This is a genomic window from Vibrio sp. Vb1166 (genome assembly GCF_033338695.1).
Classification (GTDB): domain Bacteria; phylum Pseudomonadota; class Gammaproteobacteria; order Enterobacterales; family Vibrionaceae; genus Vibrio; species Vibrio alginolyticus.
In genome coordinates, this window is record NZ_JAWOTE010000006.1 from 57,672 (window position 1) to 115,342 (window position 57,671).

Below are 57,671 nucleotides of genomic sequence, written 5' to 3' on the forward strand. Positions count from 1 at the left end.
GATGGATTTGTAAGCCATAGTAATGCCGACAATCACCAGACCAGCCGCGCCGATTTTGGTTGCCACACCAGATAAGTCGATAGCGGAGAACGGGTCAGCTGCACCACCTTCCGCCGCCATAGCAGGGACAGAAAGCACCGCAACAGTGACGGTTGCCGCCGCTTGTTTACCGAACTTTTTAAGCGCGTTTAGACGTTTCATAACAGATTCCTCAAAGTAGTTTTATTAAACGTATTGCCATCTTGATGGCGTAAGTTGAGAGATATCCGCCAACGAACACCAAGGTGAAACCCAAGCCGAACGCTTGAGATATCTCTCCTGGAGTCAGCTGTGTGTAGCTCATTAACGTGTCATATTCTTGAGCCGTCACCATGACATAACCGCGGCATGAAGCCGCTTCAATGTCAGGAACGACAGCGAGAAAACCGTCCGCGTTAGGTAAAGCACACACAGGCATAACGAAATTCCTTATTTAGCCTTTAGCGAGGCTTCAAAATGTTTCTTGATGTCGTCATCCACAGGGATGAGTTCTGTCACAATGGCACCTGCCAATGGATCGTCTGGGTTAATCTCCAAACGCAATTGGTATTCACGGCGAGGAACGAGAGCACCAGTACGCTCAAGTAATAGGGCGTATTGATGATCAATCATCAACGGTTGGTCCCACTGTGGATTCACATCACCGGATTCACCGATAGTGCGGCGTTTGAATTTCTCTGAGTTGATTTCACGTAGAGGACGCGACACGTTCAGTTGAGCACTGTCACCACGTGCTGAATTCCAAGTGATATCCATGCCAAGTACAAAAACGGATTTAGCCATTTGTTAAGTCTCCAATATGTGAGTCACCAACTTGCCGTAGGTATCGGGGAAGGTGAATTTCGTTCCATCACGGACAAGGGAACCGACCACGGTTTCAATGTCGCCCTCATGGAACTCGATAAGTGAATTAAGGATTTTCCCGTACTGGCGACGCATCCAGTGCGCAGAGGCCAACAGGTCTAACGCCGCGCGTTTCGTCGGGACAGGTTTGGTATTGAATTTCTTAGCGGTAGAAATTGAGGCTGCGAAATCATTGAGCGCGGCATACGCGCCAGCTGGATTCAGCAACACATCAACATTCCATTTTTTAAGCTCAACTTCAGAGCGGTACCAGACAAGACCCGTGTTTGCGAGCTTCTGCTCAAGTGCCTTGTTGTAGATACGCCAGTAAATGCGCGAGGTACGCGAACCAATCGAGTATTGTTCTTTGGTGTAAATCGGTTTGCCGTCTTTGCCGATACTGGCAATGGTCATGTCTTCATGAAGCACCGGACCACGACCACGTTCAGCGGTTCTGAAACAGTCATCACGCCACGCCTTGTAAGCGTATTCGCAATCAAAAATGCCGTCGTAATCGTCATAAGCCAAGTCAACACGCGCCAGAGTTTGCACACCAAGGACATTAGTCAGCCAGTCATGCAGCGACCACGTAGGACGACGGGCAAATACATGCTTGCATCCCGTTCCGTTGATTTGGAAATGCACCGTGTCATTGTTACCGCCGATACCAACGAAGCCGCAGAAGTCTTCACCATCTGGCGAGGTCAGTTTCATGGATTCGGTGTAGAACTGGAAACCCAAGCCGCGAGGCGCAGACAACGACAAACCAAGCACTTGATTGGTGAAGATGCGTAAACAATCTTCCAAGTAGTTGCGATAGCAGATATCAAAGGCTTTGTTGTACGCTTCAATTTCTTCAGACGTCTTAGCGACCGTCGGATTAAACACAGGTGGAGCAGGGAACTTAGGCGCTCGACAGTGACGCTGTAACAGTCCAGATTTGGCAAAGCCTTTGTATTCTTCATGCTTGTGCAATCGACGAACGGCATCATGACAATGACGTAAGTCTTTCACAGCAAACGTAAAACACAGGTAATCAATATGAACGCTTTGCTCATCGAACTTCTTGAGGATGTTAGTTGCGGTAGTCATCGAACACCCCCAAATTGATACGTTGTTCAACGGTCGTGTTGGTGATGGACACCAACTCATAAGAAGCGAACTGAGACGAAGCCCAAGACTCAAGATGAGACATGGATTTCAGCAAATCCCATTCGTCGCAACCTTTGACCAACACAGACACCGTGTAGTCAGGCAGCAAGTCGTAATAGATGATTTGAGCTTCGTTCATGAGTACTGAGCCTCCAATGTTGGAGTGCCAAAGCTGAGTGGCGAACGAAACCAAGTTAAAATCGGCAGGGCGCTGATATTCAGTTCAAGCGGTACGGTGTCGTTCTTAGCCTGTTTAGCTTGCAAACAAGCAAGGATTTCAGTGACAGCGTCACCAGAAAATAAAACCCCGTTAGACAAAGACTTACCAATGCGATGTACGCCAAGTTTCTTGAGATAGCGACGAATCCATTTGGTTGGAGTTGGCATTGAACGGGAAACTGAGCGAACCATCAGAACGCCTTGATTGAGTTCAAAGCGCAGAGAGCCAATGAACTGAGCTCGTGATTGGTTAGCGGATTTCTTTACGGACTGATTAACGCGTTTAACTGATTCTTGCTGTTGTTCGTGTTGAAGACGACGTTGTTCAAGACGAGCATGAAAGGCTTTTTGCTCAGCAGCGCGTTTGAGTTCGTTAAAGTAGTGATGACATTGAATGGCGAACTCAGTGAGTTGGCCGTCATCATCATACATAGATTGATTCAGGTGCTTACGGAAGAACACGCCAGTAAGTCGAGGACTAAGCGCACATTCATTTTCGATAAGGGATTTGATTTGTTCCGTAAGCATAATGACACCTGACCAATTGCGATTTATGGCAATCGTAGTTGCGAAGAATGGCAACTGCAAGATGCGATTTATAGCAACTTTGTGGCTACAATGAGAAGAAATGGAGGTTCTTATGTACACAGCTGAACTAATTAACGCCTACAAAAAGGCGAAAAACTACGTACAAGATAAGCAGGTTGCGCACGATTTGAATCTAGACCCGCCGAAGATTAGTAAAATTCGCAAAGGTGTTAGACAACTTACTGATGAAGAAGCAGTTTTTCTAGCACACGGTGCAGGTATAGACCCGGAGATTGCGTTGCTAGGATGTCACGCTGATCGCAATGAAAACCCAGCTATAAAAAGCATGTGGGAAAGCATTGCAAAAAAGTATAACGGACTTGGATTATCAAGCATTTCAATGGTTTGTGCCGGATTGGCTTTAGTGATTGCAAGTCCACAGGAACCACTATTACAGTGCGCATTATATGTGTTATGTTAAATTGTATATCGCCGTACGCTAAATGTTGTCTGAGTATGCTCCTATTCCCCTGCAGATTTTAAATTTAAGGGCCTTACTGTGAGCATTAAACATAATGGTTATTTACCATAAAATACTTAATATAGATCTTAATAATCTATCGATTGTTAAGATCTATATTAACGCCTTTTTACTTATTGAAATGACTGTATAGCTTCAAAGATATCTTGTCTTCTAACTGGCTTAGAAATGAATCCGTCCATACCGGCATCCAGGCATTTATCTCTATCGCTTTCTAGCGCATGTGCAGTTAACGCTATAATTGGGGTCCTGAGACCTTTATCTCGAATAAGTCTTGTTGCGGTAATTCCATCCATCACTGGCATCGAGACATCCATGAGAATCAAATCGATTAAATCCTCATTCTCTTCTAAAAATGTTAATGCCTCTGCTCCATGGCTTGCGATATGAACATTATGGCCAAGCTTATTTAAGATAAGCTTTATTACGAACTGATTCGACTCGGTATCTTCTACGACGAGAAGTTCCATTGCTTTTGTCGGTTGATTGGTTTCGATTCTAACTGGACGATTTTGATTACAACGAGTCAAAACTGGAATCGAAATCGTAAAGGTTGAACCAACATGCTCATCACTTTTAACGGCAATCTTGCCACGCATCATTTCAACTAAATGCTTGGTTATTGCGAGCCCCAGTCCTGTACCACCGAAGCGTCTCGTGATGGAACGGTCTCCTTGATGAAATGCCGTAAACAAGTGCTCTTGCTTTGCTTTAGATATACCAATTCCAGTGTCAGATATTGAGATCACAAGTTCAGCATCTTGCTCAGATACAGAAACTTTTACTTCACCTTCGTCTGTAAACTTTATTGCATTCCCTATTAGATTAAACAGAATTTGAGATAACCGCGTGGAGTCAATCCAAAATTGTTTGTCATTAGTGACAGTACAGTTGAGCTTGAATTTAAGATTTTTCTTCTTAGCGATTTGTTTTTGCTGAGAAATAACAAAAGTGACAGTGTCTCTTAAGTTAATCCATTGTTCATTGAGCTGAAAGCGACCTGACTCGATTTTAGAAAGATCAAGAATGTCACTGATTATCGCGAGAAGTAACTCTGCAGAGCACTCCATTTGGCTCAAAGCATCAATTTGTTCTTCTGACAAGGTTGATTGCTTCAGTATATCTAGCATTCCAAGAACGGAATTTAAAGGGGTTCTTATTTCATGACTCATCATCGCTAAGAACTCCGACTTAGACCGGTTCGCAAGCTCTGCTTCTTCTCTTGCTTTAGCGAGCTGAGTTGTTCTTACTTCAACGATACGTTGTAACTTCTCTTTGGTTTCGATATCAATGACCGCCCTTTCAATTAAGGGACGAAACCGCCTCAAGGTTTCCTTATTCTCTATGCTAAAGTGCCCTTTCTGAGCTCCAATAAGTAGGATTACGGTTTGCGTTACTTCTGAACGTATACCAGTTAAAACGACCGAGTTTACATGGCTTTTTATAAAGCTGTTTAAGTTAACAAACTCAGCGAGTTTATCTGGCTCGAACAGTAGAATGCATTCACCATTGAGAGCTCTTTGATAGGTGTTACCGTGTAACCAGGATACATTATCAAATACGCTATTAGTTGATATCAATGTCTTGAAGGGATATCGTTCACCATCACGAGTCAGTACAATAAAATCATCGAAGTTGATGTACTTTTTGAGGACATTGTTTAATCCCGTAAATATCTCATGCCGATTCTTTGCCTCACTCATCGCAGATATCGCGGAAAGAATGGCCTTGTTTTCATCAGCGAGTAGTCGTTCTCTTTGTCTAGCCTGCTTTAGCTCAACTAACGCTTCTTGAAGCGCTTCCTGTTGATATATGTCTAAGTATTTATCTTTCATAAGGTTTATGGAATATAGCCGATGAAATCATCAGGTTTCCATGTCCATTCTCACCACCAATAAATCTACCTTGCTCGCCGAAAGTAAAAGGGCAAATAAAAGGCAAATGTTCTAGTTCTTGGTTAATTTGTTCACAAACGCTATTCATGTCTTGCATTAAGTGCAACATGGGACCTGCGCAAAAGATATTTATCACTCCAATTTTTCGAGACTCTTCTAATTTTTGGTTAAAAGCGGCATTGACGACTTTTGCAGCGCGCGCAACGAGATGCTCACGACTTCCTTTCATTAATGTGAGCTCGTCACCCTCTTCTATTCGTGTAAACAACTCGATTCCACCATCTGGCGTCTCACGGATCGGATGGGATAACTTGTAATATGGGCGATCATAGAGATGACCTGCGATCCGCCCTAATGGATAAGCACTCGAGTTTGTAAACAGCATATTATCTTTACCTACTTGGTTATCCTGGTGATTTGTCCACCTTCTATAAACATTGAGCGCAGGTTCATCATCAATTTCAAGTAAGCATCTATCGTTGGTCTTGGTTGCAACACCTTTGATATTAGTTGGTGTATGCCCAGCGCTGAAAGCGATATCAACAGGTTGAGAGGAGTAAAAGAGAGTTAAGCTTAAACCTGAAGTTTGAGAGCCTTGGGCGGTTATCACAGACCATTTCCCAGCGATGTTATTATCAGCGGCCGAACCACCAATAATTGGAATTAGAGTTCCAAATCTTTCATCTATAGACGCAATGATTGATTCCTCTTGCCCTGGTGTAGCATGAAGTAGAATTAAGTTTGGTACCTCTCCTACACGGTTTGCGTTCTCAAGGGCCATATCCAAAGCCTTGGTGACGCTGTCACCTGAGTTGTGATTAGAAATACCAGTACCATAAGCATGAGGACCTGTATCATAAACAGCAAGTGCCGCAATTACTGGTCCTGTATGAAAGCCCTGATCTGTCATTACGGCTTGACATGAACTGGCGCCATGAAAAGGCACACCAGGAAAATGCGCAAGAAACGCTTCTCGAATCAACTCGAAATTGTATTCTTCCGTGTAGTAACACATCACGTAAGACAAGTTCTGTTGTGTCAATTCGGACCTGAGCGTTTTTATCGCTGAGTCTTCATCTTTAATATGAGTAAAAACTGATTGGCAATGCATACGATTTTATAATTGGATATCACTCTGCTGTTATACCATTCCAACCAATTTTCTCTAGGTAAGAAGGTGTTAATTTCATTAATAAGTTACGATTATCTCGTGATAGATCGTATTTATAATTGAACTACAACAATGTTTTCACCTTTTTTAAAGGTGATTTTTTTCGATTCAGGCATGATGTCCCATTCTACTGACTTATGCTTTTCGTTGAGATTGATAAAATTACCAGATTGATTTAGATCAATTTTTAGAGTGCTACTTTCTGTCGTTTCGAGCGAAATTCCCATTGAGTCACGATTAATCGTGATTATTTCTCCTTCAATTGTTACATCGCATCGTTCTTTTTGTGAACAGTCAACGCTATTGACACTCTCGTGTGTAAAGGTACGCCAGAAAAATGCGCCTATTAAAACACTGAGCATGATTAAGATTTGTGCAAGTCGCGCCTTTGTTAACTTTTGTGCAGGCATAATTACTAATATCCTTGTTACAAACTTCAAACTTTTTAAATAAAAAATGATTTCCAGAGGTCCAGTAAGGTTACTACCCTGTCATTGAATTGTTAATTCAAGTATAGTGTCACGCTGAAAATGCCACTTTTTATTAAAGTCAGCAATGGAAATAAGGTGATGATAACACTTGAATTCTAGAGTTTACTTGGGTGGTGTTACGACGCAAGTCGTGTTGGAAGTAAAAGTGTAGTTAATTAGAAATTGGAAGCATGCAAATGAGCCAAGTAAAGCAGCTTGAACAAAACTACAACTATACAGTCGTTCGCCAATTTACCCTTGTGACCATTTTATGGGGCATAGTTGGTATGGCTGTTGGTGTTTTGATTGCCGCTCAATTAGTTTGGCCACAGCTAAACTTTGATACGCCGTGGTTGACGTACAGTCGCTTACGTCCACTGCATACTAATGCGGTAATTTTTGCGTTTGGTACCAGTGCTCTGTTCGCAACGTCTTATTATGTTGTACAGCGCACATGTCAAACACGTCTTTTTGGTGGCCCACTCGTTGCCTTCACCTTTTGGGGTTGGCAAGCAATCATCCTGGCAGCAGCCATTACTTTGCCTCTCGGTTTAACATCGGGTAAAGAGTATGCTGAGCTAGAATGGCCTATTGATATCGCAATTGCGCTAGTATGGGTATCATATGCGGTGGTGTTCTTCGGCACACTAGTGAAGCGAAACACGTCACATATTTATGTGGCAAACTGGTTCTTCGGTGCCTTTATTATCACAGTAGCAGTACTTCACATCGTGAACAGCATGGCTATTCCTGTGTCACTTGGTAAATCTTACTCGATTTACTCGGGCGCAGTGGATGCGATGGTTCAGTGGTGGTATGGACACAATGCGGTAGGTTTCCTACTGACCGCTGGTTTCCTAGGTATGATGTACTACTTCGTTCCTAAACAAGCAGAACGTCCTGTTTATTCTTACCGTCTATCTATCGTTCACTTCTGGGCACTTATTTCTCTATATATTTGGGCAGGCCCTCACCACCTTCATTATACAGCGCTACCAGACTGGACTCAGTCTCTAGGTATGGTTATGTCGCTGGTTCTATTTGCTCCTTCTTGGGGTGGTATGATCAACGGTATTATGACGTTATCTGGTGCATGGCATAAGCTTCGTTATGACCCTATCCTACGTTTCCTAATCGTTTCACTGTCGTTCTACGGTATGTCTACCTTTGAAGGCCCGATGATGTCGATTAAGACGGTTAACGCACTTTCTCACTACACAGACTGGACCATTGGTCACGTTCACTCTGGTGCGTTAGGTTGGGTTGCGATGGTTTCTATCGGCTCTGTATATCACTTGGTACCTCGCCTATTTGGCCAAGAGCGTATGTACTCTGTTGGTCTAGTTAATGTGCATTTCTGGCTAGCAACAATCGGTACCGTTCTTTACATCGTTGCGATGTGGATCTCTGGTGTAATGCAAGGTCTTATGTGGCGCGCGGTTAACTCTGACGGTACGCTAACTTACAGTTTTGTTGAATCTGTAGAAGCGTCTTATCCGTTCTACTTTGTACGTTTCCTAGGCGGATTTATCTTCCTATCTGGTATGTTCCTAATGGCATACAACACGTACAAAACGGTAAGTGCACCTAAAGAAAGCCTAAAAGCTATCCCACATCCGGCATAAGGAGATTTAAGAATGAGTAATAATTCTAATAATCGCCATGAAATCTTAGAACGTAATGTCGGTTTGTTGGCTATTTTTATCGTGTTTGCTATCAGTTGGGGCGCTCTTGTAGAGATCACTCCTCTGATTTTCCAAAAGCAAACGACTGAACCTGTAGAAAATCTGCGCGCTTACACTCCTTTGGAGATGGAAGGCCGTGATATCTACATCCGTGAAGGTTGTAACGTCTGTCACAGCCAGATGGTTCGTCCTTTCCGCTCAGAGACTGAACGTTACGGTCACTACTCTGTTGCTGGTGAGAGTGTTTGGGAACACCCATTCCTTTGGGGCTCTAAGCGTACAGGCCCGGATTTAGCTCGTGTTGGTGGTCGTTATTCTGACGAATGGCACCGTGTTCACCTGTTAGATCCTCGTGAGCTTGTACCTGAGTCAAACATGCCAGGTTTCCCGTGGCTAGCTGAAAACGTTTTAGACGGTAAGCTAACTCAGAAGAAACTTGAGCTATTTCGTGATCAGTTCGGCGTTCCATACACTGATGAAGAGATCGCGAATTCGGCTAAAGAAGTAGAAGGTAAAACAGAGATGGATGCAATCATCGCTTACCTTCAGTCTCTTGGTCATGCAATGAAGTAAGGGGATCATATGGATTTCGGTACAATTCATAGTATTTATACCGTTGTACTCTTCGCTAGTTTTATTGGCATCGTATGGTGGGCATTTAGTAAAAAGCGTAAAGCACGCTTTGAAGAAGATGCCAACTTGGTGTTTGCTGACGAAGAACAAAAGACCCCTAATAACCAAGGAGTGAAGAAGTAATGACTACATTCTGGAGTCTCTGGATTATCGTGATTACTGTCGGTACGCTAGTAGGCTGTGCGATTCTCCTGACTTGGTGCGCTAAAGATAAAATGGGCGTCGAGGAAGGGGAAGACATGGGCCACGAGTACGATGGTATTCGCGAGCTAAACAACCCTCTACCAAAGTGGTGGACTTACCTGTTTGTAAGCACATTTGTGTTCGCAGCAGTTTACCTTGCCCTATTCCCAGGTCTAGGTAGCTTCAAGGGCTTTTTAAACTGGCAGAGTTCGGCTCAAACCGTTCGCTCACTAGAAGAGTCAAAAGAAGCCATCGCTGCAGCACAAGAGAACAAGCAACTAAACCAATATGCAAAAGAACTGGATGATGCCGACGCTTACTTCGGCGAAGCATTCCGTAAACTTGCGCACAATGACAGTGGTCTACGCCCAATTCCTGAAATTGCGCAAGATCCTGAAGCATTAAAAGTTGGTCAGCGTTTGTTTTTGCAAAACTGTTCTCAATGCCATGGCTCTGATGCACGTGGTCAGAAAGGCTTCCCTAACCTGACTGATGATGCATGGCTATATGGTGGCGAGCCAGCAGCGATCGTTACAACCATCATGCACGGCCGTATTGGTCAAATGCCAGCATGGAAAGATGCCCTTGGTGAGCAAGGTGTTCAAGAAGTTGTAAGTTACACACTTAGTCTATCTGGTCGTAAAGTAAATGCTCGTGAAGCCGCGGCAGGTAAAGCACGCTTCGTAGTGTGTGCTGCTTGTCATGGTACCGATGGTAAGGGTAACCCTGCAGTCGGTGCGCCTGACCTTACAGACCAAGACTGGTTATTTGGTGACTCTCGTGCAGCTGTAACAGAAACCGTAATGAACGGACGCTCAGGCGTAATGCCTGCGTGGAAAGACATTTTGGGTGAAGATAAAGTTCAGCTCGTTGCCTCATATGTCTGGAGTTTAAGTAACTCAGAGAGTAAGTAACTGAGATATTACGTAACATAGCAATAACAGCCCCTTTCATAGGGGCTGTCTTTCCTTTAAATTTAACGCCTTACATTTTTTCATTTAGCTGTTGAGAACTTTTTTATGGTAAAGCCTTGGTATAAACAATTTTGGCCGTGGTTCCTAATCATCCTTCCTCTTACTGTCGTAGTTTGGACTGTGATTACTGTGGTCGTTTTCTCGAACAACTCTGTTTCTTTAGTCGCTGAGGATTACTATAAAAAAGGCAAAGGCATTAATATCGATATTAGTAAAATGAATGTCGCTCGTGACCTAGGTCTTAACGCTGAGATTTCCTCTGAAAATAACAATGTTGTGATTGTTTTCGCTAAAGGGAAGCTACCTCATTACCCTGCTCTAACGGCCACTTTCACTCATCGTACTCTTCCTGATCGTGACTTCACAAAGCTTGTAACAGCGGATGCATCTGGTAATTACCGACTAAAAGCTGAGGAATCTATTCAAGGGCCATGGTTTGTTGAACTACAACCACACGACAAGCAATGGATGATCCAAGGTAAAGTTGAGTTTCCTGCCTCTTCAACACCGTTAATGAAGTAAGCATATGTGTAAATCCTGTTATCACTGCGGTGAAGATGTACCAGCCAACACGGATTTCAAAGTAGAAATATTGGGTGAAATTCGCGACATGTGTTGTCCGGGCTGCGAAACTGTGGCGCAGACTATTGTCGATAGTGGTCTTGTCTCATATTACCAATACCGCACTGCGCCTGCAGAAAAGGCAGATCTAGTACCAGAGCAACTCCAAGCTTTAATTCATTATGACAATGCGGATGTACAATCTGAATTCGTACGAAATCGCGAAAATGTTTCTGAAGTAACCCTTTCTTTGGAAGGCGTTTCATGTGCCGCTTGTGCGTGGTTAATCGAAAAGCAAGTTTCTAATACGGCCGGGTTGGTATCTATCCGTGTTAATACAACCACCAATCGAGCGTTACTAGCCTGGGATAAAACTCAGGTACGGTTAAGCGAGCTCCTTTCCGTTATACATAAACTTGGTTACAAAGCTGCACCTTTTGAAGCAGATAAGCAAGAAGCCTCTTACCATCGAATGATGAAGCAATATCTATATCGGCTAGGTATTGCAGGTTTAGCAACCATGCAGGTCATGATGCTCGCCGTTGCACTGTATCTCGAAGTCTTTGGTGATTTAGAGCCAGAGTTTAAAAGTTACTTTCGTTGGGTAAGTTTGATTTTTGCTACTCCTGTTTTGCTTTATTCCGCTCTTCCATTTTACTTAAACGCATGGCGCAGTATCAAAGGCCGAACCCTTGGTATGGATGTCCCGGTTTCTATCGCGTTGATCTTTGCCTATGTTGCAAGTTTAGTTGCAACAGTAACTGAACAAGGCGAAGTCTTCTTTGAATCTATCTCGATGTTTACCTTCTTTTTGTTAGTAGGTCGATTCTTAGAGATGCGCGCTCGTCGCAAAGCTGCTGCAGCGAGTGGTAACCTTCTTAAGTTGATTCCTGCAATTGCTACAACGCTGGACGGTGATCAGATACCCGTGAAGACGCTAAAAGTTGGCGATCGCATTCGCGTTCTACCTGGTGAACATATCCCCGCTGACGGTAAAGTTATTTCAGGCCGTATTCATATTGATGAATCCATGCTAACGGGCGAGTCAGTGCACGTTGTGAAACGAGAAGGCGATATTGTTTATGCAGGAACGCTAAACGGAGACGAATCATTTGAACTTGAGGTAGTAAGCTCAAAGGCCGATTCAATGATTTCTAACATCGTGCGTTTACAAGATGAAGCTCAACACTCCAAACCTAAAATTGCGGAAATTGCAGACATTGTCGCCCGTTACTTTGTTGGTGTGATTCTTATCATCTCTGCTGGTACTTGGTTTTACTGGCATCAAACAAAACCAGATGATGCGTTTTGGATCATGCTGTCTGTGTTAGTTGCTACATGCCCATGTGCGCTATCTCTGGCCACTCCGACCGCTCTCACTTGTGCTACCTCTAGAATGGGTAATTTTGGCATTTTGCTTCGTAAAGGCCATGTGTTTGAGACACTATGTAAGATCAACCACTTAGTTGTAGATAAAACAGGCACTCTAACGAAAGGTGATATTGAGATCTGTGAAACAAAGGTACTTAGTGATCTCCCACAGAAAGATTGTCTATCACTAGCTGCAGCTTTAGAGGCTCATGCAAACCACCCTATCGCTCGTTCTTTTGCAACTTACACCAATGATGACTTTATCGTGTCTGACGTGCAAAACGTGATTGGTTCAGGGATTGAGGGTATGTGGAATGGCAAAATCGTTAAGATAGGTAGTGCTGCTTTTGTTCAAGGCAAAGAAAGTGGTGAAAGCCAGGCGGTCTATCTGTCGGTTGATGGCAAGCATGTCGCTAGCTTTTACTACCGCGACCCTATCCGAAAAGAAAGCAAAGCCTTTATTCAACGTTTTGCTGACGCTGGAATTAAGACAACCCTGCTAACTGGTGATTCTCTCTCAAACGCCCAACCAGTGGCGAATGAAATTGGTATCGATCACATCGTCGCGTCAGCAAAGCCAGAAGATAAGCTTGCATACCTTAAGAGCTTGGACGAAAACAGTATCACTATGATGGTTGGTGATGGAATCAATGACGCGCCGACTCTCGCCGGAGCTCACCTTTCTGTCGCAATGGGTGGTGGTACAGATGTCGCTAAAGCTTCTGCTGATATGACGTTACTTGGGGATAATCTCGAAAAGCTACTAGAAGCACGTTTGCTTGCACTGCGTACAAGAAAGATTATTCGAGAAAACTTGGCTTGGTCTTTGGGTTACAACCTGTTAATTTTGCCTTTGGCGGTCGCAGGTTTAGTGGCTCCCTACATTGCAGTAGTTGGCATGTCTGCAAGCTCAATTATCGTTGTATCTAACTCTTTGCGCCTGCTCAAAGAGAAATAAGTAGAGAAAGCAAACATGGAAAGTCTTTATATATTGATTCCCATCGCTATCGTTCTCGTTTGTGTTGCTGTCGCAGTTTTTCTTTGGGCGGTAAGAAGCGATCAGTTTGAAGATCTTGAACGGCAAGGGCACAACATTCTTCTCGACGAAGAAGACCAATCTAATAGTGATAAAAAGTAGCGACTTTATGACTCCTGATTTTATCGGTGCGTTGATGATCGGCTTAGTAGGAGCCGGTCATTGTATGGGTATGTGTGGTGGTATCGCGTCTCTGCTTACCATGGGCTCTTCTGCTAAAAATAAAACTACCCCTCTTATCCCCCTCTTCTACAACCTCGGACGATTGATCAGTTATACCTTAATAGGAGCATTAGTCGGTGGTGCTATATCAGGTTTATCTGAACTTAGTGGGTTAACGCACTCTCTTGCTTGGTTAAGGCTGATTGCGGCGTTATTCATGATTCTGGTCGCGCTGTATATTGCTAAATGGTGGCAAGGCTTACTTTTAATAGAAAAGCTAGGGCAGTATCTCTGGCGCTTTATCTCGCCGGCAGGGAAGAGTTTGTTGCCATTAAAGCATCCTCTTCACGCGCTGCCATTTGGCTTTATTTGGGGTTGGTTACCATGTGGCTTAGTTTATTCAGCGCTTACTTGGTCGGCGGTTTCTGGTAGTGCGATCAACGGCGGCCTAATTATGCTTGCGTTTGGGCTCGGAACGCTACCTGCAATGCTTATTATTGGATATGGTGCCAATCATTTTCAGAAATTACAAAAATCATTAATATTTAGAAATATTTCAGCATTAATCCTTATTGGGTATGGTTCGTATACCGCTATAGGAGCCTTAGCGTTACTCGGTTTCATATAACGATAAACTCTATTGAGGTGACATTTTTGCTACCCTTTAGGATTAAGCGATGCTAAAATATTGATGTATATCAAATAGTGAAAGGTTGTTATGATTTCTGAAAAACCTGCAACAAAGCGTATCCAATCAGGCGGTTGCGCCATTCATTGCCAAGATTGTAGCATTAGTCAACTGTGTATCCCGTTCACTCTAAATGAGGCAGAACTCGACCAGCTTGACCAAATCATCGAACGTAAGAAGCCTATTCAAAAAGGACAAGAGCTTTTTAAGGCTGGTGATGAGCTAAAATCGCTATACGCTATCCGCTCTGGTACCATCAAGAGCTATACGATCACAGAGCAAGGTGATGAGCAAATCACAGCGTTTCACTTAGCTGGAGACTTAGTCGGTTTCGATGCTATCACTGGTGACTCCCACCCTAGCTTTGCTCAAGCACTCGAAACGTCGATGGTATGTGAAATCCCATACGAAATTTTAGACGATCTATCGGGTAAGATGCCTAAGCTTCGCCAGCAAATCATGCGTTTGATGAGTAACGAAATTAAAGGTGATCAGGAAATGATTTTGCTTCTTTCTAAAAAGAATGCAGAAGAGCGACTAGCTGCTTTCCTTTACAACCTATCAACGCGTTTTTCTCAGCGTGGCTTCAGCCCTAGAGAGTTTCGTTTAACTATGACTCGTGGTGATATTGGCAACTACCTTGGTCTTACAGTCGAAACGATCAGTCGTTTGTTAGGTCGTTTCCAGAAATCAGAGATCCTAAGCGTAAAAGGTAAATATATCACTATCTTAGACCACGATGCATTGATGGAACTTGCTGGTGTAACTAAAGAATAATACACCCTAATTATTGATGTAGCTCGAAAATGAGCTACATCATATTTCTCATAAATTCCTTTCGAAAGTCCTCAAAAAGTTCTCCAAACTAAGCTACAGTAAAAATGTACGGTGAGTACTCCAAAATACTGATTTAATTTACATTCAGTATCTGGTTTTGCAATAGAAGTGGGCTTAGTTATGAGTATATACAGTAAGATCCTTGTTGTAGCTGACATCAATAATGATGAGCAGCCCGCACTTGCAAGAGCTGTTCAATTAGCTCAGAAAAGTGTATCTAGAAGCCGAATCACTTTCTTTTTATCCATTTACGATTTCTCGTATGACATGACGTCAATGCTGTCAGTGGATGAAAGAGATGCTATGCGTCGAGGTGTCATTCATCAGCGTGAGCAGTGGATGCGTAAAATTGCTCAACCATACCTAAACGATGGCTTCGACTTTGATGTTTGTGTTGTCTGGCACAACCGCCCTTATGAGGCGATTATTGCTGAAGTCTACGCAGGCAATCATGACCTAGTCATCAAAGGCACACGTAAGCATGATGTTTTAGAGTCTGTCATTTTCACACCGACAGATTGGCACTTGTTGCGAAAATGCCCTATTCCAGTGCTTCTTATTAAGAATGCTGCTTGGCCGGAACAAGCAAGTATCCTTGCCTCAGTACATGTGGGCTCAGAAAACCCGACTCATATTGATCTCAACGATACGATGGTCGAGCGATTAAAAGAAATCACCACTCGGCTTGAGGCCAAGCCATATCTTGTTAACGCCTACCCCGTTACACCGGCGAACATTACGATTGAACTTCCTGAATTTGACCCAACGACTTATACCGATGCGGTGCGAGGTCATCATTTAACGGCTATGAAAGCACTACGCCAAAAACATGGTCTTGATGAAGAACAAACGATAGTTGAGCAAGGTTTACCTGAAGATGTCATTCCGGCAGCTGCAGAGCGCTTAAATGCTGCAATGGTTATTTTAGGTACTACAGGGCGAACTGGGCTTTCTGCTGTCTTTATTGGTAATACAGCGGAGCACGTAATTGATAAAATAAATTGCGATGTGTTGGCTCTAAAACCAAAAGGTTACATTAGTCCTCTCGATCCAAATACAGCAACCTAATCTCTCCTTAGTATTGCTATGTATTGAGCGCGCTAATAAATCCCCCGAATACAGGGGGATTTTTGTTTGGGAACAGTTAAAGCGTTGGGTACAAAAAAGGAGGTCTAATTGACCTCCTTTTTTACGAGTTAGATGTTCGTAACATCGATGAACATCGATTCATCAATATTCGTCGAAGAAACGACAGCCTCATTAAATTCATACTCTTCGCGGTTACCTTCACGTTCTAGCGGTAAGTTAACAAAGTCGAACAATTCGCGGTCTGCTAGTTGGCTTGGGCTTACGTTTTGAATTGATTTAAAAATTGCTTCCACACGCCCTGGCGTCTTCTTATCCCATTCAATCAACATTGCTTTTATAGATTGACGCTGAAGGTTCTCTTGAGAGCCACAAAGGTTACACGGAATTATTGGGAAATCCTTGTGCTCAGCGTATTTGATCAAATCTTTTTCACGACAGTAAGTCAATGGACGAATGACCACGTTACGGCCATCATCAGAGCGTAGCTTTGGTGGCATCGCTTTAAGGCGAGAGCCGTGGAACATATTCAAGAACATTGTTTCGACGATGTCATCCATGTGATGACCTAGCGCAAGCTTAGTTGCACCAATTTTCTCTGCAAATGAATACAGCGTACCACGTCGCAGGCGTGAACACAGACCACAAGTGGTTTTGCCTTCTGGTACCTTCTCTTTTACGACGGAATACGTGTCCTTATCGACGATATAGTAAGGGATATTCAGTGTTTCGAAATACTCTGGCAGAATGTGCTCAGGGAAGCCCGGTTGTTTTTGGTCTAGGTTTACCGCAACCACTTCAAATTTGATCGGTGCGGCTTTTTGAAGATTCAGCAGGATATCAAGCATCGCGAATGAATCTTTACCACCGCTAATACATGCCATTACAACATCGCCTTCTTCGATCATGTTGTAATCAGTAATGGCATTTCCAACATGTCTTCTTAGGCGTTTCTGAAGCTTGTTGAATTCTAGGGTTTCTTTTCTTGTATCTATTTGGTTCATTGCGGGCTCTCACATCGCCGATAAATCGACTAGGACTTCCTAACATGGGTTTCTTTGGGGCGTGGATTATACGAGCTTTTTACGCAGGATTAAATGTTTGTCTTATTGAGTCTTTAAGAAAAGAGTGTGAAAGATACTTTAGTTACGGTCAAAATTAAAAAAGAGCTGCGATTGCAGCCCTTTCTAAACGTTCAGTGTTCATTTCTTTGCGTTAGGTAGATAAGGTAACACTCGCATCGTCGGTTCTGGTAGTGTCATTGTGCCACCTTGCCCTATTTCACTTAGTGCGACTTGTATCTTGCCATTGACAATTGGCTTTTCGGTTCCGTTTGAGAAAATCACTTTATCATTCAGTTGATTTGCAAACTCCATCGTCACACCTTGAACCTCCGGTGTAAACCAACCCGCAAACATACCGCCTAAATCTTCCAGCATCGTCTGCATTTGAGGTAGAAGAGGCTTAAGTTGGTCGTAAGAAACGTTACCCTGTAATGGTTCTTTGGTCATCACGACAAGTGAGTAATCGCAACGTGTATCTTTTGGGGTATCGACAAAAACCAACGGATTTGCTGACTTTAAGTTTTTATCAACTGGTAAAGGCAACTCTTGTGAAGCAGGGATAACAAACTCTTCATAGTGCTCTTCTTTTTCCATCCAAGCTTTTTCTATCGTACAAATTTGCTTAGTTTTTGCGTCCACAAAAAAGACACCAACTTTCACATCGTCATGCCCTTCTTTATTGTTGTTTTTTAGTTGAGTGTATAACTTTGAGTACGTGAACATGTACTCTTGAGCTTGGGTTATCGGCGATACAAGAATTAGCGCCGCACTTCCCAATAGACTTAGGCTTAACTTTTTCATTTTATCCGTTATTTTATTGCGTCCAGTAGGCGTTGTTATGACGAATCATAGCGCGAAGATCGTGTACATAGGCGATGCCACGTTCAGAATAGGCTAGCAACCCATGCGTTAACTCTGACGCGGTTGCAACCGTTAACAAGCCCTTGTTCTTTTCAGCCAGAGATGTTCTGATTTCACGCAGGTCTGCATACGCTGGGTTTCGATTAACATTCATAAAGTAGCCATGAACAGACTGTTGTACAGAATCGAATTTTTCAACTTCATGAACTTTGTTAGCGCCACGTTGCGCTGGAACAATTCCACAGCCCTTTTTATAACACCATTGGCCGAACAAGTTGTTTGCTTGAGTAGCAAAACGAGAAGTGCCCCACGCAGATTCATTTGCCGCTTGAGTTAGAACCAACGCTTCTGGTAAGACGTTCACTCTCACAAGCATCTCGTCTAGCCATGCTTGATCAATCTTATCGTTACTCAAGGGCAACGAATACAGAGATGATAACCGCTGAGCATACTCTTGTTGTTCTTGCGTCACTTGTCCCACCTTTAAAGAGGTAAGAAAGGCCCGCTCATGACGAATTCGTTGATTCTCAAGAGCAATTTTAGGCCTTAAAAAATCAAAAAAAGCAGCTTTTTTCTCTTTCGTATCTTTTATTGAATTGAAGTCTGGGATATCACCGATGTATGGCAAGTGTGATAAATCGACATGCTTAATCTTGCCAGAGAGTACGTCAGGATTTTCCACATATTTAAACTGTTTCTCGTAGTGTAAATATGGGCCTATAGAAATGAAAGTGGCGGCTATACAGGTTGCCGCCACTCGTAAACTTATTGATTTCAAAGAATTAGGCATCAAACACCTGTGAGTTACCATCGTGATCATTATCGTTTTTCTGTGTTGTAACGATCTTAAGCTTAATTCCAAACATTTCGCGGTAGAGTATGCCTTTCAAATGGAAGAAGAATGGCAGCACAAAAATCAAGCCAATACCGTAGAACATTGCTGCAATAATAAACATTAACATCACGCCTAAGTAAAGCCCCGCGACCACAAAAATCTTCTTGTTGATTGCGCGAAGTGATAACAGCAACGCTTGCATTGGTGGCACCCTTTTCTCACAAATCAACAAAATAGAGTGACTAAATGCCAAGGAAAGATACAGCGACAGTAAAGGAAAAATCATACCAACCACACCTTGTAGCATTAAGCTCATGAGCGTTGCTAGGATAACAGGAATGGTGAACTGCAACCCCTTTCCAACATGGCGCAACTTAGTCTTTAAGCCAGCGACATGACTCATAGCCATCAAACTTATCCCCGCATAAATTGGGGCGCTAATCACCTCATAACTGAAATTCGCGACATAAATAGAAGACACAATATCGTTTGTGAACGACTCTGGGTTCTCAAACGCATCAAGAATAACGGTCAAATCGCCCAACTGCAGTTTTAATGCAATATAGAAAATACCTAACTGGACAAAAAGCAATACAATAATGGCAGGAGAAAATGATAAAAAGTGCTGGATGGTTGCTCGCCAAGCTTCGTTAAAAACCGCGCCAGCTTTAAGCTCGTAGTTGCCAGACAAAGCTCGCTCTACACTCCCCCCAAGATTGAAATCTTTCTCAAAATCGTCGTTCATAGTTTATCCAAGACTAACTTGTAAAATTTTGACTGGAATTCCAGTCAATTAATGTAATCGTCATTATAAAGAAATCTTTCCACATCTAACATCACAACTCACCTACAATCCTTGCAATCTCAACTGTATGGTTGATAATTGACCACTTTCAAGGTCATGAAATTGAAACAATTGTTGAACAAAGTTTAGTGCTATCAAACTGTGTCTAGATGCCAATTAATCTCATAAAAACAGTATGGTAAGGAATGATGGCTTTTTCCTGCAAAATTATTTCTGTTTCAAGATAAGAAAATGCTTTAATTTCACACTTTTGGTGATTATGATGCGCGCCTCAAAAGTGAATGGTTAGTGTCACATCAGCTGGGATAATCCCGGCTTGAACGTGGGGGAAATACAGACGTTGAACGCAAAACCGCAAGCAGGAAAGCCAGTTATTCGTTTATCTGGTATTAGTAAAAGTTTCGATGGTAAGGAAATCATCGGTAATTTAAATCTGGATGTTAATCATGGTGAATTTCTGACGATTCTCGGGCCTTCTGGTTGTGGTAAGACAACAGTTTTACGCATGATTGCAGGTTTTGAAACGGCAGATAACGGTCAAATTATTTTGGATGACCAGGATGTAACACAGGTTCCTGCAGAGCAAAGGCACGTCAACACGGTATTTCAAAGTTACGCATTGTTTCCACACATGACCGTATATGAGAATGTCGCTTTTGGCCTTCGTATGCAGAAAACGCCTACTGCGGACATTGAACCACGAGTAATGGAAGCGCTACGCATGGTGCGCCTAGAAAAAATGGCACAGCGTAAGCCTCATCAGCTTTCTGGTGGTCAGCAACAACGTATCGCCATTGCGCGTGCGGTTGTTAACAAACCAAAAGTACTGCTGCTAGATGAATCTCTATCGGCACTTGATTACAAACTGCGTAAGCAAATGCAAATCGAGCTTAAACAGCTTCAGCGTCAACTTGGTATTACCTTTATCTTCGTTACGCACGATCAGGAAGAAGCCCTATCGATGTCTGACCGCATTATTGTAATGCGCGATGGTGTTATCGAGCAGGATGGTTCTCCACGTGAGATTTACGAAGAGCCGAAGAACCTATTTGTTGCTCGCTTTATCGGTGAGATCAACGTATTCAACGCAACCATGCTAGAGCGTATCGACGAGAAACGTATCCGTGCAGAAATCGAAGGTGTCGAATCTGTTGTTTACTACGATCAGGAAGCGCAAGCAGGTGAAAAACTGCAAGTACTACTTCGCCCAGAAGACTTACGTATCGAAGAGATCAAAGAGTCTGAAGAAAAAGGCATCGTAGGTCACGTAACAGAGCGTACCTATAAAGGTATGACGCTTGATTCAGTTATCCAATTGGATTCGGGCATGCGTGTAATGGTTAGCGAATTCTTTAACGAAGATGATCCTGATGTGGACCACTCACTTGGCCAGAAAGTCGCTATCACTTGGGTTGAGAGCTGGGAGGTAGTCCTCAATGATAAGCAAGAAGATTAATCTTCAAAACGCGATCATTACCTTAATCGTCGGTTGGTTAACACTTTTCGTGTTGGTACCAAATGTGATGATTATCGGTACGAGTTTCTTAACGCGTGATGAAGCAAACTTAATCGAAATGACATTTACTTTCGACAACTACTTACGTCTACTCGACCCCTTGTATGCGAAAGTGCTGATGCACTCGTTCTACATGGCGATCGTGGCGACGTTGTTGTGTTTAGTAATTGGTTACCCATTTGCTTACATCATAGCGAAAATGCCAGAGAAATGGCGCCCATTCATGTTGTTCTTAGTTATCGTACCTTTTTGGACAAACTCTCTTATCCGTACTTACGGCCTGAAGATTGTTCTGGGTACACAAGGTATTTTGAACAAATCATTAATGGCGATGGAAATCATCGATAAGCCATTACGTATTATGTACACCGAAACAGCAGTAATGATTGGTCTTGTGTACATCCTGCTTCCATTTATGATTCTGCCGCTTTACTCGGCAATCGAGAAGTTGGACAACACTTATATCGAGGCGGCGAAAGATCTTGGTGCGAACAAGTTCCAAACCATTACGAAAGTGATTCTACCTCTGACAATGCCTGGCATTATCGGTGGTTGTTTGTTGGTTCTGCTACCAGCACTAGGTATGTTCTACATCTCTGACCTTCTTGGTGGTGCGAAGAACCTACTGATTGGTAACGTTATTAAGAGCCAAGTATTGAACGCTCGTGACTGGCCATTTGGTGCTGCGACCAGTATCGCCCTCACCTTCGCAATGGCTGTGATGCTTTACGCTTACTACAGAGCAGGCAAACTATTGAATAAGAAAGTGGAGCTAGACTAATGGGACGCACAGTTAGATTTAGCTTTATGGCGCTGGTGTATGCATTTTTGTATCTGCCAATCATCGTCTTAATTGTTAACTCATTTAATGCCAACAAATTTGGTATGAAATGGGGTGGTTTCACCACGAAATGGTACGAAACCTTAGTAAATAACGACAGCCTAATGCAAGCTGCATGGCATTCATTGAACGTAGCGGTATTCTCAGCGACAGCAGCAACCATCATTGGTAGCTTAACGGCCGTTGCCCTATTCCGTTACTCGTTCAAAGGTAAAGGTGCGGTAAACGGCATGCTGTTTGTCGTGATGATGTCTCCCGATATTGTAATGGCGATTTCATTACTTGCTCTGTTCCTAGTATTAGGCGCACAGCTTGGCTTCTTTACACTATTGATTGCTCACATCACCTTTTGTCTACCATTCGTTGTGGTAACTGTATACAGCCGCTTAAATGGCTTTGATGTGAAAATGTTGGAAGCAGCAAAAGACCTTGGTGCAAGCGAGTGGGTTATCTTGAAACAGATCATCCTTCCTCTCGCTAAACCAGCGGTTGCCGCAGGTTGGTTATTGAGCTTTACCCTGTCTTTGGACGATGTGATCATCAGCTCGTTTGTAACGGGTCCAACATACGAAATCTTGCCATTGAAGATTTACTCCATGGTTAAGGTGGGTATTTCACCGGAAGTGAACGCCCTAGCAACGGTGATGTTGATTGTTTCTTTGGTCTTGGTAGTAATTTCTCAGTTGCTAGCAAGAGAAAAAGTGAAGTAGAATCCGCACCTGTTAACATCACGAAACAGAATGGTTACATGCCATTCTGTTTTTCTATCTATCGTCCAAAATTGGACAACGTTTGGTTTGGAGCTAACGTCAATGAAAAAATGGGCTACTCTATTAGCTGGTAGTGCATGTGCGCTTTCTCTGTTCTCTGGTACAGCGGCAGCGGATGATAAAGAATTAGTATTTATGAACTGGGGTCCTTACATCAACAGTAATATCCTAGAGCAATTTACTAAAGAAACTGGCATCAAAGTGATCTACTCGACTTACGAGTCGAACGAAACTTTGTATGCAAAGCTAAAAACTCATAACCAAGGTTATGATCTAGTAGTACCTTCAACGTACTTCGTAGCGAAGATGCGAGACGAAGGTATGCTACAAAAGATCGACAAGACTAAGCTGAAAAACTTCGGCAACCTAGATAAAAACTACCTAGACAAGCCTTACGATCCAAGTAACGACTACTCTATCCCACACGTTGTTGCGATTACAGGCCTAGCGGTTAACGCAGATATGTACGATCCAAACGACTTCCAAAGCTGGGCTGACCTATGGAAGCCTGAGCTTGAAGGTCAAGTAATGTTGATGGACGACACTCGTGAAGTGTTCCATATCGCTCTACGTAAACTTGGCTACTCAGGTAACTCAAAAGACCCTAAGCAAATCGATGAAGCGTACGCTGAGCTACAAAAGTTGATGCCTAACGTTTTAGTTTTCAACTCTGACAACCCTGGCGCACCTTACATGTCTGGTGAAGTGGGCGTTGGTATGCTTTGGAACGGTAGCGCCGCAGCGGCAAAAAGTGAAGGCCTGAACCTTAAACTCGTTTTTCCTAAAGAAGGCGGTATCGGCTGGGTTGATAACTTCGCTATCTCTTCCGGTGCGAAGAACGTAGAAGCCGCTCACAAGATGATTGACTTCCTACTGCGCCCAGAAATCGCAGAGCAAATCTCTCGTGATACTGGCTACCTAACGGCGGTGGAAGAATCGAATGCTAAGTTTAAAGACGTTGCCCCACTGTTCCCTTCTCAAGAAGACCTTGACCGCGTTGAATGGCAAGATGCGGTTGGTGATCTAACCGTTAAATACGAAGATTACTTCCTAAAGCTGAAAGCGGGACAATAATCTAGCTTGTGTAACAAGTCATCAACCATAGGAAAATAGGCAGCAATACGCTGCCTATTTTTGTCTTAGGCTGATATAATCGCGCGTTGCTAGGTTTATTTGTCTTGGTATCATAGATTTATCGTCTCATAATAAGGAGACAGCGATATTCAAGCTAAATGAACATATTTGTGCTTACTGCGATTTGGCTCAACTTGATAACTCCAGCTAGTATTGACTTGTCCAATCGCGAAACAAAACGGAAAACAAATGAAAAGTAAATTCTACGCAAGCGCTCTATGTGCAGCGACGCTCATCGCTACCCCTGCAATGGCTGCTGATCAAGAACTGTATTTCTACAACTGGTCGGAATACATTCCAAACGAAGTTCTTGAAGACTTTACAAAAGAAACCGGAATCAAAGTTATTTACTCTACATACGAATCTAACGAGAGTATGTATGCAAAACTAAAAACTCAAGGTTCTGGTTACGACTTGGTAGTACCGTCTACCTATTTCGTCTCTAAAATGCGTAAAGAAGGCATGCTACAACAGATCGACAAAGAGAAATTATCTCATTTTGCCGATCTTGATACTAACTTCCTAAACAAACCGTTCGATCCGAACAACAACTACTCTATCCCATACATTTGGGGTGCGACCGGTATTGGTATCAATGCTGACATGCTAGACAAGTCATCGGTTTCTAAATGGGATGATTTCTGGGATAGCAAGTGGGAAGGTCAACTAATGCTGATGGATGATTCTCGCGAAGTATTCCACATTGCATTGACTAAGCTTGGTTACTCACCAAACACGACTAACCCAGAAGAAATCAAAGCCGCTTACGAAGAACTGAAAAAGCTAATGCCAAACGTATTAGTATTTAACTCAGATTTTCCTGCAAACCCTTACCTTGCGGGTGAAGTTTCACTAGGCATGCTTTGGAACGGTTCTGCATACATGGCTCGTCAAGAAGGCGCGAACATCGACATCATCTGGCCAGAAAAAGGCACTATCTTCTGGATGGACAGCCTAGCAATTCCAGCTGGTGCGAAGAACGTTGATGCGGCTCATAAGATGATTGACTTCTTACTGCGCCCTGAGAACGCAGCTAAGATTGCACTTGAGATTGGTTATCCTACGCCAGTTAAAACGGCACACGATCTGCTACCGAAAGAATTTGCTAATGATCCAAGCATCTTCCCACCACAAGAAGTGATGGACAGCGGTACTTGGCAAGATGAAGTTGGCGAAGCGAGCGTAATGTACGATGAGTACTTCCAAAAGCTAAAAGTGAACAACTAATTCGTTAGTTTTAAAGATATGAAAAAGCGGCTCATGAGCCGCTTTTTTGTTCTTAATGACAAGACAAAAACTCTTCCTGTTGAAGTTATTACGCTCTTTCTTTTCCTTCTAGAGCCAGTATCTCGTCAACTAATTTTGGAACCTCAACGCTTGCTTTTCCGTAGCGTTTTTCCTCAAATTCACTTTCTACCGCACTAGGTTCTAGGTTAATTTCAATGGTATGTGCGCCGTGCATTTTTGCATCATGAACAAAACCTGCTGCGGGATACACAACGCCAGAAGTCCCAATAGAAATAAACAAATCTGCTTCTTCTAATGACGCGTAGATATCACCCATTCGCAGTGGCATTTCACCAAACCAAACAATATGTGGTCGCATTTGTGAAGGGATCTGACAACAGTGACAAAGCTCGCCTGTCTTAATGTCCTCATTGTGTTCTACTACTTGGTTAGATTCACTACAGCGGGCCTTGAGCAACTCACCATGCATGTGAATCACATTCTGACTGCCGCCTCTTTCGTGAAGGTTGTCTATATTTTGAGTGATGACCGTCACTTTACCTTCTAACTCAGCCTCTAAACGACCTAATGCTTCATGCGCTGCATTAGGCTTTATCGCATTATCTTGAAGTTTCTTGCGGCGTTGGTTGTAAAAGTCTTGAACAAGGTCCGGATCGCGAGCAAACCCTTCAGGCGTTGCTACATCTTCGATACGGTGATTCTCCCATAGGCCATCTTGCGCACGAAATGTTTGAATACCAGATTCGGCCGAGATACCTGCACCAGTAAGTACTACAATATTTCTATAAGGGAAATTCATAACTCATCCTTGCTGTTTTTTCATTAGCTTAACACTGAAAGAATAGCAACAGTAGTAATATGGATTAGACCATAGTCGTAATGGTCACTATTAGAATTACAATTTAAGAGGAACAGCAATGAGACAAGTATCTCTAACGTTTACATTGTTTATGACTTTGGCCGGCTGTCAACTTACCAATGTTGAAGGCGAAGTCGATGATGTAAAGGTAAGAGTCAGCACCAATGATGATGACCATCGAGGTAATGGTAATTTCTGTCCTCCAGGCCAAGCCAAGAAAGGCAATTGCTAAAAGAGCGGCTTTATGCCGCTCCCATATTGGCCTCAATCCTCGTTGGTCGAAGATATTTTATGAATGGCTAGGTCAGCGCCATTGAATTCGTCTTCTTCTGAAAGCCTTAGTCCCATACTGGTATTAATCGCACCGTAGACTACAAGTGCACCAAGCACTGCGATGGAAAGGCCCAAAAGCGTTCCTAGAAGCTGAACGATAATGCTCACGCCACCTAGCCCACCCAATGCGCTTTGACCAAAAATCCCAGCGGCAATACCACCCCAAGCGCCACATACACCGTGTAAAGGCCAGACACCTAGCACATCATCAATCTTGGTTTTGTTTTGTAGGTGGGTAAAAAGATAAACAAATAGCACGCAAGCAATCGCACCTGTCACTAAAGCACCGATAGGATGCATTAAGTCTGAGCCCGCACATACAGCAACCAAGCCAGCTAGTGGGCCGTTATGAATAAAGCCAGGGTCATTCTTACCAGCCAACAGTGACGCGACAATGCCCCCGACCATTGCCATCAATGAGTTCATAGCCACCAAGCCACTTATGCCTGACACGGTTTGAGCTGACATGACGTTGAAGCCAAACCACCCCACACATAAGATCCAAGCTCCCAAAGCCAAAAACGGAATATTCGAAGGTGCAAAGTTGGTATGCTTTCCTGCTCGAACTCTGCCTTTTCTCATGCCCAAAAACACAACGGCAACCAACGCTATCCAGCCGCCAACACCATGTACAACAACTGAACCTGCAAAGTCGTGAAAGCCATAACCAAAGGTATTTTCAAACCAAGCTTGAACACCAAAGTTTCCGTTCCAGATCATTCCCTCAAATAACGGGTATACGATGCCGACAGTGAAAAATGTTGTGATTAGAATCGGATAAAAACGAGCTCGCTCTGCGATACCACCAGAAACAATAGCAGGAATCGCTGCAGCGAAGGTCAGCAAGAAAAAGAACTTCACCAACTCGTAACCATTGCCTTGAGATAATGTCTCTGCATCAGCAAAGAAGGTGCCGCCATAAGCGACCCAGTATCCAATGAAAAAATACGCAATGGCGGAAATACCGAAATCGGCCAAGATTTTAACTAAAGCATTAACTTGGTTCTTTTGGCGCACGGTTCCTACTTCAAGAAAAGCAAAACCAGCATGCATCAAAAAAACCATGATTGCGCCAAGTAGTAAGAAAAGTGTGTCGGAACTTTGCGTGAGAGTTTGTACAGCGCCGTGTACCTGATTGGCAGTTACACTCATTATGATTGTCTCCGTTGATCTGTAGCGCACTTATCCTGTGCATCAAAGTTAGGCTCATCACCAATTTGGTGAACTTAATTTATAGAGCGTCTATCAGAGCAATTCTCATTCCATAATTTACATTTCTAACACTTACGATTTAATTTATTGTTTTGTATGAACTTTAATAAAATTAGGCATTCTTAAAATGGCGCTTAACACGCTAATAAGTGCACCAATATGGTTTTAGTGCACCAACATAATGCGCACCATATAGCTCAACAAACAGCAAACTTTATACGATAAACGTAAAAGCCACCTCATGAGAGGTGGCTTATATACGGAATTGCTAACTAAAGGAGTTTATCGAGTGATCTTCCCGGCTTTTACTTCTTCTAGCCAACGTCCTTCAACGAGATAGGGGGGGAGCCAACCAGTTTCAACAGATAAACGGTTACCTTTCTCATACCACATACATGCCATACCAAGCAGAGGGAAATTAATGAACGTGCGGATCCCTACTCTATCTGGTCCCAATTCTCTAAGATGATATTTCTCTTGAAACTGTAGGTTTTTAACGAGCACTTCCTCAAAATCATAACCAATGTTAGTAGTGAGCGCTGCGAAGGTTTCTAGGATCCCCATCGCAATTTCCAACGCCCAGTTATCCCCTTGGGCTACCGCTGCGTCCATTGCTGCGACGAGCTTATCAGGATAGTCCGATGTGCGATTATGAAACGACTGGATGACATCTACTAACATGTAAGACAATTCACCCGCTTTAGTAGAGCTTTGTCTCATCAAAGAAATCGGAAAGTTCGCCAATACGTCCATGCTAGGTTTATCACGCACAATCACCGAAGTAAAATACGCATCTAGCCACATTGAAGGACAAATGAAGCCTGTTTTTAAAATACCTTCCCCATCCCATGTCACTTCTGGATAGCCGAGTATCTGGATACTTAATGGTTCTTTCTGATACATAGCGAGCCGATGATAACATGCGCCCATTAGCGAAGTTTCATAAAGACGCAAGGTACATATTTGCTCATCTTCATGTGAGGCTTGAAACCAGGTATACCAGCGAACCTGGTCAATGGCAAAATCACCAAGACTGACCAGGTTTTCCCGCCTGATTTTAAGACCTTCTTTTCTGTTATCTAAGACCCGGTTTATAAATTTTTTCCGATTCACAATGGCTTGAGTGTCAAGTTCAGGATTTGCTTTGCGCTCTACAACTTTGACCGATTCTTTGCTTTGCATTTTTACTTTAGTCCTTCTGAATCAATTTTAAATTCTGCCACTTCTAGTTTTACGTCCGAGGCTTTTCCACTTTCTGGGATGCTTGCTTGAGTATGTATATATCGAATAGGTATGCCGGAGAAAGCTGCAAATTGGATTTCGTCGGCAGCTAATTTTTCAGTCGTTCCTTCTTTATTCTCTGACATTAACTTAACTATTTCCGCCGCATATTTACTTGTCCCTTGCTGATATGCTTCATTGCCAATTTTACGACTGCCGAGCGGGCTGCTGCCCCCCTTAGCCTCAACGATGATGATTTCTTCAGGATCATCTGAGAGGTAAACCATATCAAAGTCGCCCGGCTTCGAAATTGAGGTTCCAATATCTTTGGGATGAAGCAGCTTAGCATTAGGACGTTTACTCCGGACAAAGTCATCCGCGGCCAACTCACCTATTTTTGCAGACTGTTGGTTAATATTACCAATTTGAGCGTTATATCCCTCTTCGCCAGCTCGAGCGTCGATTGCCTCTTGACGCTCTTTTAAGCATTCGTCAATTTTTTCTTTGTTTCTTTCTGTTAGCTCATAATCACTCGTATTGAGTTCAGAGTTTTCTTTATACTCTGCTTTATTCAGCACAAGATCTTCAGTAAAGATCGTGCAACCTTCTTCCCCGCCAACTTTCTCTGAGTCAAAAACATGCGCATTTACAAATTCCTCAATCCCAACAACATACTGAACTTCGTGCCTGCTGCCATCTGAATGATTGATATGACGATAAAAAGTAATTTCATTTTTCTCGCAATCAATATGGTCTAAATCGTATTCATATCGAATATGATTTTTACCTTTGGGTTTTCGGATTTTGACTTGCGAGCGAACGCCATCTTCTCCGACGGATGATTCTTTTGCTGCCTCTAAAATCTGATCGCAAACCTCTTGGGGGACATCGCTTTGCGCCTGATACGCTGCCAACATTTGACCCAAGCGTTTTAACCCTTCTTCACAAAGGAAACCTGTTGGATCAATCCACTGGATAGGATTGACTGCATATTGGTAATGGTTAATGCCACCAGCAATAGATATCGGATCTTGTTGGATAAAGCGTCCTAGCTTAGGATCGTAATACCGAGCGAGGTTGTAGTGTAAGTCGGTTTCTTGATCGAAGTACTGCCCTTGAAAACGCAGTGGATTTACTACTTTTTCAATATGTACATGAGCAAAGCCATGAGCATCGTAGCTGGCACTCCATACAACATTCCCCTCGCAATCGATCAGTCGCTCTGGTTTACCAACTTGATCGCACTGGTACCAATAAATAACGTCATTTTCTAGCAGTGCCACTGGCGTGTAGGTTTCTGGTTGATATAGGTACCAGCGGAAAGCGCATGAAGAGCGTTCACCAATTAAACGTTCCCCTTCCCACAAGAACTCCGTAACGCCTTGTTGTGTAATTTTCTTCGTCCTGCGCCCTAATGCATCATATTCATATTGACTGATGCCATCGTCGGTGTGAACTTCAATGAGCTGATTTAACGCATCAAATACGCGAGTCTGAACGTGTCCTTGCCCCTCACGTTTTGTCTGGTTTCCTTGCGCGTCATATTTGAACCGGACACCATCGTGTACTTCAATACGATCAGCGAATACCTCTGAAGATGGCAAAGTAGGATTGCCAAAACTATCGTATTCAAACTTAGTCACTTCTCCGGAAGCATTGACTCGTTTCAGTTGCCCTAAGGCATCGTACTGATAGTGTGTTGCTCCTGCCGTATTATCAATGATTGATGAAATACGGTTTTGCGCATTGTAAACGTACTTTTTCTCTCTATCAGGCCAATGTTGTTCGACCAAACGACCAACACCATCATAAATGATGCGCTCATTAAAATATGCCGTTTCAATTTGGGAAACTCGTCCCATTTCATCGTAATGAAATTTGATTTGAGGTAAATCTAGGTTTCCAAACCGAATCGCTGAAAAACGCCCATATCGATCGTAAGAGAAGTTCAGCTCCGTATTATCTGGCAGTACCTGAGATACGCGTTGGCCAACTCTGTTAAACTCCTGCGCTATCTCAAACTGACCTTGAATGCGCTTTGTTAAATGCCCGAATGAAGAGTGTTGGTATTGCAATGTTTGATGGCGATTGGATGCGAAAGTAAGTCGACCACCAAGCGTATAGTTGAAGTGGTTCTCTACAATACTGCTACCATTTCCTGCTTTGACGTGCTTGAGATAACCCGCAGCGTCATAGCGATACAGCACAGTCCTATCGGCGACTTGCTTACGATGGATCCGTCCCATATGATCATAATCAAATTGGCTTTGTAGATTATCAAACCCGACAGTTCCTGACAGCTGGCCTTCATCGTCATACAGGAATTCGAACTCTAAGCCGTCACTCCGAACTAATTTAGTCAGGTTACGTTGTTGATCGTATTCGTAAGAAATATGGCTGCCATCGGGAAAGATGACTGCTTCTTGTTGCGCGAGTGCTCCCCATTGATATGAGGTAATGCCTGCTGGCGTTCGAATCTGAGCAACACGGCTGTGCTCATCGTAAGAATATTCTTCGCTATAACCGACTTTGTCTTCGTCGTTAAAATAACGAACTGATGTACGCCTGCCAAATTGATCATAAGCGAGTTGAGCAATACACCCATCGGGATAAGCAACGCCATTCACTAAATCTTCTTCATTGTAGCTATAACGAAGTAATGTACCGTCTATTTCATTCGCGATAAGTCTTTGTTGTTCATCCCACCACCACTGACTTTTCTTACCATCTTCAGACTCTTTTTTGACGACTTGACCGTGTTTATCGTAATCATATTCCGTGACACAGCCAAACTGGTCGGTATCCCAAACTCTTTGACCGAGGCTATTGTAGTAAGCCTTCTCGATATCCCCGTCAGGTGAAACCGTTTTAACTAACTTACCTAAGCCGTCATAACCATATTGAATTTCTTTGCCAGAGGAATGAAACTTAGAAACTAATTGACCATGCTGATTATATTGATAATTGACCGTTGACTGATCAGGATAGATAGCTTGCGCTTTTCGCCCTAATTCATCATATTGCCATCGCCAAGTTTTACCTGTGGGGCTTATTTTCTCGAGTAAGTTACCCTGCTCGTCATGCAAGAAAGACCATTGATGATCTAACGAGTCAGAATAAGAAGAGTGATTTCCTTGATAATGGAAGCGATAGTCATAAATTCCTGCGTCCCCAACGTTTCTGATGCATTTCGCTTTTGCACCTTCGCCATCCCATTCAAAATAATGAGTAAAGCCAGTTGGTCGTACACGTTTAACAATTAAATGCCCGCGGTATTGATACTGTTCCTTTAAGCCTAAATGATTAGTTGCACTGACCAAATCATCGTGCTCATCATAGGTATAAGTTGTCAGAACTTTTTGGGACTTTGCATTTAGCAGTTCTACAAGGCGTCCTTGCTTATCATATTGACATTCAAGAACCGGACGCTTGTTGTATGCAATCTCGATCAATCGATGGTTTCGAGAATACTGCAGTTGAAACGTTGAAAACGTGCCATTTCTGACTTGTTTAACAACCCAACGATCATCTTTCTGTTCAAATCGATATTGATGCCCATTCGCGAGCGTTACAATCCGAGTTGTTGAGCTCAGGAAATAACAGCTCGCACCAGCGTATATTTGATAACTTGTTGCTCCAATATCTACTGGCTCAAATTCTGTGATATCGGCCTTATCGTCAACAAACTCCCAAGCGATAACATTGTCTTTCTCGTTCGTCTTTTCGCGTAATTCAAACTGAAATGCATGTCGCCAACCAAAGCCCATTCCATGATTTACATCCGACTGCGAAGAGCGGTAAGTACGCTGCCAAGTAGTACCTTGTTGTAGCTCGATATCATAGAGTTCGAGAATTTCTTCACCCGTCACAAGTGATACAGGATCACCGGCTTTCTCATGTTTTTCGCTGCTTTGTTGCTGAGGCTTGTCGGATGCGGCACTTCTGCCACTCTTTTTATTCGACTTCCCCTTTCCCTTCGATGGTTTTGCATTGACGGTATTTTGAGTCGGTGGAGGCGTAACCGCTGACGAGAGTGCGTAGTTTTCGCCGGTAGGTACAATTCGAGCGACATGCAAGTCACCGTTCACCAAAGCATTGGCAAACGTTGAATTATAGTGTTGGGAAGTAAGCTCACCGTCAGGTATGTTTGGCTTGAATTGACCAATCGCATAGAACAAGTCCTCGACAGAGCGAAGGTCAAGCTCACCAAAGCTCTCAAGAAACTCTATTGCCTCTTGTTTGGTCACGAATGTTTTAGGTTCGCCGCTAGTAAGTAACTGACCAGAGAAGTGATAACTTTCGCCAAAGCGATTCGTGATAGGAATGACGAATTGAGGGATCATAGCCGTAACGTGTTTGTCCTTTTCTTACCTTGCCGCATCATTTAATGCTCGTTTCGCTCTTTTTATTTGTGAGAGCAAGATGCCTTAATCAAACATCCTCCGATAGAGATTCCTCTGTATGAGTAGACTGAATGTATTGATGGCAATTTTCACGTATGCAACTCTTTGAATTTCTGAGCGCAGCGTACTTTAACGGGACGATGAATCCTGAGTAAATGAACAATAGCGTGAGTGAGACTAATGTCTCATCGTGACGCGATTTTTTTACATGTTTCTTACTTAACTATGATTTTCTGCCCAGTTACGTAAATTCACTCAATAAGTTGCATCAAGTATCACCACTGCGACTCAACGCTTCATATTTGAGACAAAACAGCAACAAAAAAAACCGCCTATTACGGCGGTTTTGCTTAAAGAATACTGATTAAAGGTTTGGACCTGTCGATGGTCTGTGTGGTTGGTTATTGAGCAGTTGCTGCATCCCTTGAAACATTCGCATAAACCACACCAAGATGGCTAATGCAGCAAACACCATCCCTACCCAAGGAATAAAGTAAGCGATGGTTTCAAGCAAAGTACTATGCAACCAATAATCACTCACGCCAACGAGTACACCGTTAGAAGTCGCGACGGTGACGATCAACACAACAAAAAACGTCAGGTAGAGAAAGAAGGTACGAATTAAACCGTAGTAATGAGAAATCACTACGTCACTGTCTTCTCCCTTATCTAATCGGTAACCCGCATAGATAATTGCGATAACGCCTGAGATCAGAAACGTAAACGGGGTCAGACAGCTCAGGATGTACGCAACCCAAATCCCGTTATGAGGTTTGTTCATTCGCTTTCGCTCCTTTTACTTCCGTTTGTGCCGTATCTGTTTCGCCCATTGCTTCTTTGGATTTCACTTCTTCATACCAAAGATCGTGATGCTCTTTCGCCCATGTTTCATCAACTTCACCAGTCACCATGCCTTCTAACGCACCTTCCATACCGAATAGACCAATATAGATGTGGAAGATAAAGCCACAGATTAGAATCAGTGCCGAAATCGCATGAACTAAGTTAGAAAGCTCCATGTCACGGCGAGTTTGGCCAAAGATAGGAAAGTCCAGAACTAAGCCACTCACTGCCGCGATAGCACCAAAGAAGATCAACAACCAATAGATTGCCTTCTCGCCACCGTTTGAGAAACCAGCTGACGGATGTGTGCCTTTGTGTTTACCAACCATACCGCCCATTTTCATGAACCAACGAACATCAGTCATGTTTGGAATCGACTTGCGCCACCATTTAAAGAGCACGAGCATCAGCAAAATGAAGAACAATGGCCCCATGTAATTGTGGTACTGCTTCGCCAACATGACGATAAAGCCCCAGAACTCAGTAGGAACATACGGTTTTAAGAAGTGCTTACCGTAAACCAGCATCAAACCACTGAATGCCAACGTTAAGAATGTAAACGCCATACTCCAGTGAAGCGCGCGGTCTAAACGAGACCAACGCTTCATCTTTTTGCCTGTACGAGGCTTACTTAGCATCAAAGGGCCAACAAATACGTAAGCCATGATAACCATCGCGATACTGCCGAAAATCGCGACAGCACCAGCAGGAGACATCCATTTCTCTTTTAGAATGTACCAAGTTTCACCAGGTTTACTGATTAATACGCCATGTTCTGGCGATTTAGACGTGGTATAACCTTCTTGCCCCTCTCTGACTTCGCGCCAATAGTCTGCCCCGGCGAGTTGCGTGATCTCCTGTTGAATAACTTTAGAAGATTGTTCCTCTGCTGAAGCAGGCATTGCGAAAGTCAGCAGCAATGCTGTCATCATTGACAGCATTGCTAGAGACGCACGTTTAAGCGTGTTTAACATGTGCCTCTCCTTACTTAGCTTTTCGTCGCATCGTAAGAAAGATCGTTTCCGTCTGTCCAACCTGCGTTTTTCGCGCCGCGTTCTACCACACGTTGACGGAAAATGTCAGAGACTTTCTCTGCGTCACCCGCAAGCAGTGCTTTGGTTGAACAAAGCGATGCACACATCGGTAACTTGCCTTCTGCGATACGGTTCGCACCGTATTTTTGACGTTCTTCCTCAGAGCCTGGCTCTGTTTCTGGGCCGCCCGCGCAGAAAGTACATTTATCCATTTTGCCACGTTCGCCAAACGCTTCTTGTTTAGGGAACTGAGGTGCGCCAAACGGACAAGCAAACAAACAGTAACCACAACCGATACACAGATCTTTATTGTGAAGAACGATGCCGTCTTCGGTATGTTCGAAACAGTCTGCTGGACAAACTGCCATACAAGGCGCATCGGTACAGTGCATACAAGCAACAGAGATGGAGTTTTCACCGGCTTCACCATCGTTTAGTGTTACCACGCGGCGACGTTGAATGCCCCATTCAAGAGCATCGTCGTTTTCGTTCTTACATGCAGTAACACAGCCGTTACACTCGATACAGCGTTTGGTGTCACATAGAAATTTCATTCGTGCCATTGTCAGACTCCTTAGGCTTTACGAATGTTACATAGGGTTACTTTGGTTTCCTGCATCAAGGTAACCGGGTCGTAACCGTAAGTGGTTGCCGTGTTGGCCGATTCGCCAACAACGTAAGGCTGTGTACCTTCTGGGTATTTAGGACGTAGGTCTTCACCTTCGAACTTACCGCCAAAGTGGAACGGAATGAACGCCAAGCCAGGTTTCACACGACGTGTTACCATCGCTTTCACCTTGATTCGCCCCTTCTCTGCACCTTCAACCCAAACATCATCACCATCTCTGAAGCCAAGATCGTTCGCGTCTTTCGGGTTCACTTCAACAAACATTTCTTGTTGAAGCTCGGCAAGCCAAGGGTTTGAACGCGTCTCTTCACCACCACCTTCGTATTCAACCAGACGGCCAGAAGTCAGAACGATTGGGTACTCGCCCGATTTGTCTTGCTCTTGAATGGATTTATACAACGTAGGAACACGGAAGATTGCATCTTTGTCTTCCCAAGTTGGGTAATCCGTTACAAGGTCACGACGTGGTGTGTAAAGTGGTTCACGATGCAGTGGCACACGGTCTGGGAACGTCCAAACAATCGCACGCGCTTTCGCGTTACCAAATGGAATACAACCGTGCTTGATCGCGACACGCTGAATACCGCCAGAAAGGTCAGTCTTCCAGTTTTTACCCTCTGCTGCCACTTTCTCTTCAGCAGTTAGGTCGTCCCACCAACCAAGTTGTTTCAATAACTTATCAGTGAACTCTGGGTAACCGTCTTTGATCTCACAGCCTTTCGAATAACTGTCTTCTGCAAGAAGGCTTTTGCCTTCGAATTCCACACCAAAGCGCGTACGGAAGTTACCGCCACCTTCTGCAACCGTCTTAGACGTATCGTACAGAATGTGTGTACCTGGGTGTTTCATTTCTGGTGTGCCCCAGCATGGCCAAGGTAGACCGTAGGTTTCACCGTTGACAGGGCCACCTTCCGCTTCCAATGTGGTTTTGTGGAACGTATGCCAGTTTTGTTGGTGCGCTTTCAAACGCTCAGGGCTTTGGCCTGTGTAACCAATCGTCCACATGCCTTTGTTGAATTCACGCGTTAGGTCTTCAATCACCGGCTGGTTATTTTCAACACGGATGTTTTTGAACAGAAGATCTGAATAGCCCAGTTTCTTCGAAAGCAGATACATGATTTCGTGGTCTGGTTTTGATTCAAACAAAGGTTCAATCACCTGATCACGCCATTGTAGAGAGCGGTTAGATGCGGTAACGCTGCCGTGTGTTTCAAACTGTGTTGTTGCAGGAAGCAGGTAAACGCCGTCGGTACGGTCGTTCATTACCGCAGCAACCGTTGGGTATGGGTCCACAATCACCATCATGTCCAACTTCTGCATCGCTTTTTTCATCTCAACACCACGTGTTTGAGAGTTCACTGCGTGTCCCCAGTAGAACATTGCACGGATGTTTTCGCGTTGACGAATGTTGTCTTTGTTTTCCAGTACACCATCGACCCAACGAGATACTGGGATACCTGCACTGTGCATTGGTTTCTGACCGCTATAAGCGTTGTCATCGAAACGACCTTTGATCCATTCGTAATCGATTTCCCACACTTTTGACCAATGACGCCAAGCGCCTTCAGAAAGGCCGTAGTAGCCAGGTAACGTGTCAGAAAGTACGCCAAGGTCGGTTGCGCCTTGTACGTTATCGTGACCACGGAAGATGTTTGCGCCGCCGCCTGATTTACCAATGTTACCAAGCGCTAGCTCAAGCACACAGTAAGCACGTGTGTTGTTGTTGCCAGTAGTATGCTGAGTACCACCCATACACCAAACAATGCAGCCTGGGCGATTTTCAGAGAGCAGTTTTGCTGTTTGGTAAACGTCTTCTTCGCTTACGCCTGTTACGCGCTCTACTTCTGCTGGCGTCCACTTCGCTACTTCAGCACGGATTTCATCCATACCGAATACTCGTTGACGGATGAACTCTTTATCTTCCCATTGGTTTTCGAAGATGTGCCACAACACACCCCAAATAAATGCTACGTCAGAACCTGGACGAAGTGATACATAGTGATCCGATTTTGCTGCCGTACGTGTACGACGAGGATCCGCTACGACGATCTTACAGTTGTTCTTCTCTTTCGCGATCAGAATGTGCTGCATCGCCACTGGGTGTGCTTCAGCTGGGTTTGAACCAATGAACAGCATCGACTTACAGTTGTGCATGTCATTGAAAGAGTTGGTCATCGCACCGTAACCCCAAGTGTTTGCTACACCCGCCACGGTTGTTGAGTGACAAATACGCGCTTGGTGGTCAACGTTGTTAGTGCCCCAAAGTGATGCCATTTTGCGGAACAAGTACGCTTGTTCGTTGCTGTGCTTTGCGCTTCCCAAGAAGTAAACCGAATCAGGGCCAGACTCTTTGCGGATGTCCATCACCTTGTTACCGATTTCTTCGATCGCTTGATCCCAAGAAAGCTTTTTCCACTTACCGTTTTCAAGCTTCATTGGGTATTTTAGACGACGCTCACCGTGGCCATGTTCACGCAGTGCTGCGCCTTTTGCACAGTGACCACCGGCGTTAAATGGGTGGTCAAATGCAGGCTCTTGACCCGTCCAAACACCATTTTGAACTTCTGCGTAAATACCACAACCCACTGAACAGTGAGAACAGATAGTACGTTTTATTTCTGTTTTCGCTTCTGGATCGACAGATTTTGCTTGCGCTTTTTTCATCATTCCCGGTGCAAATAGACTAGCACCAACCACTGCGCCACCAGCGGCAAGCGAAGTGTTTTTCATGAATGCACGACGAGATACGCCAAGCTGGTTCGTTTCTTTGCTCACACTGTCGGAGCGTTTGACAAGTTTCATCCGTTATCTCCTAAAGTGTGTCGTAGTAATCGCGAATGTGTTGAGTTTCACGATACCCTTTCTTCTTCACGTCGTTTTCAGAAGGCTCAACCGTTTCTGAAGCAACGGCCACTTTCGTGGTTCCCGCAACAACAGCACCGGCAACGGCAGCGGTTGTGAAGCCTTTTAGGAGATCCCTACGGCTTGTGTTTATTTCTTTATTATCTTTCATCATTGCTTCCTTACCTTACGGTAGATCTTTGGAGACTCATGCCTCTCTATCGATATGACCAAGTACTGCTCGATTACTCGTAATCAGTGACGTTTTTCACATCAATTTTTAATTTGTTCTTACTGCTTTTGGTGTTCACGCTAAAGCGCACTTGCTCTAACGTTAAAAACGCATCGCAAAGCTGTGCAGCTGGCTTGTAGAAGTTCACGCTTTCTGCGCTCTCTAGTTGGCGCGTAAAAGATTGGAACCAAGGGGCAATGTGTTTGTTAAACACCGCTTGTTGAAGTTCTTCCTCTTCACCTGTCAGCATTGCCATCACTTCGCACAGTGCAGAAATATGGTCTTCAGGCTCTTTCACGTTCTCTTCTCGTTCGATGCCTAAAAGATCCAAATCGCGACGAATTTCCGCTAACGGCTTTTCCATCATCGAGCCAGTACGATGCCAAGATCCGAATGGCACAACTTCACCACGTCCAATGCCAATAAACAGATCTTGATATTCTTCTTCTAACGCTTCTCGCTGCGCTTCGTTCGCGGCTTGTTGCAGTGCGAGCCAAGCTTTTTGCATCGCGCTCTCAGACGGCTCAATTTCTAGCGATTTCAGGAACGCCAGCATTTCATCACTAGGCGCACTACGAAAAAGTGCGGATAAAACGAGATAAATGTCTGTTCTCAGTGTTTGTTCTTGTTGTGTGTCCACTGCGAGCTCCTAGTATTTCAGTTGTTTCATTGGGTCTTCTGCCATCGACTCAAACATGTCGATCACACGGCAGTCTTCACACATCGCGATACGATTGATCGCCGCTTCATCAGAGAAATGAGAGTGACCGCGTAACTTGTTTTGTAGCATGTCGATCATAGACTGAGGTGCGAATGGCTTATGACAGCGAATACATTCCGCTGCTTTCTCTTCGTGAATCACAACCGCTTTTTGGCGCTCTTTTTTCACCCAGTTCATACGAGGCGTAAGCGTCAGCACTTTCTCTGGACACGCTTTCTCGCACAGCCCACATTGAATGCAGTCTTGCTCGACGAATTTAAGCGACGGAGATTGACCATCTGTATGAAGTGCACGTGTAGGACAAACTGCCACACAGCTCATACACAACGTACAATCTTTGCTCTCACAAGAAACATTGCCGTAAGGCGCGTTTGCTGGCAGCTCAACAATGTTCTCGACTGGAATACGAGAAGACGACAACGCATCCAACGCCGTAAATAGACGCTGACGTTTGTTACCTTGCAAATCACCTAATGCCAAATCAAAAGACTCAGTACAAAGTGTCGGAGCACCTTCACGTAGTGACTCTAGATACAGAATGTCGATGGTTTCTTTGGCGATACCAAGCTGACCGAGCAGCTCTTGAGCAATACCTACTTCGCTATTAAGCACACGAATAATGGTTTGAGGCATAAAACGTGAAGCCGCAAACAGCACCTGAGTAGCACCATTCACAAGCGCGGCGAACCAAGTATCAATACCAACCGAAGGCAGTTCTTCCACCACAATTGGAATCACATTATCTGGCAGTGCTTTTAGTGCCATCACGTTGTAGCTCTCGTGGCGAGAACTACAAATCAATACGATAGGATCTAAACCACCCGCTTGCTCATAGTTGGCGAGCGTACGTTCAATAAACTTTTGCGTATCTTCAGGGTTTGGCAGTGCGTAATGAATCGCTTCTGTCGGACACGCTGTAGCACAAGTACCCACGCCTTGACATAGGTATGGGTTGATCTCGATGCGATGGCCCGTTCTGTCGCTGCCTTCACTCGATAGTGCCCCTGCCGGACAAGCATCCACACACCGTTCGCAACCTTTTACGCCACGAGAGCTGTGTGCACATAAATCGGTATCTAAACGGAAGAATTTCGGTTTATCGAACGTCCCCATTAAGGTTGGAATCTCTTCCAACGCTTCAGCCAGTTTCGGATAGCCACGACCTACTGGGTAGTAGCCCGGTACTGGGACTTCTTCCGACATGCAGCTGTTAAGGCAAAGATCGAGTACGATATCGAAACAATCGCTATTGGTCGCGACCTTGGCAAGGTTGTTGGTCAAACCATGATTTTCAATCAGAACTTCAAACGTACCTAAGAATCCTGAAACCTGAACCGAATTGGCGTAATAAAGCTCGGGATTTGTGCCCTTTTCGCCATCGGTAGAAAGCAGCGTTAGGCTGTTCATTTGCGACAATTGCGCTGCCGCACTTTCGATGATTGCTGTTGGGCCCACAATCAAAGTATTACCGCCGCTTTCATAGCTTACGGTTGGTGGAATAAGATTGGTCAACTCTACGGTATTTTCGAAAGCGTACAGCCTCGCTTTACCGTTATTGGAAGTTGCTTGTTCTAATAATTGTTTCAGCATTGCTCAATTCCATTTATGAACATGGATAGTCTTTTCCATCTCTTAGTGTAGTTAGCGCCGGAGATTCTGCTGATTAACTTATCAATGAGAATTCTTATTCCGCCATCTATAGGCGATGAATACTACGCAGTGCGTCCGTACTAACTTCAACCAGATTGGTATTGAGCAACAAATAGCAAGTGTCATGCCAATAAAATATCAACTTAAAATCAATAGGTTATCAATTTTACTGACAAATAGTAGGGATAAAAAAACCGGTTGAGACATTTTGTCTCAGCCGGCTCATTGAGTGTTTAGTCAAAATGTACCTATTATTTATGTGGTATATTTTGTCTCACCTCGTTAGGCTGTGATTCTTCAGCAAAAGTATCACTTTCGCCAGATACTGTATTTATATACAGCTCATTTTCATCTTGAGTAATTTGGCCACTTTTGTCGGTGTTTGACTCTGCGTCTTCAACTACCTCAGATGCGATATCGTTAGCGTTAAGCTCAGACCCTTGCGCAGTTTCAGCGTCTGGTTCGTCTTCCACTTTATCTTTAACCCAATCACGCAGCGTCTCAGCGACGTCTTGAGAAAGTGACTTTAAGTTACTGTAATCATCATCGTAATCGTCTAGGCCGTCACGCACGTTAAATTCTTCGGACAAGAACATTTTGCGCAGCGCAGCTTTCTTAACGCTTTCTGAAGCTTCAGAAACCAGCAGTTGCGCCACAGACATTTCTTCGGTTTTTTCAGTCTCTACACTCGCGGTAATGTCTGGAGCCTGACTATCCTCATTGACGTTCAAAGCATCTGAGCTTTCGTCAGCGTTTGAAAGCGCTGTGACACTATCTTCGGATTGCGCCGTCTCTGCTATCGGCGTGATCTCTTCAGCATGTTGGGAAGATTCTTCTAGTTTACGTTTCGACCAACGGCTTAAAAAACTAGTTGCCATTTGCTCTGCCTGCTCCTTTGCGTTTCTTGCGTCTTACTTCTAACAACTCACCGTGACGACCAATAAAGGCTTCCATCCAAGCCTGAACGGCTAACGGCATATCGTTAGATAGTACAAGGTTATCACCATCCATATATTGCGCCGCAACAGATTGTGAAGCCGTCAGTAACTGTATCGCTGGTTTTTCACCAGACTCGACGTTATCCATCACTAAAAAGAGTTTAGGTTGCTGAGAGCTTAAGTTAAAGCGGTAGTCTGTACGTTCATCTTTATGTAATTGCAACGGACAAACATCTGGAGTCTCTTCCGTCGGATTCAGCGCAAATCCTGTCAACTGCCATTGGGTTGTCACCCAAATCCCTGTACTGATCTCATGCTCAACAAGCTCTACGCCGATTGGCCATGTATCCTCAGTCTTTTCGTAATTTTTTTCGAAATCTTTCTTATCCGACATAACTCACCCAGTCTTTCTATTTTTGGTCTGAAAACACACAGGAGATTTTGCCCCGTTTTCGACCATTTTTATTGTCTTCGAAGCAATAAACGCGCCAAGCTGATATAACTTAGTCTATATACTCCCTCAGGCTATAAGTACCAAACTAGACGAAACTCAAATGTATTGATGTGTCATTACTGCGAACTCGCAGTTTTAATGCATTGTTGACATAAAACCTCGCAATTTCTGTGGGAACCGCTATTTTGGAATGAGATTTGCTAGCCACTTAACAAGCTAAAATGCGTAGCAACCTAACGCTCTTAATCACTAGGACACGACTGTGCTGAAACCAAATATTATTAAAACCAGTGAAAATCCCCTGCAAACCATTGAAGTCGATGTGTACGACGAGTACGGCGAAAAGCTCACGAAGCAAATCGCTTGCGAGCGTCCTCTTACGGTCATGCTGAACTGGAAAGAAGTGGTCACGCTCATGACGCTAGGTTCGCGTCCAGAAGCACTAGTACTGGGTTATTTAAAAAACCAAAGCTTCCTGTCCGATCCAGCCGCGATTGAATCCGTTATTATTGACTGGGAAACGCATTCCGCAGCGGTGATTACTAAAGAAAACACTGAACACTTAGAAGGCGCCCTGAAAAAGAAAACCGTCACCTCAGGTTGTGGCCAAGGCACTATGTATGGCAACGTGATGAAGCAGCTTGAAAATTATCAAGTGCCTCAAGTTTCTCTTAAGCAGTCAGAAATTTATTCTGCGCTGGAAGCGTTAACTCATTACAACGACACCTACAAAAAAGCGGGCGCAGTACACGGCTGTGCGGTTTGCAAAGGTAATGAAGTGTTGTCATTTGTGGAAGATGTCGGCCGTCACAACGCAGTGGATACACTTGCAGGTGAGATGTGGCTCAAAGAAGAAACAGGTGAAGATAAAATTTTCTACACAACTGGTCGCCTTACATCAGAGATGGTGATTAAAGTGGCTCAAATGGGCATTCCTGTTCTGCTTTCTCGCTCTGGCGTTACTCAAATGGGGTTAGATCTAGCGAAGCAATTTGGTATTACGACCATTGCGCGTGCGAAAGGTTTGCGCTTCCAAGTGTTTACAGGAGCCGACAAGGTTGAATTTGATGTAAAAGGCAACCAATAACACCTTTTCAGTGTAAACTAAAACCAATAATGCGGATTCACAGAGGATGTGGACTATGAATAATGACCAATTGTGGAATTTTCTGCTTACGCCCAGCGGTATCATGCTTTCTATGATTATTACCTTTGGCGTAGTCGGAATCTATGCGTATATAACAGGTCAGTTTAAGGATTAAGGCCAAATATTAAAAAAGCCTCGCTAAATAGCGAGGCTTTTGCTTTTTAAACGCTTTGCGAGTAATTACGCGTCAACGCCACGAGATTTTAGGAACTCAGAGTAAGTGCCTTTAAAGTCTGTGATTTTACCATCGCGGATTTCGATAATACGCGTTGCTAGCGAGTCTACGAATACACGGTCGTGAGAGACGAAGAACAACGTGCCTTTGTATTGCTCAAGCGCCGTGTTCAAAGATTCAATTGATTCCATGTCCATGTGGTTGGTTGGTTCGTCCATTAGCAGCATGTTTGGCTTGTGCATCATTAACTTACCAAGCAGCATACGACCTTGCTCACCACCAGACAGTACTTTTACTGACTTCTTAATGTCATCTTGACCAAACAGCATGCGACCAAGGAAACCACGAACGACTTGCTCGTCATCACCTTCTTGACGCCATTGACCCATCCAATCCGTTAGATTCATATCTTCTGCAAAGTCATGCGCGTGGTCTTGCGCGTAGTAACCGATGTTTGCATTTTCAGACCATTTGAACTCACCAGCACGCGGTTCAAGTACACCAGCAAGCGTGTTTAGAAGTGTTGTTTTACCCACACCATTTTCACCGATGATCGCAACGCGCTCTCCCACTTCAAAAATTGCATTGAAGTCTGAGAACAAGTCCTCTTCAAAACCTTGGCTCAGGTTTTCTACAATCAGAGCGTTACGGAACAGCTCTTTAGACTGTTCAAAACGAATGAATGGGTTTTGACGACTAGACGCTTTCACTTCGTCCAATTTGATCTTGTCGATTTGCTTCGCACGAGATGTCGCTTGTTTTGCTTTCGATGCGTTTGCAGAGAAACGCGCAACGAACGTTTGTAGCTCAGCGATTTGTGCTTTCTTCTTAGCGTTGTCGTTTAGTAGACGTTCGCGAGCTTGAGAAGCCGCCGTCATGTACTCGTCGTAGTTACCAGGGTAAACGCGTAGTTCACCGTAGTCCAAGTCAGCCATGTGTGTACATACTGAGTTTAGGAAGTGACGGTCGTGCGAAATGATGATCATTGTGCAGTTACGCGCGTTTAGCGTATCTTCCAACCAACGAATTGTGTCCATGTCCAAGTTGTTGGTAGGTTCGTCAAGAAGCATCACATCTGGGTCTGCGAATAGAACCTGCGCTAGAAGCACACGAAGTTTCCAGCCTGGTGCTACTTCACTCATTAGACCGAAGTGTTGCTCCATTGGGATACCTACAGCAAGAAGAAGCTCGCCCGCTTTGGCTTCTGCCATGTAGCCGTCCATTTCAGCAAACTGAACTTCTAAGTCAGCCACTTTCATGCCGTCTTCTTCGCTCATTTCAGCAAGTGAGTAGATGCGGTCACGCTCTTTCTTCACTTCCCATAGCTCTTTATGACCCATGATAACGGTATCGATTACAGTAAATTCTTCGTAAGCGAACTGGTCCTGGTTCAGTTTTGCAACGCGCTCGTTTGGATCGTAGCTTACGTTACCGCTGGTTTGCTCAAGCTCGCCGCTGAGGATCTTCATAAAGGTTGATTTACCACAACCGTTAGCTCCAATTAAGCCGTAGCGATTGCCTTCGCCGAACTTAACTGAAATGTTTTCGAATAGCGGCTTAGCGCCGAATTGTTGAGTAATATTCGCTGTGGAGATCAAAACCTTTACCTTAGCAATTGGGGTGTATTTAGAAAAACCGGGCAACGGTACTTGTTCATGCTACATACTGCAAGTGTTGTTTTTATTAATTCACTCCAAGTGAAATCATTGTAAGGTTTCTAAGAAGCAAAAGCGTAAACATAAATGCGTCATCAAATACAAAAAAGAGCCACTATCGTCAGTGGCTCTTTTTCCATTAATACTTCAAAAAAGTGACTAAGCGATGTTCGTCACCTCTAGGATCAGTTCGGCTTTTTTAGGTAAATAAATACTGAATTTACTGCCTTTTCCCCATTCAGACTCTGCTTTTAACTCACCACCCGTTTGGCTGAGAATACTTTGGGAGACCGATAGCCCTAACCCTGTGCCTTCTCGTTTAGTTGTGTAAAATGGCGAGAAGATTCGACTCAAGTTTTCTGGTTTAATACCGCAGCCCTCATCGATAACATGAATCGCGGCTCCTTTCACTTCTCCCTCGTCAATCCAGTCTTCACTGACTACTGTTAACGTGCCTTTACCGCTCATTGCGTGAATGGCGTTCATTTGCAAATTAACTAAGATTTGTAGCAAGTGGTGACGGTTTATCTCGACGGACGTATGCGCTTGTAGGTCAGTCACAAACTCAACGTCGCGTTTCTTGGTGCCAGTTTTAACCAAGGTGATGCTTTCATCAATGATAGGATTGACATGTTGCCAAGTGATTTCATCTTGAACACCGCCTTGGCGACTGTATTGCAATAAACTGCGTGTGATATTGCGGATACGATCAATTTGCGCGTGAATCGCATCAATTTCTTCTTGTACTCGACTTGCATCGTCACCCAACTCAAAATGGATCAATTCTACGTTGCCAAGAATCACGGCGGTTGGGTTATTAATTTCGTGAGCAATCCCCGCGGTGAGTTCTCCCAATGCTGCCAGTTTTTCATGAACAACGAGTTTGTCGCGAGTTTGGTTAAGCAATTGAATATGCAGCTCAAGATCTTGGGTTTTTTCTCTCAGGCTTGCCGTACGCTCTTGAACTTTGCATTCAAGTTGAGCTGCGGAGTTTTTCAGTTCAATTTTGCGCTCTTCTAGCGCGTCTAACATATCATCAAACTGTCTGGCTAACTGCGCAAGTTCATGATCGGCATCTAATCCTAACGGGCCAATCCGTTTTTCTTTACCTTGTTGGACCTGCTTCACCACTTTGTGAATGCGTTCGATCGGTCGAAACAGATCATAAGAACCGCGATATACCATCACGCCAGAAACCAGCAATAACATAACCGTAATCAAGCTGATTTCGGCAATGTTGGTCATGTAGGCTTTAACGAATGGCCACATTAGGTAACCGGTATAAAGCATACCAATGACGTTGCCGTATTGGTCTTTGATCGGTTGATACGCCGTAATATACCAAGCGTCATACACATATGCTCGGTCAACCCACTGTTCACCCTTCGAAAGTACTTGGTTATACACTTCTGCGCTCACGCGAGTGCCTATGGCGCGCCCTAGTCTATGATCGCTGTCTAGAGGAACGTTGGTGCTCACACGCAAATCATCGAGAAATACCGTCAACGTACCCACAGGGCGAAGGCGGTCATTATCACTTAAGTAAATGAGATCGCGGATTTGATCCACCAGCACTGTACTATTGTTAAGGAGCAAACCACCATCCAGAAAGCCGATCAAATCATTCGCTTGGCTGTATACCGGAATCACGGTTCGACTGACTAACCCACGCGCCTCCCTGTCACCATCAGCAAGAATAGGCACTTCTGCTCGTTTGGCGAGTTCAGGATCGAGGCGTTCGAGTTCTTCTTTATTGAGTACATCAAAAAACGATTCGCGCTTGGTGAGATCCATAAAGCGGAATTTGTTTTCCATGGAATTAACGCGTTGGAAAGAGAGAAAATCTAAAGCATATCTTTTCTTCTGCTCTGTGACCCACTTTTGCAGGTCACCTTGTGGCGTTCCTTTATTAATGCGAATACGGAAATCGTACGAATCGGCAAACGCCCGCACGTAATTGGCTTGCTTTTGCTGTAACAACGTTACACTGTTATTTGCAACACCAAGACGTTCCGAGACATCAAGCAGCGCATTTTGCCACGTGTAATGAATAGACCAATAAATGGTAATGCCGATCAGAGCTAACAATGTGAGGAAAATCGGCGCAGAGGTTAAGAATAACAAGCGATAACGCACCATGGTTTTAAAACGGTGCGTCCATTTTGACAATCCTTTGTACTGTGGGCCGTTAGTCGGCATATTCCTCATCCTCAGAATCCCATTCTTTGTATTTACGTTCTAAGGTCTTGCGAGCTACGCCCAAGTCACGAGCAGCAGCAGACTTATTGCCTTCATGCAAGTTAACGACTTGTTTAATATGTGCTTTCTCGACTTCTTTTAACGTCCAGCTGTTTGGATAGCCTTCGCCAGTAAATTCTTTGCCTTCTCTAAAGGTTGGTAACTCAGCAGAGTGAGAAACAGTAATCGATACATTAGGCAGTGAATGCCCGCCATTCAGCTCTCGCCAATAGTGTGCAGGTGGTTTGCCAAGCAAGATACAACGCTCAATCAAGTTTTTCAGCTCACGAATGTTTCCCGGCCAATCGTACTCACTCATGGCTTCCATGTCCTCGTGCGCCCATTTGGGCGCAGGCATACCGAGCTCGCGCGTCAGCATGTTGCTGAAAAATGGCACCAACTCAAATAAGTCGGTTTTGCGCTCTCGCAGCGGACACACTTCAATTTTCAGAACGTTTAAACGGTAATAGAGGTCACTGCGGAAATTACCTTGATTGACCTCTTCTTGCAGGTTTCGGTTGGTTGCCGCTACGATACGGACATCAATACTGATCTCTCTTTCTGAACCGACAGGGCGAATCGTACGCTGCTCTAACACACGTAATAATGATGCCTGCATTGCAAGTGGCATCTCCCCGATTTCGTCAAGAAATAAGGTGCCACCGTTCGCAACACGGAACAAACCTTCACGCGATTTTTTTGCACCGGTAAACGCGCCCGATGTATGACCAAATAACTCACTCTCTAAAAGCTCAGGTGCAATCGCGCCGCAGTTGATTGGCACAAACGGGCCCGTTCTCCCACTCGCCTGGTGGATACCTCGTGCAACTAGCTCTTTACCCGTACCCGACTCACCTTCCACCAAAACAGAAGCGCGTGATGGTGCAAATTGGTTAATAAGTTGCTTAAGCAGGCGCGTTTTTTCTGAGCCGCCGATGATCTCTGAGGTATTGTGACGTTGGTAATCGCGTGTCATGGCGTACTGCATGCGTTCGTTCAAACGGCGATCCATACAGCGACTGACCGCTTTTAACATCTGCTCAAGGTTGAATGGTTTGAGGATAAAGTCGGAAGCACCGAGCTGTAGCGCTCGAATGGCAATTTCTAAATCCGCATAACCCGTCATAAAAATCACATCGGCACGTTTGTCATCATCTTCAAACGCTTCTTCCCACTCAATTCCAGAACGCCCTGGCAGATTAATATCCAGTAAGATCAGATCATAATGTCGAGAATTACGCAGTTGTTCTGCTTCTTCGATGCTACCAGCTGTATCGACATGTGAAAAAAGCTTACCCAATGCCTTTTTCAAGATGGCTTGCATGCCTAATTCATCATCGACGACCAGTACGGAAAAGGCGCTATATTGTTGGTTTGTACTAAGATGGGATTGAGTAGACATATTTACCCCAGATGGATTTCGATGGGACAGAGTGTACCAAGTTTAAACAGAGATACCCTACAAAAAGTGCGACATTTTGTACCAACGCAAACTTTTATGCAAATAACCCCATGATTTAGTGCATAAACCAAGCACTTTAAGCTTGTAAAAGGTTGGCATCTTGTTTGCTATAAGGTGGATACGGAGCGCATTTAAGTGATCTAAGGATGTTGATGTTTGCTTATTCCAACACCCTGAGACAACTTGCGTATTACGCTAATCGCTCTCGTCCAAAAAGGCTTCTCCCTAAAACCTGGAGAGATTCCAAAGAATCATTGGAAAGGAACACATAAAAATGAAAAAAATTGCGCTAACTCTGGCTGCAACGTCAATCACGCTTGTAAGTTACTCTGCGTTTTCTGCTCAAGACGGAGAACACGTTCGCCTTGCAACCACAACCAGTACTTACCATTCAGGTTTACTTGATTACCTACTTCCACAATTTGAAAAAGACACGGGCTACAAAGTCGATGTTATTGCTGCAGGTACGGGTAAAGCCTTAAAAATGGGCGAAAACGGTGACGTAGATTTGGTGATGACACATGCACCAAAAGCTGAAGGCGCATTTGTTGAGAAAGGCTACGGCGTTTTACCTCGCAAGCTAATGTACAACGACTTTGTGATTGTAGGCCCGAAAGCTGACCCAGCAACAATCAAAAATGACGAAGGCGTGTTAGATGTATTCAAAGAGATCGCAAACAAAAACGCAACGTTCATCTCTCGCGGCGATGATTCTGGTACGCACAAAAAAGAAATGGGCTTCTGGGCTCAAACTAAAATCGAACCGAACTTTGGTGGCTACCGTAGCGTAGGTCAAGGTATGGGCCCAACTCTAAACATGGCGTCTGAAATGCAAGGCTACACCATGACGGATCGCGGCACATGGCTGGCTTACCAAAACAAATTGGATCTAGAAATTCTGTTCCAAGGCGATGAAAAACTGTTTAACCCGTACCAAGTTATTCTTGTTAACCCTGAGCGTTACCCAACGATCAACTACCAAGGTGCGAAGGCATTCAGTGATTGGTTGGTAAACCCTCGCGGACAGGAACTTATCAATGGTTTCCGCCTAAACGGTAAACAACTGTTTGTTGCGAATGCTGAGAGCAAATAACGCAATATGAATCTTGCTGATACAACACTGGAAGCGCTTCGCTTACTGGTGAATTTTGATGCAGACCTATGGGAGATCGTTGCGGTCTCCTTTAGTGTTTCTATCACGGCAATATCCCTAGTGGTATTGCCGGCTATTTTGATGTCCTTTGTACTGGCGTATACCGACTTTCGCGGTAAATGGTTTTTGTTGTCGATCGTAAATACGCTGCAAGCGGTCCCTACCGTGGTGATTGGCCTGTTGCTGTACATGTTGCTGTCGCGTGCTGGCCCTTGGGGAGACTGGCAAATGCTGTTCACTCAGAAGGCAATGATCTTCGGCCAAATGGTGATCTGCTTCCCTGTTTTGGTATCGATGATGCATGGTGCATTACAATCTAGCGACCGTCGTGCAGTGGAAACTGCCATCACGCTGGGCGTCTCCATTCCGCGCTTGGCAGCTACGATGATTTGGGAAACCCGCTTTCCTCTACTTGCGGCTATCATTGCAGGGTTTTCACGTATCGTGACCGAGGTGGGCTGCTCAATGATGGTTGGTGGGAACATTATGGGCGTGACGCGAAATATTCCCACGGCTATCGCAATGGAAAGCAGTAAAGGTGCTTTTGCGCAAGGAGTTGCATTAGGAATTGTATTACTATCTTTAGCGTTGGCTCTAAACTTCTTCTTATCAAGCATGAGAGGCAAAGGCTACCTCAGAACATAGAACATGAAGCAAACAAACGACTCACCATTAACCCCATGTCGAGGCGAATTATGACTATAAAAATCACCGCCGAACAGTTATCCATGCGCTTTAAAGAGCGTGTGCTTTTCCACATCCCTGAGTTAGCCATCGGCCCAAATGATGCCATTTATCTCAAGGGTGACAATGGTGTGGGCAAAACTACCCTACTCAAAATCCTTGCTGGCTTGCTCAAACCCTCTACTGGCGATGTTGTTGCGCCAAAAGATACGTGGCTGAAAAGACTGACGTGTCGCAATGGTCGTGTCGATGTGATTTATCTCCATCAATCCCCTTACCTTTTTGACGGCACTGTATATGAAAACGTAGTCTATGGAGTGAAATATCAACAAGACACGCAAAAAGATAAGCGAGCTCAAGTTATTCACGCGCTGCGCATGGTAGGTTTAGAAACCTTAGCGGACGAACATATTTCCGTGTTGTCCGGCGGTGAAAAACAGCGCGTTGCCATGGCAAGGGCTTGGATTTTAAAACCGTCGATTTTATTGATGGATGAGCCAAGTGCGTCTTTAGACCAAGAATCCATTGAACGATTGGTAGTGATGGCGAAAGATCTTTTGGATCGTGGTTCCAGTATCGTGGTGACAAGCCATCAGGCCAACGCACTGACCGACTTATGTAAAAAACAGTGGTGGATTAAAGACAAGACTTTGATAGAGTCTCCTCTGTTGTATGTCATACCAAAAGAAACATCCCAAGAGAATGCATATGCTTCAACCAACACAAACTAGTTGGGTCATTTTGGCTGGTGGCCAAGCCAGCCGTATGGGTGGAAAAGATAAAGGTCTGATTGAGTTAAATCAGAAGCCACTCATCGAACACGTTATTGAACGTTTATCTCCACAAACTCCACGCATTTTAATTAATGCCAACCGAAACCAAGATGCGTACAGCAAATTTGGTTTCGTATTTAGTGATCAATTCAAAGATTTCCCTGGGCCTATGGGCGGTATTCACGCGGGTTTGATGCATGCTGAAACTGACTGGGTCGGATTTGTACCTTGCGATAGTCCACAAATTAACACCGACCTTGTCGAGCGTTTCTGCCAAGCCGCCCAAGAAGACAGTGATATTTTGGTCGCGCATGATGGTGACCATCAGCAACCTGTTTTTACGCTCTACCACAAGCGCGTAATGCCAAAACTCACCGCATTTTTAGAACGTGGCGACCGAAAAATCATTCTGCTCTACAAAGAGTGCAACACCAGTTACGTTGACTTTAGCGACTCACCAAACTGTTTCGTCAACTTGAACACTCCGGAAGAACTGGCGCAATTTGGACAATTAGAATCATGAAATACACGCTAAACATTCCTATTCTTGGTTTTGCAGCTTATTCAGGCACAGGCAAAACCACGCTACTTGAAGCCCTATTGCCAAAGCTGACTGAAGCAGGTTTACGCATTGGCATGCTAAAACATGCGCACCACAACTTCGATGTCGATAAGCCGGGTAAAGACAGCTACCGTTTACGCAAAGCTGGCGCGTCTCAAATGCTGATTGCTTCTCGCAACCGTTTTGCGTTAATGACAGAAACGCCAGAAGCCGAAGCGGAGTTTGAATACCTCTTAACTCGTTTTGATGAAGACAAGCTCGATGTGGTTTTGGTTGAAGGCTGTAAAAACATCGCGTTTCCTAAAATTGAATTGCACCGTGAAGAAGTGGGTGAACCTTGGCTTTACCCTCACGATGAAAACATCATCGCTATCGCGTCAGACGGCGGCGAGTTGGACTCTGAACTGCCACAAATGAACATCAACGATCTTGAGGCGATTGCTCAGTTCGTTATTCAGTATGTTCAAGAAGCGAAAGCACCAAAAAACAAAGAGAAAGACGCCGCATGTTGCGACACACTTTCTCCGGCTTTCCTTTCTGTGGTTCAAGGCCAAGAAAAAATCCTTTCTTTGGTGAACACGGTTTCGGAAATAGAAGCATGCAGGATTGAAAATGCTTACGGGCGCGTTCTTGCGGAACATATCGTTTCACCAGTAAATGTGCCGCAATACACCAACTCCGCGATGGACGGTTATGCCATCCGCAGTGATGATGTTGAGCGTGATAGCTACCAAGTGATTGCTGAAGTGATGGCGGGCCATGCTTACGATCAGCCTCTGAAAGTTGGTCAAGCAGTTAAGATCATGACTGGCGCACCAACACCACGTAACGGCGATACAGTGGTCATGCGTGAGCAAGCCACTCAAAAAGGTGACAGGGTCACTTTTAACGGTGCGAATATCAAAGCAGGCCAAAACGTTCGTCAAGCAGGTGAAGATCTCGCTATCGGCAGTGATGTCTTTACCGCAGGCACTCGCCTCGCCTCTCCAGAAATGGGCATGATCGCTTCGCTTGGCTTTGGTGAAGCGAATGTATTCCGCAAATTGAAAGTTGCCGTGTTCTCCACCGGTGACGAAGTACAAGCGCCGGGAACAGAGCAAAAAGCGAATTCTATCTACGATTCCAACCGTTTTACCATCATGGGCATGCTTGAAAAGCTCGGCTGCGAGATCTTGGATTTCGGTATTCTGGAAGACAACGAACAGTTAATGATTGAAGCGTTGGAAAACGCATCGGCTCAAGCAGACGTGGTTATGACTTCTGGTGGCGTATCTGTTGGTGATGCGGATTACATCAAACTTGCCTTGGATAAACTTGGTCAAATCGATTTTTGGCGAATCAATATGCGTCCGGGACGTCCATTAGCGTTTGGTCAAATCAACAACAAGCCGTTCTTTGGTCTGCCGGGCAACCCTGTTGCCGTGATGGTTTCATTCATCAACTTTGTTGAGCCTGCACTGCGTAAGATGCAAGGCGAACAAGGGTGGAAGCCTCTGAAAGTGAATGCCATCGCGACTGAAAACCTTCGCTCTCGACAAGGTCGTACCGAGTTTAGCCGTGGCGTCTATGAACTGGATGAAACTGGCCGTTTAACCGTTCGTACAACAGGCAAGCAAGGTTCTGGTATTTTGCGCTCAATGAGTGAGGCAAACTGTTTGATCGAAATCTCCCCAGCTATTGATACAGTAAAAGCGGGAGAAAGCGTGACAATTATCCCACTTCAAGGCAGAATCTAGCTCAAACTAGAAATTCAAAGGTCAGCGAGTCTGGCCTTTTTGTTTAATACAGAAACCTTTTTAGAGAGACAGCTATGGCTCGCACCATTCTTTACACTTACAAAGACCAAGACAAAGAACTGACGTTCTCATACCAGCAACACCGCAACATTCAAGAAGCAGTTGCAGAGGCAGAAGGTATCGATATCACTGAGTTCCTAAAGATGGAGCAACAAATCGAAGCAGTGTCTGACACTAAAGCGGTGCGAAACTACCGCGACAACTACTTCAGAAAATTAGGCTTTAGCAAAATCACCCTAGCTCAAAAAGAAAACCTGGGCGTAGGCAAAAAGAACAAATAAGCTTAGCTGCAAACAGAAAACTCACGATTCGTCGTGAGTTTTTTATGCATGCTACTTTTGTTCATGATCTATACCCGAGCATACCGAAATTACTTAGGTATATAAGTAAAAGCCCCGTTTAACCTTGAAAGTCTAAACGGGGCTTTAAATTTCTTCTTACTTTATATCGAGTAAGGTTTAAGTCATTACTTGATGTTTAAGAACGCAGCGCCGCGTACACCACCTGAATCACCGTGTTTTGCTTTGATGATCTTAGGACACTTAGCCACAGACAATAAGTGTTTAGGGATGCGTTTTGGCATCTCTTCGTAAATCAATTCGAAGTTAGATAAGCCGCCACCAAGTACAACGGTGTGTGGGTCTGTTGCAGTAAACAGGTTTGCAAAGCAGATCGCTAGCAGCTCCATAAAGCGCTCGACGTGCTCTACTGCTTTCTCCTCACCCTCTACGTGCGCTTTAATAATGTCGATCGCTTTCTTCTCTTCGCCGTAGTAATGCGCGTAAAGAAGCTCGAAACCACGACCAGATAGGTAGCTATCTAAACAGCCTTTGTTGCCACAGCCACAACCCAGTAATGGTGCGTTTTCGCCTAGGTGGAACCATGCGTCGATAGGAAGACGTGTGTGACCCACCTCACCCGCTACGTGGTTGCGGCCAGAGAATACTTTGCCTTCGTAGATAAAGCCGCCACCAAAACCAGTACCAAGGATCAAACCTAGTACAGATGGTTCATCTTGAAGATCTTCGTCCCAGGCTTCAGAAAGCGCGAAACAGTTTGCATCGTTTTCAATTTTTACGCTGCGACCGATTTTAGCTTCCAGATCAGCACGAAGTGGTTTGCCTTTTGCCGCAGGAACGTTAACTGTTAGTACCGTTGCATCATCGGCGTCTTCCATACCTGGTAGGCCAAGACCAATCGTACCTTCGCAGCCAAACTCTGTATCGTATTTGTTCACCAATTCCGCAATGGTATCAACCAGCAGCTCGTAGTTGTCTGTTGGTGTAGGTACACGTTCCGTCGCTACACGCTCAAGCTTCTCGTTAAATGCACCAAATTCAATTTTAGTGCCGCCGACATCAAAGCCGTAATACATGTATTTCTCTCCTAAAAAATGCTTCAAACGACTCTCAAAAATGGCTAGAGTCAAAAGTATAAACTGATGGCATTATCCATATCTGTACGCCTGCAAACCGTGACCGAATGCAGATTTATCCCCTCACCGAAGCCAGTTGAACAACATACCATCAACAAAAGCTCATTCCTTAGAGTCAGCTCTCGGTTTTCATCCACTCTTTGAAACGTTTCAAGTGTGGCTGGTTAGGGTCGTTTTTGACTCGAGTCTTGCTCAGCATGTAAGTTTCTCTGAAGGCTTCAAACCACAATTGAAGGCATTCCGCAGCTTTCGGCTCACCAGCTTGTTTTAAAACTAATGTCGCGACTTCGGCGGTTGAAAGATGCTGCTCATTCTCGGAGCGGCGCATGATGTATTCAGACAGAGATTCCGGCTCAATGGAAAGCACAGGCAAAGATTTAAGAAAATCAGAACGACGGAATATCTTTCGTGCCTCACGCCAGCTACCATCAATAAAGATCAGCAACCATTTTTTGTTCTCGACATCTTCTTTTACCAATCGCCCTGGCTCTAGATCTTCAATTAAACGAGAGGGATCATCCACATAGTCTGCAGGAAATACAATCACCGGTTGGTAACTGTCATCCTGTAGTAGCGCTAGCATCTCTTCAGACGGTTCTGTTCGGTTCCATTGATACACGTAAGTCTCTTGAATCGTATCAGCGATTAGACGACCGGTATTACTTGGCTTAAACACTTCGTTTTCAGAAACAATCAACATACATGCAATATTGGCCTTGATGTTTGGCTGAAGGTCGCACAAACAGTGTTGCTCAGAAACCTGGCAATATTGGCAACGAACCACTTTACATCCACGCGCGTTGAAAGGCTTGGTTGAGATAGATTGTCGGTACTGATATAAACGGTGGAAAGCGTGAATTCTCATGGTAAGTAATGCCAAGTAAAAAGTAGAGCGCGATTCTACTGATATTATGGCTTCGCCTCAAGATAAGCCCATCAGCAGTGTGTTGAAATAATTTCACTCTTATCTCGGTCATAGATAAAGAAATAAATAAGGGAATGACAGTGACAGAAACGACATTTCAAGAACCCTCATGGCTCAGATTAGGCTTTTTCCTTGGCGTATTATTGCTTTGTGCCATTTGGGAAAACAAATTGCCTAGAAAAACACTGACCGCTTCGCGCAGGTTTCGCTGGGTCAATAACTTGTCATTGGTCGCTTTTAACAGCCTAGTTATTGCTTTAATCATGCCTATCGCCGCCTTTCAAGCTGCGGTCATAGCTCAGGAGCAACAATGGGGGCTGCTCAATATTCTGTCCCTCCCCGCTTGGTTAAATATTTTTCTAACCGTCATTTTGCTTGATTTCGTCATTTACGCTCAGCATGTTGTCTTTCATCATGTAAAGCCGCTGTGGAAGATTCACCGAATGCATCACGCCGATCTCGACATAGACGTCACTACAGGCGCACGCTTTCATCCCTTCGAAATAATCATTTCAATGGGAGTAAAAATTGCAGCCGTGTTTATCTTAGGTGTTTCACCTATCGGAATTGTGGTATTTGAAATTGTGCTTAATGCGAGCGCGATGTTTAATCACAGTAATGCAAAACTGGCTTTATCTATGGACCAAAAACTGCGAAACGTCATCGTTACACCAGACATGCATCGCGTGCACCATTCAGTGATAGTAAAAGAGACCCACTCAAACTTTGGTTTTTTCCTTTCAGTTTGGGACCGCTTTTTTGGGACATACCGAGCTCAGCCTAAGTTGGGTCATGAAGATGTTGTTATTGGTGTGCCGGAAATTAGAGACGAAGAAGAGCAAAGATTAGATAAGCTGTTAACGCAGCCCTTTCGCTACAATAAAGAGAAGAAGTAATGGTTGAAAAAATATTGTTGGATGAAGTATGTCAACAAAACGAATAGACCAAGCCTAAACCCCAGTTAAACACTACTTCATCCTCATGATGTGTAAGAACAGATTAGTTTTCTGCTAGCTGACGCTTTTTGTTTAGCTGAGTAATACCAACAAATAAACCAACAACACCAAGCACTGCACATGCCAAAGCATTGGTGTTCATTACTTGCTGTGCCTCTATTGAGCTGTATAGAAAAGCAAGGCTGAAGAAAGT

57 protein-coding genes (2 of these 57 cut by a window edge) are annotated in these 57,671 nt (G+C 44.2%); 25 read left to right on the plus strand and 32 right to left on the minus strand.

The genetic code is table 11. The annotated features are described in order from the left end of the window. The 6 genes in view from R7E51_RS08675 to R7E51_RS08700 are tightly spaced (at most 11 nt apart) and all read right to left on the minus strand, a layout consistent with a single transcriptional unit that may run on beyond the window. Nucleotides 1-201, minus strand: the 5' portion of a protein-coding gene (locus R7E51_RS08675) for a major coat protein (protein WP_015975175.1). 33 nt of this gene lie to the left of the window's left edge; only the first 201 of its 234 coding nucleotides appear in the window; its start codon is at nt 199-201; the stop codon falls past the left edge of the window. 10 nt (nt 202-211) lie between these two features. Next, nucleotides 212-457, minus strand: coding sequence for a hypothetical protein (locus R7E51_RS08680; protein ID WP_017822034.1), 246 nt, complete (start codon nt 455-457; stop codon nt 212-214). Between the two features lie 11 nt (nt 458-468). Beyond that, nucleotides 469-822: a DUF1293 family protein gene (locus tag R7E51_RS08685; RefSeq protein ID WP_017822035.1), complete on the minus strand. Its 354-nt coding sequence runs from the start codon at nt 820-822 to the stop codon at nt 469-471. Nucleotides 823-825: 3 nt separating this feature from the next. Next, on the minus strand, nt 826-1,974 hold the full coding sequence (locus tag R7E51_RS08690) for a replication initiation factor domain-containing protein (protein ID WP_041170645.1): 1,149 nt from the start codon (nt 1,972-1,974) through the stop codon (nt 826-828). After that, nucleotides 1,958-2,173, minus strand: a complete 216-nt coding sequence (locus R7E51_RS08695) for a hypothetical protein (protein WP_012842282.1) — start codon at nt 2,171-2,173, stop codon at nt 1,958-1,960. The genes R7E51_RS08690 and R7E51_RS08695 overlap by 17 nt, the downstream gene beginning before the upstream one ends. After that, on the minus strand, nt 2,170-2,781 hold the full coding sequence (locus tag R7E51_RS08700; RefSeq protein ID WP_065646249.1) for a hypothetical protein: 612 nt from the start codon (nt 2,779-2,781) through the stop codon (nt 2,170-2,172). Before R7E51_RS08700 ends, R7E51_RS08695 begins: the two co-directional genes overlap by 4 nt. 112 nt (nt 2,782-2,893) lie before the next feature. On the opposite strand from R7E51_RS08700, the gene R7E51_RS08705 reads away from it, so the two are divergent. Next, on the plus strand, nt 2,894-3,262 hold the full coding sequence (locus tag R7E51_RS08705) for a DUF3693 domain-containing protein (RefSeq protein WP_005389163.1): 369 nt from the start codon (nt 2,894-2,896) through the stop codon (nt 3,260-3,262). Between the two features lie 173 nt (nt 3,263-3,435). On the opposite strand, the gene R7E51_RS08710 is transcribed toward R7E51_RS08705, so the two are convergent. The 3 genes from R7E51_RS08710 to R7E51_RS08720 all read right to left on the minus strand — a co-directional run bounded on the left by R7E51_RS08710 (nt 3,436) and on the right by R7E51_RS08720 (nt 6,798). Continuing rightward, nucleotides 3,436-5,157 (minus strand): ATP-binding protein, encoded by a 1,722-nt coding sequence (locus R7E51_RS08710; protein ID WP_005377471.1) that lies wholly within the window; start codon nt 5,155-5,157, stop codon nt 3,436-3,438. Continuing rightward, nucleotides 5,147-6,328 carry an FIST signal transduction protein gene (locus R7E51_RS08715; protein ID WP_206957987.1) on the minus strand — a complete coding sequence of 394 codons (1,182 nt, stop codon included), beginning with the start codon at nt 6,326-6,328 and terminating at the stop codon, nt 5,147-5,149. Before R7E51_RS08715 ends, R7E51_RS08710 begins: the two co-directional genes overlap by 11 nt. A 113-nt stretch (nt 6,329-6,441) precedes the next feature. Next, entirely contained in the window at nt 6,442-6,798 is a 357-nt protein-coding gene (locus R7E51_RS08720) for a hypothetical protein (RefSeq protein ID WP_005377473.1), read from the minus strand. Nucleotides 6,799-7,055: 257 nt separating this feature from the next. Here R7E51_RS08720 and ccoN point away from each other — a divergent pair, with 257 nt between their 5' ends. The 10 genes from ccoN to uspE all read left to right on the plus strand — a co-directional run bounded on the left by ccoN (nt 7,056) and on the right by uspE (nt 16,056). After that, complete coding sequence (ccoN, locus tag R7E51_RS08725) at nt 7,056-8,483, plus strand: cytochrome-c oxidase, cbb3-type subunit I (RefSeq protein ID WP_005396488.1); 1,428 nt, start codon at nt 7,056-7,058, stop codon at nt 8,481-8,483. Nucleotides 8,484-8,495: 12 nt separating this feature from the next. Beyond that, nucleotides 8,496-9,116, plus strand: coding sequence for a cytochrome-c oxidase, cbb3-type subunit II (gene ccoO / locus R7E51_RS08730; RefSeq protein WP_005377475.1), 621 nt, complete (start codon nt 8,496-8,498; stop codon nt 9,114-9,116). Between the two features lie 9 nt (nt 9,117-9,125). Further along, nucleotides 9,126-9,299 (plus strand): cbb3-type cytochrome oxidase subunit 3, encoded by a 174-nt coding sequence (locus R7E51_RS08735; protein ID WP_005377485.1) that lies wholly within the window; start codon nt 9,126-9,128, stop codon nt 9,297-9,299. Next, nucleotides 9,299-10,273 carry a cytochrome-c oxidase, cbb3-type subunit III gene (gene ccoP, locus R7E51_RS08740; RefSeq protein ID WP_005377487.1) on the plus strand — a complete coding sequence of 325 codons (975 nt, stop codon included), beginning with the start codon at nt 9,299-9,301 and terminating at the stop codon, nt 10,271-10,273. The genes R7E51_RS08735 and ccoP overlap by 1 nt, the downstream gene beginning before the upstream one ends. A gap of 105 nt (nt 10,274-10,378) precedes the next feature. Further along, on the plus strand, nt 10,379-10,855 hold the full coding sequence (locus R7E51_RS08745; protein WP_005377489.1) for a FixH family protein: 477 nt from the start codon (nt 10,379-10,381) through the stop codon (nt 10,853-10,855). A gap of 4 nt (nt 10,856-10,859) precedes the next feature. Beyond that, nucleotides 10,860-13,223, plus strand: a complete 2,364-nt coding sequence (locus R7E51_RS08750; protein ID WP_017821936.1) for a heavy metal translocating P-type ATPase — start codon at nt 10,860-10,862, stop codon at nt 13,221-13,223. A 15-nt stretch (nt 13,224-13,238) separates the two neighbouring features. Continuing rightward, nucleotides 13,239-13,403, plus strand: a complete 165-nt coding sequence (gene ccoS, locus R7E51_RS08755) for a cbb3-type cytochrome oxidase assembly protein CcoS (protein ID WP_005377493.1) — start codon at nt 13,239-13,241, stop codon at nt 13,401-13,403. A gap of 7 nt (nt 13,404-13,410) precedes the next feature. After that, nucleotides 13,411-14,091 carry a sulfite exporter TauE/SafE family protein gene (locus R7E51_RS08760; RefSeq protein ID WP_017821937.1) on the plus strand — a complete coding sequence of 227 codons (681 nt, stop codon included), beginning with the start codon at nt 13,411-13,413 and terminating at the stop codon, nt 14,089-14,091. 90 nt (nt 14,092-14,181) lie between these two features. Then, nucleotides 14,182-14,928: an FNR family transcription factor gene (locus tag R7E51_RS08765; RefSeq protein ID WP_005377497.1), complete on the plus strand. Its 747-nt coding sequence runs from the start codon at nt 14,182-14,184 to the stop codon at nt 14,926-14,928. Nucleotides 14,929-15,108: 180 nt separating this feature from the next. Further along, nucleotides 15,109-16,056, plus strand: coding sequence for a universal stress protein UspE (gene uspE, locus R7E51_RS08770; protein ID WP_005377500.1), 948 nt, complete (start codon nt 15,109-15,111; stop codon nt 16,054-16,056). Nucleotides 16,057-16,184: 128 nt separating this feature from the next. Here uspE and ttcA read toward each other — a convergent pair whose 3' ends face one another. The 4 genes from ttcA to R7E51_RS08790 all read right to left on the minus strand — a co-directional run bounded on the left by ttcA (nt 16,185) and on the right by R7E51_RS08790 (nt 19,579). Beyond that, a complete protein-coding gene (gene ttcA / locus R7E51_RS08775; protein WP_206957988.1) occupies nt 16,185-17,078 on the minus strand; it encodes a tRNA 2-thiocytidine(32) synthetase TtcA in 894 nt (297 codons plus the stop codon). Between the two features lie 198 nt (nt 17,079-17,276). Continuing rightward, complete coding sequence (locus R7E51_RS08780) at nt 17,277-17,939, minus strand: DUF2987 domain-containing protein (protein WP_005389171.1); 663 nt, start codon at nt 17,937-17,939, stop codon at nt 17,277-17,279. A 13-nt stretch (nt 17,940-17,952) separates the two neighbouring features. Continuing rightward, a complete protein-coding gene (locus R7E51_RS08785) occupies nt 17,953-18,789 on the minus strand; it encodes a glucosaminidase domain-containing protein (RefSeq protein WP_017634900.1) in 837 nt (278 codons plus the stop codon). Then, the gene (locus tag R7E51_RS08790) at nt 18,782-19,579 is read right to left on the minus strand and encodes a hypothetical protein (protein WP_005377508.1); all 798 of its coding nucleotides are present in this window, start codon (nt 19,577-19,579) and stop codon (nt 18,782-18,784) included. The genes R7E51_RS08785 and R7E51_RS08790 overlap by 8 nt, the downstream gene beginning before the upstream one ends. Before the next feature lie 400 nt (nt 19,580-19,979). On the opposite strand from R7E51_RS08790, the gene potA reads away from it, so the two are divergent. From potA to R7E51_RS08815, 5 genes are all read left to right on the plus strand, one after another. After that, a complete protein-coding gene (potA, locus tag R7E51_RS08795; RefSeq protein ID WP_017634901.1) occupies nt 19,980-21,095 on the plus strand; it encodes a spermidine/putrescine ABC transporter ATP-binding protein PotA in 1,116 nt (371 codons plus the stop codon). Next, nucleotides 21,076-21,936, plus strand: coding sequence for a spermidine/putrescine ABC transporter permease PotB (gene potB / locus R7E51_RS08800; RefSeq protein WP_005377512.1), 861 nt, complete (start codon nt 21,076-21,078; stop codon nt 21,934-21,936). Before potA ends, potB begins: the two co-directional genes overlap by 20 nt. Then, the gene (potC, locus tag R7E51_RS08805) at nt 21,936-22,706 is read left to right on the plus strand and encodes a spermidine/putrescine ABC transporter permease PotC (protein WP_005389180.1); all 771 of its coding nucleotides are present in this window, start codon (nt 21,936-21,938) and stop codon (nt 22,704-22,706) included. The genes potB and potC overlap by 1 nt, the downstream gene beginning before the upstream one ends. Nucleotides 22,707-22,808: 102 nt before the next feature. Next, the gene (locus tag R7E51_RS08810; RefSeq protein WP_206957989.1) at nt 22,809-23,840 is read left to right on the plus strand and encodes an extracellular solute-binding protein; all 1,032 of its coding nucleotides are present in this window, start codon (nt 22,809-22,811) and stop codon (nt 23,838-23,840) included. A 249-nt stretch (nt 23,841-24,089) separates the two neighbouring features. Beyond that, nucleotides 24,090-25,127, plus strand: coding sequence for an extracellular solute-binding protein (locus tag R7E51_RS08815; RefSeq protein ID WP_005377521.1), 1,038 nt, complete (start codon nt 24,090-24,092; stop codon nt 25,125-25,127). A gap of 88 nt (nt 25,128-25,215) precedes the next feature. Here the strand turns inward: R7E51_RS08815 and cobB are convergent, their stop codons facing one another. Beyond that, on the minus strand, nt 25,216-25,947 hold the full coding sequence (gene cobB, locus R7E51_RS08820; RefSeq protein ID WP_005377522.1) for a Sir2 family NAD+-dependent deacetylase: 732 nt from the start codon (nt 25,945-25,947) through the stop codon (nt 25,216-25,218). Nucleotides 25,948-26,065: 118 nt separating this feature from the next. Between cobB and R7E51_RS08825 the strand changes: the two genes are divergently transcribed. Beyond that, nucleotides 26,066-26,239, plus strand: a complete 174-nt coding sequence (locus R7E51_RS08825) for a hypothetical protein (RefSeq protein ID WP_206957990.1) — start codon at nt 26,066-26,068, stop codon at nt 26,237-26,239. Between the two features lie 32 nt (nt 26,240-26,271). Here R7E51_RS08825 and R7E51_RS08830 read toward each other — a convergent pair whose 3' ends face one another. The 12 genes from R7E51_RS08830 to R7E51_RS08885 form a co-directional block, all read right to left on the minus strand. Further along, nucleotides 26,272-27,492, minus strand: a complete 1,221-nt coding sequence (locus tag R7E51_RS08830; protein WP_206957991.1) for an ammonium transporter — start codon at nt 27,490-27,492, stop codon at nt 26,272-26,274. Nucleotides 27,493-27,834: 342 nt separating this feature from the next. After that, nucleotides 27,835-28,734 carry an immunity 49 family protein gene (locus R7E51_RS08835; RefSeq protein ID WP_206957992.1) on the minus strand — a complete coding sequence of 300 codons (900 nt, stop codon included), beginning with the start codon at nt 28,732-28,734 and terminating at the stop codon, nt 27,835-27,837. 2 nt (nt 28,735-28,736) lie between these two features. Then, a complete protein-coding gene (locus R7E51_RS08840) occupies nt 28,737-33,116 on the minus strand; it encodes an RHS repeat-associated core domain-containing protein (RefSeq protein ID WP_017821915.1) in 4,380 nt (1,459 codons plus the stop codon). A gap of 424 nt (nt 33,117-33,540) precedes the next feature. Then, on the minus strand, nt 33,541-33,957 hold the full coding sequence (locus R7E51_RS08845) for a membrane protein (protein WP_005377532.1): 417 nt from the start codon (nt 33,955-33,957) through the stop codon (nt 33,541-33,543). Further along, nucleotides 33,941-34,993 carry a formate dehydrogenase subunit gamma gene (locus R7E51_RS08850; protein WP_017821916.1) on the minus strand — a complete coding sequence of 351 codons (1,053 nt, stop codon included), beginning with the start codon at nt 34,991-34,993 and terminating at the stop codon, nt 33,941-33,943. Before R7E51_RS08850 ends, R7E51_RS08845 begins: the two co-directional genes overlap by 17 nt. Nucleotides 34,994-35,007: 14 nt before the next feature. Beyond that, nucleotides 35,008-35,616 carry a formate dehydrogenase FDH3 subunit beta gene (gene fdh3B, locus R7E51_RS08855; RefSeq protein ID WP_005377536.1) on the minus strand — a complete coding sequence of 203 codons (609 nt, stop codon included), beginning with the start codon at nt 35,614-35,616 and terminating at the stop codon, nt 35,008-35,010. Nucleotides 35,617-35,627: 11 nt separating this feature from the next. Beyond that, the gene (locus tag R7E51_RS08860) at nt 35,628-38,483 is read right to left on the minus strand and encodes a formate dehydrogenase subunit alpha (RefSeq protein ID WP_021033875.1); all 2,856 of its coding nucleotides are present in this window, start codon (nt 38,481-38,483) and stop codon (nt 35,628-35,630) included. A gap of 10 nt (nt 38,484-38,493) precedes the next feature. Then, complete coding sequence (locus tag R7E51_RS08865) at nt 38,494-38,694, minus strand: twin-arginine translocation signal domain-containing protein (protein WP_005377542.1); 201 nt, start codon at nt 38,692-38,694, stop codon at nt 38,494-38,496. 73 nt (nt 38,695-38,767) lie between these two features. Further along, a complete protein-coding gene (locus tag R7E51_RS08870) occupies nt 38,768-39,394 on the minus strand; it encodes a TorD/DmsD family molecular chaperone (protein WP_017820684.1) in 627 nt (208 codons plus the stop codon). A gap of 9 nt (nt 39,395-39,403) precedes the next feature. Then, nucleotides 39,404-41,065, minus strand: coding sequence for a 4Fe-4S dicluster domain-containing protein (locus tag R7E51_RS08875; RefSeq protein WP_206957993.1), 1,662 nt, complete (start codon nt 41,063-41,065; stop codon nt 39,404-39,406). A gap of 311 nt (nt 41,066-41,376) precedes the next feature. Next, nucleotides 41,377-42,003 (minus strand): DUF3306 domain-containing protein, encoded by a 627-nt coding sequence (locus R7E51_RS08880; RefSeq protein WP_206957995.1) that lies wholly within the window; start codon nt 42,001-42,003, stop codon nt 41,377-41,379. Beyond that, nucleotides 41,993-42,457: a DUF3305 domain-containing protein gene (locus R7E51_RS08885; RefSeq protein WP_005377550.1), complete on the minus strand. Its 465-nt coding sequence runs from the start codon at nt 42,455-42,457 to the stop codon at nt 41,993-41,995. The genes R7E51_RS08880 and R7E51_RS08885 overlap by 11 nt, the downstream gene beginning before the upstream one ends. Nucleotides 42,458-42,779: 322 nt before the next feature. Here R7E51_RS08885 and R7E51_RS08890 point away from each other — a divergent pair, with 322 nt between their 5' ends. Continuing rightward, nucleotides 42,780-43,604 (plus strand): formate dehydrogenase accessory sulfurtransferase FdhD, encoded by an 825-nt coding sequence (locus R7E51_RS08890; protein ID WP_005377552.1) that lies wholly within the window; start codon nt 42,780-42,782, stop codon nt 43,602-43,604. A gap of 240 nt (nt 43,605-43,844) precedes the next feature. On the opposite strand, the gene R7E51_RS08895 is transcribed toward R7E51_RS08890, so the two are convergent. The 3 genes from R7E51_RS08895 to R7E51_RS08905 form a co-directional block, all read right to left on the minus strand. Beyond that, nucleotides 43,845-45,437, minus strand: coding sequence for an ABC-F family ATPase (locus tag R7E51_RS08895; protein WP_025766654.1), 1,593 nt, complete (start codon nt 45,435-45,437; stop codon nt 43,845-43,847). Between the two features lie 216 nt (nt 45,438-45,653). After that, a complete protein-coding gene (locus R7E51_RS08900; RefSeq protein ID WP_206957996.1) occupies nt 45,654-47,693 on the minus strand; it encodes a sensor histidine kinase in 2,040 nt (679 codons plus the stop codon). Then, a complete protein-coding gene (locus tag R7E51_RS08905) occupies nt 47,683-49,134 on the minus strand; it encodes a sigma-54-dependent transcriptional regulator (protein WP_017820677.1) in 1,452 nt (483 codons plus the stop codon). Before R7E51_RS08905 ends, R7E51_RS08900 begins: the two co-directional genes overlap by 11 nt. Before the next feature lie 334 nt (nt 49,135-49,468). Here R7E51_RS08905 and R7E51_RS08910 point away from each other — a divergent pair, with 334 nt between their 5' ends. The 6 genes from R7E51_RS08910 to R7E51_RS08935 all read left to right on the plus strand — a co-directional run bounded on the left by R7E51_RS08910 (nt 49,469) and on the right by R7E51_RS08935 (nt 54,443). Next, nucleotides 49,469-50,287: a substrate-binding domain-containing protein gene (locus R7E51_RS08910; protein ID WP_005389522.1), complete on the plus strand. Its 819-nt coding sequence runs from the start codon at nt 49,469-49,471 to the stop codon at nt 50,285-50,287. 6 nt (nt 50,288-50,293) lie between these two features. Then, nucleotides 50,294-50,992: an ABC transporter permease gene (locus R7E51_RS08915; protein WP_005389524.1), complete on the plus strand. Its 699-nt coding sequence runs from the start codon at nt 50,294-50,296 to the stop codon at nt 50,990-50,992. Nucleotides 50,993-51,042: 50 nt separating this feature from the next. Beyond that, nucleotides 51,043-51,762 carry an energy-coupling factor ABC transporter ATP-binding protein gene (locus tag R7E51_RS08920; protein WP_017820675.1) on the plus strand — a complete coding sequence of 240 codons (720 nt, stop codon included), beginning with the start codon at nt 51,043-51,045 and terminating at the stop codon, nt 51,760-51,762. Continuing rightward, on the plus strand, nt 51,740-52,327 hold the full coding sequence (gene mobA, locus R7E51_RS08925; protein ID WP_017820674.1) for a molybdenum cofactor guanylyltransferase MobA: 588 nt from the start codon (nt 51,740-51,742) through the stop codon (nt 52,325-52,327). The genes R7E51_RS08920 and mobA overlap by 23 nt, the downstream gene beginning before the upstream one ends. Beyond that, a complete protein-coding gene (locus R7E51_RS08930; RefSeq protein WP_176310962.1) occupies nt 52,324-54,102 on the plus strand; it encodes a bifunctional molybdopterin-guanine dinucleotide biosynthesis adaptor protein MobB/molybdopterin molybdotransferase MoeA in 1,779 nt (592 codons plus the stop codon). The genes mobA and R7E51_RS08930 overlap by 4 nt, the downstream gene beginning before the upstream one ends. 74 nt (nt 54,103-54,176) lie before the next feature. Next, nucleotides 54,177-54,443, plus strand: coding sequence for a DUF2960 domain-containing protein (locus R7E51_RS08935; protein ID WP_005377584.1), 267 nt, complete (start codon nt 54,177-54,179; stop codon nt 54,441-54,443). Nucleotides 54,444-54,628: 185 nt separating this feature from the next. Here R7E51_RS08935 and nagK read toward each other — a convergent pair whose 3' ends face one another. Together nagK and R7E51_RS08945 are read right to left on the minus strand one after the other, a co-directional pair. Further along, nucleotides 54,629-55,537, minus strand: a complete 909-nt coding sequence (gene nagK / locus R7E51_RS08940) for an N-acetylglucosamine kinase (protein ID WP_017820672.1) — start codon at nt 55,535-55,537, stop codon at nt 54,629-54,631. Nucleotides 55,538-55,712: 175 nt separating this feature from the next. Further along, entirely contained in the window at nt 55,713-56,462 is a 750-nt protein-coding gene (locus R7E51_RS08945) for a tRNA-uridine aminocarboxypropyltransferase (RefSeq protein WP_021033873.1), read from the minus strand. 140 nt (nt 56,463-56,602) lie between these two features. Between R7E51_RS08945 and R7E51_RS08950 the strand changes: the two genes are divergently transcribed. Then, the gene (locus tag R7E51_RS08950; protein WP_031777247.1) at nt 56,603-57,418 is read left to right on the plus strand and encodes a sterol desaturase family protein; all 816 of its coding nucleotides are present in this window, start codon (nt 56,603-56,605) and stop codon (nt 57,416-57,418) included. A 103-nt stretch (nt 57,419-57,521) separates the two neighbouring features. On the opposite strand, the gene R7E51_RS08955 is transcribed toward R7E51_RS08950, so the two are convergent. Beyond that, on the minus strand, nt 57,522-57,671 hold the 3' portion of the coding sequence (locus tag R7E51_RS08955) for a hypothetical protein (RefSeq protein ID WP_005389537.1). The gene runs 69 nt beyond the window's last position; the window shows 150 of its 219 coding nt (coding positions 70-219); the start codon falls outside the window, past its right edge — the gene reads right to left on this strand; the stop codon is at nt 57,522-57,524.

Coding starts and splice junctions, on each gene's coding strand:
- R7E51_RS08680 (WP_017822034.1), bottom strand. CDS start 457: ATGCCTGTGTGTGCTTTACCTAACGCGGACGGTTTTCTCGCTGTCGTT.
- R7E51_RS08685 (WP_017822035.1), bottom strand. CDS start 822: ATGGCTAAATCCGTTTTTGTACTTGGCATGGATATCACTTGGAATTCA.
- R7E51_RS08690 (WP_041170645.1), bottom strand. CDS start 1,974: ATGACTACCGCAACTAACATCCTCAAGAAGTTCGATGAGCAAAGCGTT.
- R7E51_RS08695 (WP_012842282.1), bottom strand. CDS start 2,173: ATGAACGAAGCTCAAATCATCTATTACGACTTGCTGCCTGACTACACG.
- R7E51_RS08700 (WP_065646249.1), bottom strand. CDS start 2,781: ATGCTTACGGAACAAATCAAATCCCTTATCGAAAATGAATGTGCGCTT.
- R7E51_RS08705 (WP_005389163.1), top strand. CDS start 2,894: ATGTACACAGCTGAACTAATTAACGCCTACAAAAAGGCGAAAAACTAC.
- R7E51_RS08710 (WP_005377471.1), bottom strand. CDS start 5,157: ATGAAAGATAAATACTTAGACATATATCAACAGGAAGCGCTTCAAGAA.
- R7E51_RS08715 (WP_206957987.1), bottom strand. CDS start 6,328: ATGCATTGCCAATCAGTTTTTACTCATATTAAAGATGAAGACTCAGCG.
- R7E51_RS08720 (WP_005377473.1), bottom strand. CDS start 6,798: ATGCCTGCACAAAAGTTAACAAAGGCGCGACTTGCACAAATCTTAATC.
- ccoN (WP_005396488.1), top strand. CDS start 7,056: ATGAGCCAAGTAAAGCAGCTTGAACAAAACTACAACTATACAGTCGTT.
- ccoO (WP_005377475.1), top strand. CDS start 8,496: ATGAGTAATAATTCTAATAATCGCCATGAAATCTTAGAACGTAATGTC.
- R7E51_RS08735 (WP_005377485.1), top strand. CDS start 9,126: ATGGATTTCGGTACAATTCATAGTATTTATACCGTTGTACTCTTCGCT.
- ccoP (WP_005377487.1), top strand. CDS start 9,299: ATGACTACATTCTGGAGTCTCTGGATTATCGTGATTACTGTCGGTACG.
- R7E51_RS08745 (WP_005377489.1), top strand. CDS start 10,379: ATGGTAAAGCCTTGGTATAAACAATTTTGGCCGTGGTTCCTAATCATC.
- R7E51_RS08750 (WP_017821936.1), top strand. CDS start 10,860: ATGTGTAAATCCTGTTATCACTGCGGTGAAGATGTACCAGCCAACACG.
- ccoS (WP_005377493.1), top strand. CDS start 13,239: ATGGAAAGTCTTTATATATTGATTCCCATCGCTATCGTTCTCGTTTGT.
- R7E51_RS08760 (WP_017821937.1), top strand. CDS start 13,411: ATGACTCCTGATTTTATCGGTGCGTTGATGATCGGCTTAGTAGGAGCC.
- R7E51_RS08765 (WP_005377497.1), top strand. CDS start 14,182: ATGATTTCTGAAAAACCTGCAACAAAGCGTATCCAATCAGGCGGTTGC.
- uspE (WP_005377500.1), top strand. CDS start 15,109: ATGAGTATATACAGTAAGATCCTTGTTGTAGCTGACATCAATAATGAT.
- ttcA (WP_206957988.1), bottom strand. CDS start 17,078: ATGAACCAAATAGATACAAGAAAAGAAACCCTAGAATTCAACAAGCTT.
- R7E51_RS08780 (WP_005389171.1), bottom strand. CDS start 17,939: ATGAAAAAGTTAAGCCTAAGTCTATTGGGAAGTGCGGCGCTAATTCTT.
- R7E51_RS08785 (WP_017634900.1), bottom strand. CDS start 18,789: ATGCCTAATTCTTTGAAATCAATAAGTTTACGAGTGGCGGCAACCTGT.
- R7E51_RS08790 (WP_005377508.1), bottom strand. CDS start 19,579: ATGAACGACGATTTTGAGAAAGATTTCAATCTTGGGGGGAGTGTAGAG.
- potB (WP_005377512.1), top strand. CDS start 21,076: ATGATAAGCAAGAAGATTAATCTTCAAAACGCGATCATTACCTTAATC.
- potC (WP_005389180.1), top strand. CDS start 21,936: ATGGGACGCACAGTTAGATTTAGCTTTATGGCGCTGGTGTATGCATTT.
- R7E51_RS08810 (WP_206957989.1), top strand. CDS start 22,809: ATGAAAAAATGGGCTACTCTATTAGCTGGTAGTGCATGTGCGCTTTCT.
- R7E51_RS08815 (WP_005377521.1), top strand. CDS start 24,090: ATGAAAAGTAAATTCTACGCAAGCGCTCTATGTGCAGCGACGCTCATC.
- cobB (WP_005377522.1), bottom strand. CDS start 25,947: ATGAATTTCCCTTATAGAAATATTGTAGTACTTACTGGTGCAGGTATC.
- R7E51_RS08825 (WP_206957990.1), top strand. CDS start 26,066: ATGAGACAAGTATCTCTAACGTTTACATTGTTTATGACTTTGGCCGGC.
- R7E51_RS08830 (WP_206957991.1), bottom strand. CDS start 27,492: ATGAGTGTAACTGCCAATCAGGTACACGGCGCTGTACAAACTCTCACG.
- R7E51_RS08835 (WP_206957992.1), bottom strand. CDS start 28,734: ATGCAAAGCAAAGAATCGGTCAAAGTTGTAGAGCGCAAAGCAAATCCT.
- R7E51_RS08840 (WP_017821915.1), bottom strand. CDS start 33,116: ATGATCCCTCAATTCGTCATTCCTATCACGAATCGCTTTGGCGAAAGT.
- R7E51_RS08845 (WP_005377532.1), bottom strand. CDS start 33,957: ATGAACAAACCTCATAACGGGATTTGGGTTGCGTACATCCTGAGCTGT.
- R7E51_RS08850 (WP_017821916.1), bottom strand. CDS start 34,993: ATGTTAAACACGCTTAAACGTGCGTCTCTAGCAATGCTGTCAATGATG.
- fdh3B (WP_005377536.1), bottom strand. CDS start 35,616: ATGGCACGAATGAAATTTCTATGTGACACCAAACGCTGTATCGAGTGT.
- R7E51_RS08860 (WP_021033875.1), bottom strand. CDS start 38,483: ATGAAACTTGTCAAACGCTCCGACAGTGTGAGCAAAGAAACGAACCAG.
- R7E51_RS08865 (WP_005377542.1), bottom strand. CDS start 38,694: ATGAAAGATAATAAAGAAATAAACACAAGCCGTAGGGATCTCCTAAAA.
- R7E51_RS08875 (WP_206957993.1), bottom strand. CDS start 41,065: ATGCTGAAACAATTATTAGAACAAGCAACTTCCAATAACGGTAAAGCG.
- R7E51_RS08880 (WP_206957995.1), bottom strand. CDS start 42,003: ATGGCAACTAGTTTTTTAAGCCGTTGGTCGAAACGTAAACTAGAAGAA.
- R7E51_RS08885 (WP_005377550.1), bottom strand. CDS start 42,457: ATGTCGGATAAGAAAGATTTCGAAAAAAATTACGAAAAGACTGAGGAT.
- R7E51_RS08900 (WP_206957996.1), bottom strand. CDS start 47,693: ATGCCGACTAACGGCCCACAGTACAAAGGATTGTCAAAATGGACGCAC.
- R7E51_RS08905 (WP_017820677.1), bottom strand. CDS start 49,134: ATGTCTACTCAATCCCATCTTAGTACAAACCAACAATATAGCGCCTTT.
- R7E51_RS08910 (WP_005389522.1), top strand. CDS start 49,469: ATGAAAAAAATTGCGCTAACTCTGGCTGCAACGTCAATCACGCTTGTA.
- R7E51_RS08915 (WP_005389524.1), top strand. CDS start 50,294: ATGAATCTTGCTGATACAACACTGGAAGCGCTTCGCTTACTGGTGAAT.
- R7E51_RS08920 (WP_017820675.1), top strand. CDS start 51,043: ATGACTATAAAAATCACCGCCGAACAGTTATCCATGCGCTTTAAAGAG.
- mobA (WP_017820674.1), top strand. CDS start 51,740: ATGCTTCAACCAACACAAACTAGTTGGGTCATTTTGGCTGGTGGCCAA.
- R7E51_RS08930 (WP_176310962.1), top strand. CDS start 52,324: ATGAAATACACGCTAAACATTCCTATTCTTGGTTTTGCAGCTTATTCA.
- R7E51_RS08935 (WP_005377584.1), top strand. CDS start 54,177: ATGGCTCGCACCATTCTTTACACTTACAAAGACCAAGACAAAGAACTG.
- nagK (WP_017820672.1), bottom strand. CDS start 55,537: ATGTATTACGGCTTTGATGTCGGCGGCACTAAAATTGAATTTGGTGCA.
- R7E51_RS08945 (WP_021033873.1), bottom strand. CDS start 56,462: ATGAGAATTCACGCTTTCCACCGTTTATATCAGTACCGACAATCTATC.